General features: G+C 45.8%; 46 protein-coding genes (2 of these 46 only partly in view). 29 read left to right on the top strand and 17 right to left on the bottom strand.

What is annotated here, in order from left to right; genetic code table 11:
* Together GFS24_RS22250 and GFS24_RS22255 are read right to left on the bottom strand one after the other, a co-directional pair.
* A protein-coding gene (locus GFS24_RS22250) for a LytTR family DNA-binding domain-containing protein (RefSeq protein ID WP_153663405.1) crosses the window boundary here: on the bottom strand, positions 1–517 show its 5' portion. The gene continues 197 nt to the left of window position 1, outside the view; the window shows 517 of its 714 coding nt (coding positions 1–517); its start codon is at positions 515–517; its stop codon lies beyond the left edge, outside the window.
* Positions 495–1,529, bottom strand: coding sequence for a sensor histidine kinase (locus tag GFS24_RS22255; RefSeq protein WP_153663407.1), 1,035 nt, complete (start codon positions 1,527–1,529; stop codon positions 495–497). The genes GFS24_RS22250 and GFS24_RS22255 overlap by 23 nt, the downstream gene beginning before the upstream one ends.
* Positions 1,530–2,250: 721 nt before the next feature.
* On the opposite strand from GFS24_RS22255, the gene GFS24_RS22260 reads away from it, so the two are divergent.
* From GFS24_RS22260 to GFS24_RS22280, 5 genes are all read left to right on the top strand, one after another.
* Positions 2,251–2,817 (top strand): Crp/Fnr family transcriptional regulator, encoded by a 567-nt coding sequence (locus GFS24_RS22260; protein ID WP_153663409.1) that lies wholly within the window; start codon positions 2,251–2,253, stop codon positions 2,815–2,817.
* A 44-nt stretch (positions 2,818–2,861) separates the two neighbouring features.
* Complete coding sequence (locus tag GFS24_RS22265) at positions 2,862–3,311, top strand: DoxX family protein (RefSeq protein ID WP_153663411.1); 450 nt, start codon at positions 2,862–2,864, stop codon at positions 3,309–3,311.
* Between the two features lie 12 nt (positions 3,312–3,323).
* Positions 3,324–4,001 carry a response regulator transcription factor gene (locus tag GFS24_RS22270; protein ID WP_153663413.1) on the top strand — a complete coding sequence of 226 codons (678 nt, stop codon included), beginning with the start codon at positions 3,324–3,326 and terminating at the stop codon, positions 3,999–4,001.
* A complete protein-coding gene (locus GFS24_RS22275; protein WP_153663415.1) occupies positions 3,998–5,239 on the top strand; it encodes a HAMP domain-containing sensor histidine kinase in 1,242 nt (413 codons plus the stop codon). Before GFS24_RS22270 ends, GFS24_RS22275 begins: the two co-directional genes overlap by 4 nt.
* Positions 5,240–5,606: 367 nt before the next feature.
* Entirely contained in the window at positions 5,607–7,118 is a 1,512-nt protein-coding gene (locus tag GFS24_RS22280) for a trypsin-like peptidase domain-containing protein (RefSeq protein ID WP_153663417.1), read from the top strand.
* A gap of 56 nt (positions 7,119–7,174) precedes the next feature.
* On the opposite strand, the gene GFS24_RS22285 is transcribed toward GFS24_RS22280, so the two are convergent.
* Genes GFS24_RS22285 through GFS24_RS22305 form a run of 5 tightly spaced genes read right to left on the bottom strand, consistent with a single transcriptional unit; the run spans position 7,175 to position 12,732 of the window.
* The gene (locus GFS24_RS22285; RefSeq protein ID WP_074240852.1) at positions 7,175–7,591 is read right to left on the bottom strand and encodes a two-component system response regulator; all 417 of its coding nucleotides are present in this window, start codon (positions 7,589–7,591) and stop codon (positions 7,175–7,177) included.
* Positions 7,575–8,672, bottom strand: coding sequence for an ATP-binding protein (locus GFS24_RS22290; protein ID WP_153663418.1), 1,098 nt, complete (start codon positions 8,670–8,672; stop codon positions 7,575–7,577). The genes GFS24_RS22285 and GFS24_RS22290 overlap by 17 nt, the downstream gene beginning before the upstream one ends.
* 14 nt (positions 8,673–8,686) lie before the next feature.
* The gene (locus GFS24_RS29355; protein WP_153663420.1) at positions 8,687–10,849 is read right to left on the bottom strand and encodes a 7TM diverse intracellular signaling domain-containing protein; all 2,163 of its coding nucleotides are present in this window, start codon (positions 10,847–10,849) and stop codon (positions 8,687–8,689) included.
* A gap of 55 nt (positions 10,850–10,904) precedes the next feature.
* A complete protein-coding gene (locus GFS24_RS22300) occupies positions 10,905–11,600 on the bottom strand; it encodes a hypothetical protein (protein WP_153663422.1) in 696 nt (231 codons plus the stop codon).
* Between the two features lie 28 nt (positions 11,601–11,628).
* Positions 11,629–12,732 (bottom strand): ThiF family adenylyltransferase, encoded by a 1,104-nt coding sequence (locus tag GFS24_RS22305; RefSeq protein ID WP_153663424.1) that lies wholly within the window; start codon positions 12,730–12,732, stop codon positions 11,629–11,631.
* Positions 12,733–13,472: 740 nt separating this feature from the next.
* Here GFS24_RS22305 and GFS24_RS22310 point away from each other — a divergent pair.
* Positions 13,473–14,144 (top strand): superoxide dismutase, encoded by a 672-nt coding sequence (locus tag GFS24_RS22310; RefSeq protein WP_253906570.1) that lies wholly within the window; start codon positions 13,473–13,475, stop codon positions 14,142–14,144.
* Between the two features lie 431 nt (positions 14,145–14,575).
* On the opposite strand, the gene GFS24_RS22315 is transcribed toward GFS24_RS22310, so the two are convergent.
* The 3 genes from GFS24_RS22315 to GFS24_RS22325 form a co-directional block, all read right to left on the bottom strand.
* A complete protein-coding gene (locus GFS24_RS22315) occupies positions 14,576–16,213 on the bottom strand; it encodes a glycosyltransferase family 39 protein (RefSeq protein ID WP_153663428.1) in 1,638 nt (545 codons plus the stop codon).
* A 74-nt stretch (positions 16,214–16,287) separates the two neighbouring features.
* Positions 16,288–16,956, bottom strand: a complete 669-nt coding sequence (locus tag GFS24_RS22320) for a phosphatase PAP2 family protein (RefSeq protein ID WP_153663430.1) — start codon at positions 16,954–16,956, stop codon at positions 16,288–16,290.
* A gap of 53 nt (positions 16,957–17,009) precedes the next feature.
* Positions 17,010–18,455 (bottom strand): LptF/LptG family permease, encoded by a 1,446-nt coding sequence (locus GFS24_RS22325; protein ID WP_371731302.1) that lies wholly within the window; start codon positions 18,453–18,455, stop codon positions 17,010–17,012.
* A 140-nt stretch (positions 18,456–18,595) separates the two neighbouring features.
* On the opposite strand from GFS24_RS22325, the gene GFS24_RS22330 reads away from it, so the two are divergent.
* On the top strand, positions 18,596–19,198 hold the full coding sequence (locus tag GFS24_RS22330) for a hypothetical protein (RefSeq protein WP_153663432.1): 603 nt from the start codon (positions 18,596–18,598) through the stop codon (positions 19,196–19,198).
* Here the strand turns inward: GFS24_RS22330 and GFS24_RS22335 are convergent.
* Positions 19,195–19,578: an START-like domain-containing protein gene (locus tag GFS24_RS22335; RefSeq protein ID WP_153663434.1), complete on the bottom strand. Its 384-nt coding sequence runs from the start codon at positions 19,576–19,578 to the stop codon at positions 19,195–19,197. The two genes, GFS24_RS22330 and GFS24_RS22335, sit on opposite strands and share 4 nt — an antisense overlap.
* A gap of 388 nt (positions 19,579–19,966) precedes the next feature.
* Here GFS24_RS22335 and GFS24_RS22340 point away from each other — a divergent pair, with 388 nt between their 5' ends.
* The 9 genes from GFS24_RS22340 to GFS24_RS22380 all read left to right on the top strand — a co-directional run bounded on the left by GFS24_RS22340 (position 19,967) and on the right by GFS24_RS22380 (position 28,461).
* Positions 19,967–20,836, top strand: a complete 870-nt coding sequence (locus GFS24_RS22340; RefSeq protein WP_074240841.1) for an RNA polymerase sigma factor RpoD/SigA — start codon at positions 19,967–19,969, stop codon at positions 20,834–20,836.
* Positions 20,837–21,431: 595 nt separating this feature from the next.
* Positions 21,432–22,754, top strand: coding sequence for a signal recognition particle protein (gene ffh, locus GFS24_RS22345; protein WP_153663436.1), 1,323 nt, complete (start codon positions 21,432–21,434; stop codon positions 22,752–22,754).
* A 180-nt stretch (positions 22,755–22,934) separates the two neighbouring features.
* Positions 22,935–23,396: a 30S ribosomal protein S16 gene (gene rpsP, locus GFS24_RS29375; protein ID WP_153663438.1), complete on the top strand. Its 462-nt coding sequence runs from the start codon at positions 22,935–22,937 to the stop codon at positions 23,394–23,396.
* Positions 23,397–23,474: 78 nt separating this feature from the next.
* Positions 23,475–23,999 carry a ribosome maturation factor RimM gene (locus tag GFS24_RS22355; RefSeq protein ID WP_153663440.1) on the top strand — a complete coding sequence of 175 codons (525 nt, stop codon included), beginning with the start codon at positions 23,475–23,477 and terminating at the stop codon, positions 23,997–23,999.
* 10 nt (positions 24,000–24,009) lie between these two features.
* The gene (gene trmD / locus GFS24_RS22360) at positions 24,010–24,690 is read left to right on the top strand and encodes a tRNA (guanosine(37)-N1)-methyltransferase TrmD (RefSeq protein WP_153663442.1); all 681 of its coding nucleotides are present in this window, start codon (positions 24,010–24,012) and stop codon (positions 24,688–24,690) included.
* Positions 24,691–24,775: 85 nt separating this feature from the next.
* Positions 24,776–25,123, top strand: coding sequence for a 50S ribosomal protein L19 (gene rplS, locus GFS24_RS22365; protein WP_153663444.1), 348 nt, complete (start codon positions 24,776–24,778; stop codon positions 25,121–25,123).
* A 379-nt stretch (positions 25,124–25,502) separates the two neighbouring features.
* Entirely contained in the window at positions 25,503–25,679 is a 177-nt protein-coding gene (locus GFS24_RS22370; RefSeq protein WP_305764203.1) for a twin-arginine translocase TatA/TatE family subunit, read from the top strand.
* Between the two features lie 84 nt (positions 25,680–25,763).
* The gene (gatA, locus tag GFS24_RS22375; RefSeq protein ID WP_153663448.1) at positions 25,764–27,209 is read left to right on the top strand and encodes an Asp-tRNA(Asn)/Glu-tRNA(Gln) amidotransferase subunit GatA; all 1,446 of its coding nucleotides are present in this window, start codon (positions 25,764–25,766) and stop codon (positions 27,207–27,209) included.
* A gap of 13 nt (positions 27,210–27,222) precedes the next feature.
* A complete protein-coding gene (locus GFS24_RS22380) occupies positions 27,223–28,461 on the top strand; it encodes a lytic transglycosylase domain-containing protein (RefSeq protein WP_153663450.1) in 1,239 nt (412 codons plus the stop codon).
* 133 nt (positions 28,462–28,594) lie between these two features.
* Here the strand turns inward: GFS24_RS22380 and GFS24_RS22385 are convergent, their stop codons facing one another.
* Positions 28,595–29,359, bottom strand: a complete 765-nt coding sequence (locus GFS24_RS22385) for a DeoR/GlpR family DNA-binding transcription regulator (protein ID WP_153663452.1) — start codon at positions 29,357–29,359, stop codon at positions 28,595–28,597.
* A gap of 88 nt (positions 29,360–29,447) precedes the next feature.
* A complete protein-coding gene (locus GFS24_RS22390) occupies positions 29,448–30,866 on the bottom strand; it encodes a cation:proton antiporter (protein ID WP_153663454.1) in 1,419 nt (472 codons plus the stop codon).
* A 100-nt stretch (positions 30,867–30,966) separates the two neighbouring features.
* Here GFS24_RS22390 and GFS24_RS22395 point away from each other — a divergent pair, with 100 nt between their 5' ends.
* From GFS24_RS22395 to GFS24_RS22410, 4 genes are all read left to right on the top strand, one after another.
* Positions 30,967–31,353, top strand: a complete 387-nt coding sequence (locus tag GFS24_RS22395; RefSeq protein ID WP_153663456.1) for an RNA-binding S4 domain-containing protein — start codon at positions 30,967–30,969, stop codon at positions 31,351–31,353.
* A gap of 39 nt (positions 31,354–31,392) precedes the next feature.
* Positions 31,393–32,619 (top strand): diaminopimelate decarboxylase, encoded by a 1,227-nt coding sequence (gene lysA / locus GFS24_RS22400; RefSeq protein ID WP_153663458.1) that lies wholly within the window; start codon positions 31,393–31,395, stop codon positions 32,617–32,619.
* A gap of 3 nt (positions 32,620–32,622) precedes the next feature.
* Positions 32,623–33,297 (top strand): DUF3267 domain-containing protein, encoded by a 675-nt coding sequence (locus GFS24_RS22405; protein ID WP_153663460.1) that lies wholly within the window; start codon positions 32,623–32,625, stop codon positions 33,295–33,297.
* A 91-nt stretch (positions 33,298–33,388) separates the two neighbouring features.
* Positions 33,389–35,752, top strand: a complete 2,364-nt coding sequence (locus GFS24_RS22410; protein ID WP_153663462.1) for a hypothetical protein — start codon at positions 33,389–33,391, stop codon at positions 35,750–35,752.
* On the opposite strand, the gene GFS24_RS22415 is transcribed toward GFS24_RS22410, so the two are convergent.
* Together GFS24_RS22415 and GFS24_RS22420 are read right to left on the bottom strand one after the other, a co-directional pair.
* Complete coding sequence (locus GFS24_RS22415) at positions 35,749–39,387, bottom strand: BamA/TamA family outer membrane protein (protein ID WP_173003158.1); 3,639 nt, start codon at positions 39,385–39,387, stop codon at positions 35,749–35,751. The two genes, GFS24_RS22410 and GFS24_RS22415, sit on opposite strands and share 4 nt — an antisense overlap.
* A gap of 4 nt (positions 39,388–39,391) precedes the next feature.
* Positions 39,392–40,252: an SdiA-regulated domain-containing protein gene (locus GFS24_RS22420; protein WP_153663466.1), complete on the bottom strand. Its 861-nt coding sequence runs from the start codon at positions 40,250–40,252 to the stop codon at positions 39,392–39,394.
* Positions 40,253–40,335: 83 nt separating this feature from the next.
* Here GFS24_RS22420 and GFS24_RS22425 point away from each other — a divergent pair, with 83 nt between their 5' ends.
* Genes GFS24_RS22425 through GFS24_RS22440 form a run of 4 tightly spaced genes read left to right on the top strand, consistent with a single transcriptional unit; the run spans position 40,336 to position 45,517 of the window.
* Complete coding sequence (locus GFS24_RS22425) at positions 40,336–41,592, top strand: Pycsar system effector family protein (protein WP_153663468.1); 1,257 nt, start codon at positions 40,336–40,338, stop codon at positions 41,590–41,592.
* A 2-nt stretch (positions 41,593–41,594) separates the two neighbouring features.
* The gene (gene ppk1, locus GFS24_RS22430; RefSeq protein ID WP_153663470.1) at positions 41,595–43,592 is read left to right on the top strand and encodes a polyphosphate kinase 1; all 1,998 of its coding nucleotides are present in this window, start codon (positions 41,595–41,597) and stop codon (positions 43,590–43,592) included.
* An 11-nt stretch (positions 43,593–43,603) separates the two neighbouring features.
* A complete protein-coding gene (locus GFS24_RS22435) occupies positions 43,604–44,101 on the top strand; it encodes a DUF4442 domain-containing protein (protein ID WP_173003159.1) in 498 nt (165 codons plus the stop codon).
* 12 nt (positions 44,102–44,113) lie between these two features.
* A complete protein-coding gene (locus GFS24_RS22440) occupies positions 44,114–45,517 on the top strand; it encodes an MBL fold metallo-hydrolase RNA specificity domain-containing protein (RefSeq protein WP_153663474.1) in 1,404 nt (467 codons plus the stop codon).
* On the opposite strand, the gene GFS24_RS22445 is transcribed toward GFS24_RS22440, so the two are convergent.
* Together GFS24_RS22445 and GFS24_RS22450 are read right to left on the bottom strand one after the other, a co-directional pair.
* Entirely contained in the window at positions 45,514–48,651 is a 3,138-nt protein-coding gene (locus GFS24_RS22445) for a sensor histidine kinase (RefSeq protein WP_153663476.1), read from the bottom strand. The genes GFS24_RS22440 and GFS24_RS22445 overlap by 4 nt on opposite strands.
* A gap of 74 nt (positions 48,652–48,725) precedes the next feature.
* The gene (locus tag GFS24_RS22450) at positions 48,726–49,577 is read right to left on the bottom strand and encodes an ATP/GTP-binding protein (RefSeq protein WP_153663478.1); all 852 of its coding nucleotides are present in this window, start codon (positions 49,575–49,577) and stop codon (positions 48,726–48,728) included.
* Between the two features lie 182 nt (positions 49,578–49,759).
* Here GFS24_RS22450 and GFS24_RS22455 point away from each other — a divergent pair, with 182 nt between their 5' ends.
* The 5 genes from GFS24_RS22455 to GFS24_RS22475 all read left to right on the top strand — a co-directional run.
* Positions 49,760–50,350, top strand: coding sequence for an RNA polymerase sigma factor (locus GFS24_RS22455; protein ID WP_153663480.1), 591 nt, complete (start codon positions 49,760–49,762; stop codon positions 50,348–50,350).
* Positions 50,351–50,404: 54 nt separating this feature from the next.
* On the top strand, positions 50,405–51,472 hold the full coding sequence (locus GFS24_RS22460; protein WP_153663482.1) for a FecR family protein: 1,068 nt from the start codon (positions 50,405–50,407) through the stop codon (positions 51,470–51,472).
* 213 nt (positions 51,473–51,685) lie between these two features.
* The gene (locus tag GFS24_RS22465) at positions 51,686–55,150 is read left to right on the top strand and encodes a SusC/RagA family TonB-linked outer membrane protein (protein ID WP_173003160.1); all 3,465 of its coding nucleotides are present in this window, start codon (positions 51,686–51,688) and stop codon (positions 55,148–55,150) included.
* Positions 55,151–55,167: 17 nt separating this feature from the next.
* Positions 55,168–56,985 (top strand): RagB/SusD family nutrient uptake outer membrane protein, encoded by a 1,818-nt coding sequence (locus GFS24_RS22470; RefSeq protein WP_153663486.1) that lies wholly within the window; start codon positions 55,168–55,170, stop codon positions 56,983–56,985.
* A gap of 8 nt (positions 56,986–56,993) precedes the next feature.
* Positions 56,994–57,671 carry the 5' portion of a metallophosphoesterase gene (locus GFS24_RS22475; protein ID WP_153663488.1) on the top strand. The gene runs 213 nt beyond the window's last position, so 678 of the gene's 891 nt are visible here — the first part of the coding sequence; the start codon lies at positions 56,994–56,996; its stop codon lies beyond the right edge, outside the window.

The raw sequence follows: 57,671 nt of genomic DNA on the forward strand, positions 1-57,671 counted from the left end.
GCCGGGTAAGGATGGGTTTGGTGGTATTGTGCAGGTAGATCTTGATATAGTCTTTTAATCCTTCAATATAACTGATGTCATTGATGGCGATCTTCACTAAGTTGTATTCCACATTCACAAAGAAATAATCCGCCACGGGATTTACTACCGGCGCTTTTTTCAGTGAATGATACTCGGCTGCTTTGTTCACGGCTTTCAGGAAACGTTCAAAGGGTACGGGTTTTACGAGGTAATCCAGTACATCCAGTTCAAAACCATCCAGCGCGTATTTTTTATACGCGGTGATGAAGATCACCATGGGCCTGTTGGTCATGCCCTGCAGGAATTGCGTGCCGGTGAGACCCGCCATCTGGATGTCCAGGAAGATGAGGTCAATTGGTTCCCGCTGCATCACTTCCATGGCCTCATACGCATTGTTGCAACGCGCTATGAGTTGCAGGAACGGAATGCGCCGGATGTTATCCTCCAGCAGGTCCAGTGATAACAGCTCATCATCAACTGCCAGACACCTGATCATTTAAATAGATTTTAAGGGATGCGTTAAAGTAATTATCCTTCTTAACGGCACTGATGGTATGTTTATTGGGATAGAGCAATTTTAACCGCCGTTCCAGGTTGGTAAGCCCTATACCTGAAGTTTTATCTTTCGTTTCATGATGCTGATTGAACTTGTTAAGCACCGTGAGTGTAAGCTGGCCACTGTGCACTTCCAGGTTGATAGTGATCTCAGGATCTTCTATCAAACCAATACCATGTTTGAAAGCGTTCTCAATTAAAGGGATCAGTAACATCGGTTCAATGTACAAGTCTTCTGGCGGATTGTTGGTCCTGAAAGTGATACGTACCTGGTGGCCGAAACGTAAGGTTTGCAGATCTATGTAACTCTGAATGTAATCAATCTCTTTCCGCAGGCATACCTTCTCTTCGTCAGACTCATACAACATGTAATGCATGAGGTTGGAAAGTTCCAACAGTGCGGGTTCCAGCTTGTCGGACTTTTTACGGGCCAGGGATACGATACTGTTTAAAGTATTGAACATAAAATGCGGGCTCACCTGTGAACGCAGGAATACCAGTTCTGTTTTGAGGTTCTCCTGTTGCAGCCGCTGATCCCGGATAAAATGAATGATCAGCATATAAGAGGTACCGGTGGCCATCACGGCCATGCTGATCAGGAATTTAATCGTAATGCCTACCCAGAGGTTTGTATTATATCTCGTATCGAACTGTGCTACGGCCACCGCACTGATCACCGCTATCAAAATGCACAGGCTGGTTAAAGAGATGAGGTATTCTTTGATCTGTTTCTTCAGAAAGTATCTTGGATACAGGTAATACACCATGATATAGAATACGATGATCTGTGCCACCGTAAATACCATCTTGCTGATAGAAAAGAACTCCGGTTTACCTGTGCCATCCTTCAACGGCAATAGGAAAAGTGGAACGCCTATACTGGGCACCCACAGAAAGAAATGTAAGATCAGGTTGACCCTTTTATTCGACAACATCACAATAAAACTACTCAATTCTTCTCCATTTATCCCCTATGGAGATGAATTGACGGAGTGTGCCTTCCAGCGGGCCAAATGTGCAGACGAAAATATTTTCCCCTTTAAATTTGGATATTTAATTACATGCCGTATATTTGTCTACATAATTAGTAGACTAATAGGAATACATAATTTACCACCACAAAACAAGCAGGGGCCTATAATGCCTTCTGTACACTATTGAATTAAAAAATGCATTTGAAATGAAAAATCTCAAACTCATGCGTTTTGTGGTAACATCTCCCACAAATTTATGTTTTCCCGGTTGCAGCACAGCATGTTGTTACCGAATGTAATCTTCCGTTTTAAAAATATGGAACCAACTATATAAGCTTTTGTCGGGCAGCGGGAGAAGTGTGCGTCACCTATTACTTGGTGGTAAATTATCTGGCGCCGCAGAACCCGCTTTTGCCTGACACCAATGCACTGTAATCACCAACCATTATCAATCACTCAACTATTCATTCGTCCCCGGCGCCGCGTTTCGTGGTGCCGGGCAACGAGTGAGTTTCTTAACCTGCTTTTCCCCATGCTTACCGCTGTATTGATCATATATCTTTTTAAATCCCTTAAACGATTGCATGAAAAGAGGCTTAATGTTATTGAGCCTCGGAATTCGGATAATTAGTCTATATGATTGATCTGTGAACATGCCCGTGGAATACGCTTCCGTGGGCTATTTACTTATATTTGCCTTATGCACCCGCTTATCCTGGAAAACATATCCCGCTACGTGACGCTTGATCCGCAAGAGCAGTCGCACTTTTCTGCATCACTGCAACACCGGTCCTTACGCAGGAAAGAATTCCTCCTGCAGGAGGGAGAACTTTGCCGCTATGATCATTTTGTGATCAAAGGTAGTTTGCGCCAGTATGAAATTGATGACGAAGGAAGGGAGCACATCATGCAGTTTGCTTTTGAAGACTGGTGGATAGGCGACTGGTACAGCATGTTGACCGGTACACCTTCTGCTTACAATATTGATGCACTGGAAGATACGGAAGTACTGCTGATAGAAAAGAACCGGCTGGATCAGCTCTTTTTGGAGATCCCCAAACTGGAAAGATATTTCAGGATCATCATGCAGCATGCGTTTGTAGCGCAGCAAAGGAGGATCCTCTTCCTGCAGAAAACAGCAGAAGAACGATATGCGGATTTTTACAGCCGTTATGGTCATTTTGAACAACGGGTACCACAACAGCAGATTGCTTCCTACCTGGGCATTACCCGCGAAACACTGAACCGGGTTAAAAATAAACAGTGATATATATCACAGATTGGCGGGAAAGGTTACGCCAATTTTGCACCATGTTACATACCATCTTCTCAACAGACAACAGCTGGACGGGTCTCATCCTCCGGCTTACATTAGGAATTGTTCTTTTCCCGCATGGTGCACAAAAAATGTTCGGCTGGTTTGGCGGCCCCGGCTTTTCCGGAGAAATGCACCATCTTACACAACAGGCCGGGCTGCCGGGTTTCGTTGCCGTTTTAGTGATCTTAATAGAATTCTTTGCTGCCCTGATGCTCATAGCCGGAGCCGGGACCCGCATTGCCGCAGTAGCAGTGATCGGTTTGTTCATTGGCATCATCTGGCAGGTGCATGCCGGCATGGGCTTTTTCATGAACTGGTTTGGGACGATGCCGGCAGGGCATGAAGGATATGAGTACCACTTACTCATCATAGGGCTTGCCATTGCACTGCTATTCAGCGGTGGTGGCCGTTTTTCCACAGATAACTTATTTTCTGTAAATTGATGTACAGAAAATATGAAGATTCTAATCATTGAAGACGAACAGGCATTGAGTAAAAGCATTGCTACTTACCTCGCAGCGGAGAACTATACCTGCGAGGTAGCGGCAGATTGCAAAACTGCAATGGATAAAATAGAAACATTCGAGTACGACTGTATCCTGCTGGATATCTCTCTGCCGGACGGGAACGGCCTGCAGGTACTACAAGCCCTGAAGCAGGATCACAAAACGGAAGGTGTGATCATTATCTCTGCCCGTGATTCTATTGACGATCGGATCAATGGCCTTCAGTTGGGCGCAGACGATTATCTCACCAAACCATTTCATCTCTCTGAATTAAGTGCAAGGATTGCCGCCGTGATCCGCCGCCGCCGGTTTTCAGGAAGTAGTATCCTGGATGTGGGAGGCCTGGTGCTGGATACACAGGCACGCACGGTAAAGGTGAACAATCAAACAGTAGACCTCACCCGCAAAGAATACGATCTCTTATTATACCTCATCACCAACCGTAACCGCGTTATTTCGAAACATGCTATTGCGGAACATTTATCCGGAGATGGGGAGGGGCTGTTTGATAATTATGATTTCATCTATGCCCATATGAAGAACCTGAAGAAGAAACTGTTACAGGCCGGATGGGAGGATCAGATCAAAGCAGTTTATGGTATGGGTTATAAAATGGATGTGCCATGAAGCTGCTGAATAAAACGGTGCAATATTATTTCCTGCTTTCCGTAGTACTGCTGCTGGTAGCGGTACCTGTTTTTTATTTTGTGCTGAAACGCATTGTGATTGCCAATGTGGATGCGCGTTTGATTGAAACCAAAACCCAGCTCATACCACGTTTGCAGGTAATGGAAGTACAACCGGGTAATAAACCGCCGTTACTGGATAATGATATTACATTGGAGAAGTCCGGCAAGCCAGGTGCAAAGGATTCTCTCTATACATCAGATAAGGGTACTTACCGCCTGCTTACTTCTTACCTGGTGATCAATCAGAACACGTATCGTTTACAGATCAAATCTTCACTGGCTAATCACCAGGCGCTCATTACGAGTATTATTATTTTACAGGTACTATTGCTTTCCTTACTGCTGGCGGGTTTGCTGATGATCAACAGGAGCCTAGCACGACAGGTATGGAAGCCCTTTTATAATACGCTGCGCAAACTGCGCGCGTATAAAGTAGATCATGCAGAACCTTTGCAATTGCCGCATTCCGAGGTGAATGAATTTGAAGAATTGAATACAGCAGTAGAGCAACTCGCAGAACGCAGCAGGAAATCTTATGTAGCGCAAAAGGAGTTTGCAGAGAATGCTTCTCATGAAATGCGTACGCCACTGGCTATTTTCCAGGGGAAGCTGGAACTGCTTATGCAAACAATGCCACTTACAGAAGAACAGGCTACACTCATTACAGATATGGCTTCCGCCAGCCAGCGGATGGCAAGACTGAATAAAGGACTCATCCTGCTTACCCGCATTCAGAACGGGCAATTCCCTGAAACGGAAGATGTGTCTGTTAAAAAAATGACGCTTCACTTACTGGAGCAATACCAGCAGCAGATGGATCAAAAGGAACTTACGCTGGAACAGCATTGGGAGGAAGATCTGCATATTACAGCTAACCCTACATTGGTGGAAGTGCTGCTGAGTAATCTATTGGTGAATGCTATCCGGCACAATCTGAAAGGTGGCCAGATCATTGTAAAACTGGCTAATGGAACATTTACAGTACAGAATACCGGCCAGCTGTATGAGTTGAATACCAACCGCCTTTTCCAGCGGTTCTCTAAAAGCAGTGCTGATGCGGAAAGCATGGGGCTGGGGCTGGAGATTGTGAAAAAGGTGTGTGACCTGTATGAGTTTGAGATCAGCTATGCGTACGAGCATCCCCTACACAGTTTCAGGGTTCGAATGAAGCAATAAAGACAAGCGCCTCCGGCGGGGTTTTTTAATGAAAATCGCGCCGTGTTTTTATGAAACCATAAAAAACGCCCGGAGGGCGCTTTTTATATAATGATTGCGCCGTGTTATAACGAAACCAGAAAATAATAAAGTTTGTTTAAATGAAGCCCAAAAGCGCCCTCCGGGCGTTTTTTTAATAACAATTGTGCCGTGTTATAATGAAACCAGAAAACAATAAAGCCTGTTTAAATTAAATCATAAAGCGCCCGGAGGGCGTTTTATTTAAATATTCTAATGAAACGTTAAAACCCACCCACCTTCCCAATTATTCAGAATGTATTCAGAATGCCCCGTGAATTTTACAGTAATCAATTAAAAACTGGATACTATGAATAAAAAATTCACATTTGCCGGAATAGCATTAATTGCGGCAGGGGTTGCAGGAGGGTACGCTATCAGCGCTACTACCCATCAGCCTTACAACAGTATCTTACAGGATGATCCCAGGCCCCTTGTTCAAACTTCTTATACCGGTTCCGCTGTAGCAGCCCAACCGGTAGATTTTGAAAAAGCAGCAGGTACGGCAGTTCCTTCTGTGGTACATATCAGAACAGTCGTTAAGTTCAAACAGGCCAACGTGCAGCAACGTGGCCAGCGGGGAGACAATCCCTTCGGCATGGACGACGACATGTTCCAACGTTTCTTTGGTGGTGAAGACGGTCCCCGTCAATTCCGCCGCCCGGATCAGAAAGCTTCCGGTTCCGGCGTGATCATCAGTGAAGATGGATACATCGTTACCAATAATCACGTGGTGGATGGCGCAACGGAAGTAACCGTAACGCTGAACGACCGTAAGAATTACGCCGCAAAAGTAATTGGTACAGACCCAAATACAGACCTGGCATTGGTGAAGATCGATGCAAAAGGTTTGCCGGTAATGCCTTTGGGTAATTCAGACGAAACGAAACTGGGTCAATGGGTATTGGCCATTGGTTATCCGCTGAACCTGGATGTAACCGTTACACAAGGTATCATCAGTGCCAAATCCCGGAACATCGGCATCAACAGGCAAGGTTCTGCTCCCATTGAAGCGTTCCTGCAAACAGATGCTGCCGTAAACCCTGGTAGCAGTGGTGGGGCATTGGTGAACACCAATGGTGAACTGGTAGGTATCAACGCAGCGATTGCTTCCCCAACAGGTTCTTATGCAGGGTATGCTTATTCCATCCCTTCTAACCTGATGAAAAAAGTGATCGGTGATATCATGAAGTTTGGATCAGTACAACGTGGATACCTTGGTATCAGCATGGCGCCTGAAAACCTGGAAGATGCGCAAAGAAAAGAATTAGGTATCGGAGATAACGGGAATGGTGTATATGTAGCAGATACTGACCCAAGTGGTGCAGCAGCTGCAGCAGGTATTAAGAAAGGAGATGCGATCATAAAAGTGAATGATGTGGCGGTTACTTCCAGTGCACAACTGTCTGAACAGATAGCCCGTCAGAAACCAGGAGATAAAGTGAGCCTTACTTATGTAAGAGGTGGAAAGGAAAGTGTGGCGAATGTTATATTGAAAGGAAAGATGGGCGCTATGGCCAGCCAGATGGCTGCTGCGGTAGAAGCCCTCGGAGCAGAACTTAAACCACTCTCCCCCGAAGAAGCCAGGAAACTGGGTATCGCCGGCGGATTACAGGTAACGGATATAAATGATGGTGTGTTAGATGCACAAACGAATATGAAGACTGGATTTGTGATCACGAAGATTGGAGGGATTCCGGTGAAGAACCTGGATGAACTGAAAGCGGCGCTGCAAAAACAGAATGGGAATTTTCAGATCGAAGGTACTTACCCCGGTAGTGGAAATGTTTATTACTACGGGATCAATGATTTCAACAAATAAGGGTTTAAGGATTAAAACTGAAAAGGCTTCTTCATTTTTATGAGGGAGCCTTTTTTTTATTGTTCCTTAAAGATGTTCTCTATCACTTCTTTCAACTCCTTTGGCTGCAGGGGTTTCTTCAATAACCTTACCACCAGCGGATTAGCGTTGGTGCGGGAAATATCGCCAAAGTCCAGCGAAGAGGAAACCATGATGATGTACACCTGGTTCTTGATCTTCTGCGGATAAGAGTCAAAGGACCGCAGGAACTCAAACCCGTCCATTTCCGGCATCTGGATATCCAGGAGGATCACGGTAGGAGGGATGTGCGGCAACGTGATATTACTGGACAGGAATTCCAGCGCTTTGTTGGCATTACTGAAAGCGAGGATCGTTCTGCTGATCTGCTGAATGGATATCAGCCGTTCATGCAGTAGCAGATCGATGTCGTTATCATCTATTAATATGACGCGCAGATCAGGTATCGAATTCATTTCTGTTTGGGATAGAAATTTCAAATTGAGTGCCTTCTCCGTAACGGGAATCAACACCGATGGTTCCACCGATCTTGCTTAATGCCTCTTTTACAATGTATAGACCAATGCCGCTTCCGGGTTTGTTGTTATTCTTGGACCGGAAGAACATTTTAAAGATATTGCTCAGGTGCTCACTGAGGATACCGATCCCGTTATCTTCTATGCGGATGGTAGCCTTATGGGGTTCTACTATAACTATCAGGTTCACCTGGGGATAAGCCTCTTCCGGTTTCTGATACTTAACGGCATTTGAGATGAGATTGTTCAAAATGACACTTATTCTAAAGAAATCTCCCTTAAATGGTACATGCTGATCGATCTTCACCTTGAAGCTGATGGTGGTGTTCTGATGTTTGAAGGTATCTATGCAGTCATTGATGAGCGCTTCAAAGTCAATCTTCTCATATTCCAGGTCCAGCCGGGAATTGCGGTAGTATTCAATGATCTTTTGTATGAAGCTGTCCAGCCGGGTAATGCAGACCTCTATCATGTTCATGTAGCCCTGAGGGTCTGTGAGGCTTTGATCCAGCCGGCTGAGGTTGATGATGCCCTGTACGCTCATCAGCGGCGCCCTGAGATCATGGGAAGTGGAGTAGATGAAGCGGTTCAGCTCATCGTTGGTTTTTTCCAGTTCTGCCACTTTTTCTTTGAGCTGCTTCCTGGCGGAATAGATCTCGTAGGCATTATTGATGGTTTTGAACAGTTCATGTTCATCCCATGGTTTCTTGATGTAGGAGAAGATATGGCCTTTGTTAATGGCGTCTATGATGTCTTCCACATCCGTATAACCTGTAAGCAATATGCGGATAGGGTCAGGTAAAAGGTCCTTGATCTCATTGAAAAATTCTACTCCCGTGGTAGTAGGCATCTTCTGATCCGCTATGATGATATGTACTTCTATTCCTTTCAGTACCTGCATGCCTTCCGCAGCAGAATTGGCGGTATAGATTTCATAACTCCTTCTGAAGTTAGCGCGAAACGCATTTAGGTTATGTACCTCATCATCGATGTACAGTATCCTGATTCGGTTATTTTTCATTGAGGGTCTATTAGTTAGGACATATGACTCTGAATACTTGGCACATTCTGCGGTAAATATATAATAAATTCCGTTCCTATACCCGGAGTCGATTCTACCAGTATTTTACCGTGATGTTTCTCTATGATGCTGAACACGATGGACAGGCCCAATCCTGTTCCTTCACCTACATCTTTCGTTGTAAAGAAAGGTTCAAAGATCTTCTCTTTCACCTTATCCGTCATACCAATACCCGTATCCCTGATCCCGATGCTTACCTGTTTGTTTTCCATCAGGCGGGTGGTAATGGTGAGTTTTTCATCTCCCTGCACCGGCTTCATCTTAATAGCATTCAACGCGTTGTTGATGATATTGAGGAACACCTGGTTCAGTTTGCCGGCATAACATTCAATCTTGGGCAATTCCCCAAAGTCCTGCACGATGGTCACATTTTTAGGCATGGTATTACGCAGTAACACCAGCGTGGAATTGATCCCTTCGTGAATATCAACGAATTTCAGATCACTTTCATCCAGGCGGCTAAACGTTCTCAGCCCTTTTACGATCTCTGCCGTACGGTTGGCGCCATCTTCAATTCCTTTGATCAGGGAATCTATTTCTGTGTGTACGTATTCAATATCTATCTGTTGCTTGTATTGGTCAATTTCTTTCAGCTGCTCCGTTATATCTCCGTTGGGGGCTAAAGCTTCGTACCGTTTCAGCAGGCTTTTGAGGTCTTCAAAATCCAGCTTCAGGGGTTTGATATTGGAGGTAACGAAGTTAATGGGGTTGTTGATCTCATGTGCAATACCGGCTGTGAGCTGACCGAGTGAGGCCATCTTTTCAGATTCCACCAGTTGTGTTTGTGCCTCTTTCAGGTTGGTGAGCACTTTGTTTAGCTCTTTATTACTGGTTTGCAAAGCTTCTGTTCTTTCCTGCACTTTGGCTTCCAGTATAACGTTCTGCTCGCGCACGAGCTGTTCATTTTCCTGGGATACCAGCAGGGCCATGGCCTGCGATTCTTCTTTCTCTTTCCGGTAGATGTTGATCTTATTGGCCAGTGCAAAGGACAGCAGGGTTACTTCCGCTGCGGATCCTACTTGTAGCGCGTAATAAGTAAAGTCATTATAAGGCAGCACATTAAAGTTCCGCATCACGAACACCACTACACTGGTGAGGAAGATACCCCATGCTACCAGGAAGTACCGGGCAGGGATAAACCCTTTGATGCTTACTTTAATACCCACAAAGATGGCGAGTAAGGAAGCAAACATCGCAATCATCTGAGACATCATGTTGGCAATGAAGAACTGATCCATGAACATGGGGATCAGGCAAAGCAGGTAAGCTGCTACCACGCCATTGAGGATGTTATGCCCTGTTTTATATTTCTCACGTGTATGCAGGAACGACTGAATGAATATAGCTGCCGTGATGCCATTGAAAATGGGTATCAGTAAAGTATCGTGTGTGGCGAACCAGAGATTGTTGGGCCAGAGGAAACGGAAAGTATATCCTTGCTGCGATGCCTGTGTAAGTCCTACGCAGATGATGTACCCCACGTAATACAGGTAACTGGTATCCCTGATGGAAATATAGATAAAGAGATTGTACAGCGCCATCACGAGAATGATACCGATGTAGAGCCCAAAGATGAAGTTCCGTTCTGTGTTCTTGAAGTTCATGGTGGTTTCCACCCCCAGGTAAACCGGCAGCTGTGCCTGTTCTCCGGCCCTCACTTTAAAATAGAACACACGGCTTTCGCCTTGTGGTATTTCCAGCGGAAAGATATAGTTCTGATGATTGTAAGGACGTTCGTTAAAAGGTTTATACTGGCCAAGGGCTACTTCTTTATAACCACCGCCGGGTTGCATTTCATACAGTGTGATCTCATCAATGGTAGGATATTCCACTTCCAGCAGCAGCACGCGCACATCTGTTTCATTCGTGATGGAAAACCTTGCCCAGTGAGTGAAAGCAGAGATCTGAAGGTTGGGTACAGCCTGACCTGAAGGTTTGAAGGGCTGTTTGCCGATGTCGTTTATGGTAAGTTTGCTGGTACTGTCCTGGTATAGATCTAACGATGCTCCAATTTGCATGAGTTTGGAGCTATCCTTGAATACAACGGGGTCGCCTGCTTTGGAAAACTGGCACCAGAGCAGGCCAAAGAATACTAGAACGAAAAAGCGTATAGGCATTGGAATACGAAATTGAACATTAAGTTACTGCGCTTTGCGCAGCAAACATAATAGTTTATACCCATTGCGGGAGTCCGAGCTGATAATTTACTTCAAATGATCCTTTGGGGCCGGTCTCTACCCGTATCTGGTTAGGGTTTTTTCTCAGGTTATAAATAAGTTCTCTTTCGCTGGGATCCGCGCTGGATACCTCATGCACGTCTCTGATAATCATAGCGGTAGCCACAAGATCGTCCTTGGGGTAATAGAACACACCTTCATTTCCAAGGGAGGTATCGATCACTGCGCCAACTCGTTTGGCCCCCCGGGTAGTGATAGGAGCACAAAGTACGTGTACATTATCTACGGGCAACTGGGTCATGAGTGCCACGCATACTCTGCTGAGGATGAGACTTCCGATGCCCATGCCTGCTACTTCCTTGGAATTCCATAAGCCACAGATCTCGGCGCTGCCGATCTTTACATCTGAGTAGATCTTTGGATCATATTTACCGATAGCCAGTTCGATAGGCAGGGGTAATACGCCGTCTGCCATTTGTACCCGTGCACCGCCATAGGTTTTCGTGCCGGTATCATCCTCTACGATCACCACTACGGTGTTCTTGTGAGAGATCCAGTCCACGTTGCCGGACGTGATCTTATTGATGCCGAAGTAGATCTGTAATAGCTTGCTGTGGCCCTCATAGAACCGCATGCAAGCTTCCGGATCATCCGGCGCCATAAAAGCCCTAACATTTATCGATGCACTCATTGATTGCTCTTTTTATTTACCGGGGGCATTATTGAATGAGTTGATCAAAGTCCACGTAATACCTGCCTGATGATTGTAACTGACCTAACAGGATCCTTCTGCAGGTATCTGCTACAAGTGCGCCACCTAACATCACAGAAGATGCCAGTTGTGGCCAGGTGGTGATGGTTTTGCCGATCTCTCCAAGGGATTGTTTCATCCGGGGGCTCATATCTTTTATACCAGCCATAGGGCCCAGGATGGGTATCTTTTCCTCGTTGGTGAGGTTGCGTAATACACTCAGGTCTGCAATGTCCGGGATCAGACCATGCAACAGGGGGTAATCTTCTTCCAGGTCGTACCGTTCAATATCCAGCATCCCTCTGTCGTTGGTATCCATCACTACAGGGATCTTCAACGCTTTGGCCCTGATCCTGCTAAGGATCTTAACATCCACACCATCGCATTCTTCCACAAGAATATCCAGGTTACCACCTTCCGTAAAGAAACTGTGCAAATTTTCTTCGGTGGCACCATCCGTATAACACTTCACTTTAATGAAAGGATCCAGTTCCATGATCTCCCTGGCAGCTATGATCACTTTTGGAAGACCCAGGTTAAAAACACCGGTACGAAGCCGGTTAAGATTGGTAAGTTCAACGTCATCAAAATCTGCCAGCCTCAGCTCTCCACAGATCCGCTCCATGGTCAAAGTTAAGGCAATCGTTTGCCCTACGGACAATCCAATTACCCCAATTCTTTTGCGACCCAATATGTCGCGCTCTTCTATGGTTATTTTCTGCAGGTTGCGCGAGGTGCGCATCGCAATAAACTCTTCTTCATCCAGCAGGTGTACAACTTTGCCTGCCCATGGATAATATACCCATACACCATAATCTTCCGGGGTTATATTCCCCAAATGCTTTTCTACGGCGGCGGTTGACTCTTCTGCCGTTAACGGGCGTGACGGATGCCTGCTTTTGATCAGCTCTTTTAACTGACTCTCTAACTGATCATACACGCTGATCTGAGGATTATCCTGCAATAACTTCAGCAGGGCCTCCTTCTCCTCCGGTTTTGCCGGGCGGTAAAAAAATGGCAAATAGGTCAACGGCTCATGCCTTGTCTTCTGTACGCGATCCTGAATCATCATGCTGCTTCTGGACTTGATTTACTAGGTGAATAATTTTGCCTGTCTCGGTTCTCTTTTTCTTCTTGTCAGGTTAATTTTTACGGGCCAAAGTATAAGGAATCACCAAAACCATGTCCACAAAAGGAAGATGCGTTCTCCCTTTATCCTTTCAATATTTAGAAATAATAACGATTTACTAGTTGCCTACAATGCCAAAAACAACCGGATTAAATAGCTGGACCGGTTGAAATCAGGATGGCAGATTGTTATTTCAAGTTGTGCTAAAATCAAATTTTTCCTTCTCCTCTTCAGGCGAAGTGAGCAAAACAGTCGTTTGCCGGTAAGATTATTCCAACATTCAATTCTTGATGGGGATGGACGAGAGCCGGCGGGTGCCGGTAAGGAAAGTACAGGGCGGCATCCGGAGCCTTGCTGACCGGGGCAGGGCAGGGCCTTCTACCAGGGATATTTAGCTTCATTGTTAGAAAATGATTAAATACTACTACAACTACACATGAATAGAAAAGTAAAATAGCAATTAATTTCAAATTAAACTATAATCTTCTTCTTTATTTTCATCATATCGCAAAAGTAAGGATAATATGATATTATGATAATTATGCATGTTGCAACGCATGTTTTAAAGTTGGTGTAAAATTTGCGCTGAATTAGCTGCTATCTTTTAGATTTGTAGCATTAATAACAAACATATGCATAAAAGAGAATTCCTCAAAGTGGCTGGTCTGGCCGGTTTGGCTGCAATGGCCGATCCAAAAGGACTGTTTGCCGCAGAGAATAAGAAAGCCCTGCTGGCCGAAAAAGCGCCTTTTTCGCTGCCCGCACTTTCCTATGCAACAGATGCCCTGGAGCCTCATATCGACAAAATGACGATGGAGATCCACCACGACAAACATCATGCTGCGTATGTGAAAAACCTGAACGATGCGCTCAATGGTTCCCCATTGGCCAGCCAGGACCTGGAGCAGATCCTCGCAAAAGTCACAGCTAAAGAAGCCGCTATACGTAATAACGGTGGTGGACATTACAACCACAGTCTTTTCTGGACACTTTTGAGCCCGCAGAAAACCACACCTTCTGCAAAGATCTCAGCGGCTATCAACGAGGCCTTCGGTTCTTTCGAAGCGTTCCAGACAAAATTCAATGATGCGGCCAAAACGCAGTTTGGTTCCGGCTGGGCATGGCTGATCGTGAAGAAAGACGGCAAACTGGCGGTGATCAATACACCTAACCAGGATAATCCCCTGATGACGGAGTTAGTGAAGGAAACGGGTACACCCATCCTGGCACTGGACGTTTGGGAACATGCTTACTACCTGAAGTATCAGAATAAACGCCCTGATTATGTGGCTGCCTTCTGGAATGTGGTTAACTGGAACGAAGTAGAGAAAAGATATAATGCAGCTAAAAAGTAGCTGTTAGAATTAACTGTTAAAAAGGCCCCGATAGTGAATCGGGGCCTTTTTATTTGGATGATATAACTCCTTTATTTGGATGATAAAACCTCTTTGATTGGATGGTATAACTTCGTTATTTGGATGATAAAACCTCTTTAATTGGATGATACAACTCCTTTAATTAGATGAGATAACCTCTTAATTGGATGATACAACTCCTTTAATTAGATGATAAAACCTCTTTAATTGAATGGTAGAACTCCTTTAATTAAATGATAAAACCACCGCCGGAGGCGGTGGTCATGTTTGCAGGCTGCGCCAGTATTTTTTCAAACCTAACCCCGCCAACCCTCACCGAAGGTGAGGGTAGTTTACTTTCTTTTGAAGAAAGGGTAGTTTACTTTCTTTTGAAGAAAGGGTAGTTTACTTTCTTTTGAAGAAGGGGTAGTTTACTTTCTTTTGAAGAATACAAAACCATTCTTTTCCCCGATCACTTCCAGGTTAGGATGTACCCGCCATGGATCTGCATTCGTGATCCGGCAGATAAAGTAAGCTGGTTTATCTATAGCGCCTTCCAGCAGCCATTTGTTGTCTTTCTTATTGTCCTTATAATATTCAGGATTGGTACTTGGCTGTTTTCTGGTATAATACAGGTGCGCATAACTGTGATAGCTCAACGGCTGCACATATACATCCTTCCCCACAAACGATTGAAAATATTCAATAGCCGCTCCCTGTGAGAATTTCTCCACTTTGGGTACAAAGTGCAACACCGTTACTTCCAGCATCAGGATAGTGCTGATAAAAAGACAAATAATACCCTGTTTTACTTTTTTAGAAAACAGCAATACACAGCTCACGATCACGAGGATCATATACGCCAGCCCATAACCCATCTCTCCAAAACTGAATGGCACATCCGCTTCCAGGTTGGCACGCGCAAAACGATCTCCTATATGAGGGATCAGCTCCTGCTTGTAAATACCTACCAATGGCAGCAGTGCAATGGCCAGGCCCAGGAGAATACCGATCACCATAATAAAGCTGATGTTCCAGCCCTTCAGGGTGAACTTTCCTTCCAGTAACCGGTAAACCTGTACGGCTGCCAGGTAACTCAGCGGGAAGTAACAGAGAGAAGAGTAGTGAACGATCTTTGTTTTAACAATAGAGAACAGGATCAGTACTACCCAGAACAATACCCACATCCATAACCTGAAATCCTTATTCTCGCCGGATTGCTGCAGGTAAATAGATTTTGCGCGGGTGGTTTTGAAATAACTGAAGAGGAAGATGCTGGCAGGAAAACAACCGATCAGCAATACCACGAAATGATAAAAGAATGGTTGATCATGCCCTGCATCCGGTGTGCTGAACAAACGCCACTGGTAAACAACAAACTCATTCACAAACCACCATCCGTGTGAGATGATCTCATAACCAAACCACAAGGCCGTAGTAAGTAAAGAGAACGCTACGATCAGCAACAGGTGAACGATCTTTATCTGGATGCGGAATTTATTCACCACCCAGTACACGATCAGCGCCAGTACAGCAATAAGGAAAGCGGCAGGCCCTTTTGTCAATACTGCCAGTCCCAGGAAGATACCGCTGAAGATAGCCATGCGCGTAGGTTTCGGAGACCAGGTGATGCGCGAGGCAAAATATAGTGCAACGAAAATGAAGTAGTTGAAAGTAGGATCTATGATCCCGGATTTAAAATAGAAATGCGGCAACCAGGAGCCGGCATACACAATAGCCCACCAGAGACCAAACTTTTCATCCACCTGTTTTTTACCGATATGGAAAAAAGTGAGTAAGGTGGCAACACCCACCAGGGCATTAGGAAGGCGGGCAGCAAAATCATTGATGCCAAAGATGTTCATGCTCACTGCCTGCATCCAGATAAATAAAGGTGGCTTTTCCCAGAAAGGCATAAAGTCTATCTGCACCTGGGAATAGTTGCCGGTAACGATCATCTCTCTTGCAGCTTCTGCAAAATTGATCTCGTCCCAGTCAAACAAGTGCGTTGCACCCAGAAAGGGAATGAATAACAGGGCCGCAACGATTGCGATCAAAAGATACTTCATCAGGATGTACGATTTTTGCTTCTCTTCTATTGTTGAGTGCTAAGTTCGCAAAGAAACCTTAATTATTCCGTTATTTAATTAGCAGGCGTTATAATCGTACCATGAATACAAGTGGTGCCCGGCGTTTGACTCTTCTTGTATTCAAACAACCAGTAAATGATCGTACAGAAGAAAGTGCCGATGATACTGCCTGCATATACATCTGAAAAGAAATGCTGGGAAAGATACAAACGGGAATGTGCCGTGCTGAGTGCAAGCAGGAACAGTACCCAGCCCATTTTCTTGTTATCCCACATCAATCCAAGAAAGCAGTACATGGCAAATGCCGTAGAGGTATGCCCGGAAGGGAAACTCAGTCCGCTATGCACACTGATCCAGGGCAGGATATGAAGAACAGAAGGATCTGAAAAATACGAAATGGGTCTTGGTTCATTCACTGCACGTTTCATGAATTGCACGATCAGCGTTACCAGCAGTAAGGATGCGCCGCCCATGAAGAAATTACGCCATTGCCGTTTATAGAGGAAGAAAGCAAGGATGATCCCAAAGAGGGCGCCATTGCCAAGATACGTGCTGATAGTAACGAGTACGTCAGCAATAGGATTGTGTGCGCCATTCACGGTGAGGAATAGCTGGTCTTTCGTAAAAACAGTCAATAGGATTCCACCGATGATTAACCATAACAGGAATGGGATAAAGAAATAACGGTTCTTCGCCACTAGTGTTGCCAGTGTTTTCAGCATGCGTTGTAAGTTGTAGGTCCGTAATGTGTGTTATAAATATTTAGTAACTGTAGTTATGCGCTTATCTCGTGTTTCTTGCGTTTAGTCTGTATATAGTTTTTAAAGCGTTTGTAAGATCTGAAATAGAATTCCTGGTTAAACAGGTTAGAATCATTCATGGCTTTTACCACCAGGAATATAGCAATAGGTAACAGGACTATATTGGCCAGCCACATACCACTCCAACTTGCCATCACATCATTCCTTGACATTTTCTCACCCAACATAAAGAATATATTGAAGATCACAAAGAATATAACGGCAAAAACGAGCGGAGTACCTAAGCCACCTTTACGAATAATTGAACCAAGCGGCGCCCCGATGAGGAATAAAACGATGCAAGCCACTGCCAGAGAGAACTTTCGTTGCCATTCCACTTTGTGCAGCAATAATCTTTTATAGTTTTCAGTATAATCCTTTGCGGTAGTATTCAGGCTGCTTTCTGCGTCCCGGAGGCTTGATTCCACCCTTTCCAATACATAACGTTTGGATTTTTCAGGGATGATATCGTAGAAAGCACTGGTTTTTAAAGGAGGCGCTTTAGCCAGCCAACCCGTGTCTTTCCATTTATAGAAAGGATAACGGGTTGAAATATAGGCGCTTGTAGTACGGCCGTAGGTAGAATCTACCCGGTAAATGGAATCAATAGCTTTATCCAGCTGGCGGATATTCAGCATTTGCTGGTTGGAGGCAAACGCATTCATGTCCCAACGGCTGAAGGCAAACGAAGCCAGGTCAAAGGGCATTTTGTATTTCTTGAAACCTACCCTTATCAGCTCACTGTTTCCGGAGCCGCGGGCATCACCCTTATCCTCAAAACGCCAGCCGTTGAACAGCGTAAAGTTCAGGTAACGTTTATCCTGTGAAAGTTCCATGATCCCTTTTTCTGCCATGATCACTCTTTCATTGCGGGAGGTGGGTGTACGGTCATAGATCATCACCTGGTGAATGGTCTTATTGTCTGGCTCCTTGCGGCCTATTTTGATCACGTAATTGGGAATGTCCGTATAGAATACACCCTGTTTGATATTGAAGGCCGGTTTGGATTGTGTGATATCGAATAAGAGGGATTTTGAACGAAGGTTGGCGATGGGAATGATATAATTCGAAAACAGGAAGGCGAACAATGCAATGATGCAGGAGAGGATGAAGAGGGGCCTGATGAAACGCAGCAGGGAAATACCGGAAGATTTGATGGCCACCAGTTCAAAGCTTTCACCGAGGTTCCCGAAAGTCATAATGGAAGACAACAGTACGGCCAGTGGCATGGCCAGTGGAACCAGCCCTGCGCTGGTATAAGCCAGCAGTTCAATGATCACCGGTGTGTCCAGTCCTTTCCCAACCAGGTCATCAATGTACTTCCATACAAATTGCATGATCAGCACAAACAGCGTCACAAAAAATGTGGCGACAAATGGCCCGAAGAAGGTTTTTATGATGAGTTTATCGAGTTTCTTCACAGTGGGTGAATCAAAAATAAAAATGAAAAATGTAAAACTGCCTGATATTCAATATACTTTTGTATCCTGCAGCACAAAGTTAACACGATTCCGGTAAGCTCCACCCTCTGGACTTATCAAAAAAGCGTTAAATTATTCATATGAACCAATATCAGCTGGACAGCAAAGAACTGAGCATTGTAACGGATGCGGAATGGATACTGCATAAGAACCGGATCATTGAAAAGGTATTTCAGCTTTTCGGGGCTTTGCAGGTGGCCATGGCAGCTGATCCTGTTATCTCCACTTTCCCGGTGGAAGCAGCCCTTTCCCCGAAGATCTCCAAAGGGGAGAATTACCAGGGGCTGCCGTATGTGATCCTGGATTACCCGCGTCTTTTCAGCCGCGAGAATATCTTTGCCTGCCGCACCTTTTTCTGGTGGGGGAGGTTCTTCAGTACTACTGTACATCTTGGCGGAGAGTTCCTGGCTCCGCACAGGGCCACACTGCTGGCTTCGCAGGAGATCCTGGCAGCGGACCACTGGTATGTTTGCATACAGGACGATCCCTGGCAGCATCACTTTGAGGCAGATAACTTCCAGACCATTGCCTCCCTTAAGCCGGAGCAATGGGGAAGCCTGGTAGAAAAACCTTTTGTGAAACTGGCTAAAAGGTATGCGTTACAAGAATGGGAAAAAATAATTGATAAGGCCGTGGCTGCTTACGCGCCACTGCTGGAATTGCTGAACAGGGGGCCGGTTTAATTGCCGATACGGTGAAATAGGTCTTTTATCTGGTAATTCCACAACTGACTTTGATCTGCTACTTCTTTCTTCTCAGCAAAATCTTTTATTGTAAGTATAGTCATGTTCGTTACTTCGGATATCTGAATACTAAATTCAAAGTATTCTCCTTTGGGGGCGTGCAGCCAGCGTAAGCGGATGCGCTCATCTGCCTGCTGCTCCAATATCTCTGCTTCTTCTTCTGAGGAGCCATTCCATGAAAAAGAAAAAACATTATCCCTGAAATCTACTTTATCCGCAAACCATTCCTGAAGGCCGGCCGGGGTTGATAGAAATTCAAACAGGATACCTGGGGAGCATCTAACCGGATATTCTAACTCATATTGCACTTTCTTTGACATCGCACAGTATTATTATAAAAACTAAATCATCTGCATGCAATTATAGAAAATAATTTAGTCTAACAAAGGAAATTTTAATTTTTTTTTGATATATTAACTAATTCATTATCAAACGTGGGTTTATTTTGAAATATGATCTTTCTGCGTTATGTATATCCCGCTTTTTTATTTGGTTATTTCCCCAATCTCCTCAAATCATGTTAAAACAGTGTCAGTTCACGTTAAAATAATATCATATCCAGAATATTATCGCCCACAATCGATTTAGCTTAAAAAGGATTCAACAGGACTATATTTTTTTTGGCCAGCATCTAAAAAAAGTTATTTTTGTCTAGCATTCTTCTAAATTAACTTTTTTTTAACCTGTAACTGTTCCCGTGCTATGTCAATGCGCCAACTTAAAATCACGAAGTCGATCACCAATCGTGAGTCTCAGTCGTTAGAAAAGTACCTGCAGGAGATCGGCAAAGTGGATCTCATTACGCCGGAAGAAGAAGTGAACCTGGCCATCCGCATCAAGCAGGGTGACCAGCGTGCTTTAGAGAAGCTAACAAAAGCAAACCTGCGTTTCGTAGTGTCTGTTGCAAAACAATACCAGAACCAGGGCTTATCCTTAAGTGATCTGATCAATGAAGGCAATCTCGGCCTTATCAAAGCAGCACAGCGTTTTGATGAAACCCGTGGTTTTAAATTTATCTCCTATGCAGTTTGGTGGATCCGTCAGTCTATCCTCCAGGCGTTGGCAGAACAATCCCGTATCGTACGTTTACCGTTGAATAAAGTTGGTTTGTCCAACAAGATCAGCAAAGCATATTCCCAGTTAGAACAAGAATTTGAAAGAGAGCCGTCTCCGGATGAGCTGGCTACTATTTTGGAAATAAATACAGAAGAAGTGGAAGCCACCTTAGGTGTAGCTGCCCGTCACGTATCCATGGATGCGCCTTTCATTGACGGAGAAGATAATTCTCTGCTGGATGTACTGGAAAATCCAAATGCCGTTAGCGCAGATGAGGAACTGGATCATCATGATTCCCTCCGCCGCGAAATTGAACGTTCTCTCTCCACCCTTACAGACCGTCAGAAAGATGTGATCATGCTGTACTTCGGTATTGGCGTAGAACATCCGATGTCCCTGGAAGATATCGGCGAGAAATTTGGCCTGACCCGCGAACGCGTTCGTCAGATCAAGGACAAAGCGATCACTAAACTGCGTACCACCTCCCGCAGCAAGTTGCTCCGCAACTACCTGGGAGGCTGATAAACAGCGTTAAAATATTGTAAATGAGGGAGTCAGGTGCAAACCTGGCTCCTTTTTTTATTTAGAAAGGGCTTCTTTCTTAAAAAACACCTACCCCAAAAAAAGAAAAAGATCCGCCCTTTCCTGCGCGGCAAGTGCCCTGGTGGCAGAGAGGTTTTTTCCCTTTAAGAAAGAGATTCTTTCAAAAAGCCAATTACCCCAAAAAGAGAAAAAACACCGCCCTTTCCTGCGCGGCAAACTCTCCAGAGAACGTATTTTCTTGCCTAAGAAAACTCTCCTGCCAATAAAGAGGGCTATTATTTCATCAATAGAAGCTTCATCCCGGCTCTATCCTCCTATATCCCTATATCACTGAAAGCCCATTCCTATAACACTCCTATAGCATTCCTATATCGTTTGGATATACCTATGCTATAGGAACGATATAGGAATGCTATAGGAGCGATATACCTGAGTATGGAGATCAACGGTAGATAAAGCCACTATTTTCAGTGAAAACAGCCACCTTTCTGCTTTTTTTTAACTTTTGCTTTTGAGAAACCTTATTTTTGCACTCCCGGTGAATATTTCCGGGTTAACTTTTACTATTTAGTATATGTTTGAATCATTATCGGAGCGGTTAGAGTCAGCCTTCAAGCAGCTTAAGGGAGAAGGACGCATTTCTGAGATCAATGTGGCAACTACCGTGAAGGAGATCCGCCGGGCATTGGTAGATGCAGATGTGAACTATAAGATCGCCAAGGAATTTACCGACAGGGTAAAGGACAAAGCCCTCGGAGAAAAGGTGATCACCGCCATTTCCCCCAGCCAGCTGATGGTGAAGATCGTGAAGGACGAACTCGCAGATCTGATGGGCAACACGGAAGTGGAACTGGACATCAAAACCAACCCCACCGTGATCCTGATCGCCGGCCTGCAAGGTTCCGGTAAAACCACTTTCTCCGGTAAACTCGCCAATTTCCTCAAAACACAAAAGAACAAGAAACCCTTACTGGTAGCGGCGGATATTTACCGCCCTGCAGCGATCGACCAGTTGAAAGTACTCGGCGGCCAGGTAGGGGTAGAAGTATATAGCGAACCTGAGAACAAGAATGCCGTACAGATAGCAGAAAACGCTATCAAACACGCAAAAGCCCAGGGCAACAACATCGTGATCATCGATACCGCCGGTCGTTTGGCTGTAGATGAGGTGATGATGACCGAGGTGGCCGATATCAAAGCCGCCGTGAAACCACAGGAGATCCTTTTTGTGGTGGATGCTATGACCGGCCAGGATGCCGTAAATACAGCCAAAGCGTTCAACGACCGCCTGGACTTTACCGGCGTAGTATTAACGAAATTAGACGGTGATACCCGCGGTGGTGCGGCGTTAACCATCAAATATACCGTGCAGAAGCCCATCAAGTTCGTGAGCATGGGCGAAAAACTGGATACGCTGGATGTGTTCTATCCTGAACGGATGGCACAGCGGATCCTGGGGATGGGAGATATCACCACCCTCGTAGAAAGGGCACAAGCGCAATTCAACGAGGAGCAGGCTAAAAAGCTCGAAAAGAAGATCCGCCAGAACCAGTTCGATTTTGACGATTTCAAAGAGCAATTGCAGCAGATCAAGAAGATGGGTAGCATCAAGGACCTGCTGGGTATGATCCCAGGGGTGGGTAAAGCGGTAAAAGACCTCGATATCAGCGATGATTCCTTCAAAGGCATAGAAGCTATGATCAATTCCATGACCCCCGCAGAAAGGGGCAATCCGGACCTGATAGATGGCAGCCGCCGGAAACGTATTGCCAAAGGAGCCGGTAAGGACATCACAGATGTGAACCAGTTCATGAAGCAATTTGAGCAGATGAGACAGATGATGAAGATGATGAACAAAATGCCAGGTGGGGCTAAAGGCCTCAAAATGAGAGGTTAAACAGGTTGACAAATGATAAAACACCTTGATTTGTAAGGGGTTAATTTATCATTCACAACCCTTGAAAGATAATCAGCAAATGAAAAGTTTTTGAGAATTTGAATTTTAGGACTACATTTGCTGCCCGATTGAAACAATTTTTATTCACTAACAACTCGCACCAAATAACTCGACTTATTTATGCCAGTAAAGATCAGATTACAGAGACACGGCGCTAAAAAGAGACCTTTTTACTTTATCGTAGTGGCTGATGCCCGCGCGCCAAGGGATGGTAAATTCATCCAAAAGATCGGTACATACAATCCTTTGACTGTACCAGCTTCTATCAACATCGACACGCAAAAAGCATTACGCTGGTTGCAGAAAGGTGCACAACCTACCGATACTGTTAGACGCATCCTGTCATTCAAAGGTGTACTTTACCTGAAACACCTCCTGAGAGGGGTTAAACTCGGATTGTTCGATGAGCCAACTGCTTACACTAAGTTTGAGCAATGGCAGGCAGACCACGAAGAAAAAGTATCTGCTCGTCGTGAACACCAGAAGAGAGCTGCCCGCGCAGTAACTCCTATCGTGAGAAAAGTGGAAGATGCTCCTGCTGCCTCAGCTCCTGAAGCTGAAGAAGGCCCTGCAGAAGCTTAATTCTTCAAATACCATATTGCAAAAAGGGAAGATTTGTTCGCAAATATTCCCTTTTTGCTTTTTAAAAGGCATCCTTGAATGGCTAATTATTTCAATATCGGGAAACTCGCTGCCGCTTATGGTACAGACGGGGAATTCATTCTCCGGCACAGCCTGGGAAAGAAAACTGCCCTGAAAGACATCACAGCGGTGTTCGTCGAAGAACGCAAGGATAGTTTCATGCCTTACTTCATTCAGAAAGCCAAAGCCAAAGACACGGAAAATACCTATATCAAACTGGAAGGTATTGATACGCGGGAAGCTACGCGGATACTGCTGCAGAAAGGGATCTACCTGGAAGAAGCAGACTTTAAAGGCCTGGCTTCCGCCGATGCACCCTTATCCCTCTTAGGTTTTAAGGTAGAAGACAAGGAAGCCGGTTTGCTGGGTGAAATTGAGGAGATCATTGAAATGCCGCTGCAGATCCTGGCTAAGGTGATGTTTAAGGAAAAGGAGATGTTACTCCCGCTCAACGAACAGACCCTGCTGAAGGTAGACAAGAAACAACAGATCGTATACCTGGAACTGCCGGATGGCCTGCTGGACATCTATTTAGGGAAATAAACCATTGATCATGCGGATAGACATCATTACCGTATTACCGGAACTGCTGGAAAGCCCTTTTGCACATTCTATCATGAAACGTGCACAGAGCAAGGGTTTACTGGAAGTACACGTGCATCATTTGCGCCAGTATTCCACTTTTCGCCAGAACCAGGTGGACGATTACCAGTTTGGCGGCGGCGCCGGCATGGTGATGATGATAGAGCCACTGGTGAATGCCATAGAGGCATTGCAAAAGGAAGTGACCTACGATGAGATCATCTATCTCACACCGGATGGCAAACCTTTTAACCAGCGGATGGCCAACGGGCTTTCCCTGAAAGGGAACCTGCTGCTGATCTGCGGACATTACAAAGGCATAGATGAACGCGTACGGGAGCATTTTGTGACCCTTGAGGTATCCATCGGGGATTTTGTACTCTCCGGGGGAGAACTGGCCGCAGCGGTGATGGTTGATGCCATAGGGCGTCTTTTACCCGGTGTGCTGAATGATGAAACCTCCGCTTTGTTCGATTCCTTCCAGGATAACCTGCTGGCGCCTCCGGTGTATACCAGGCCGGAAGAGTTCCGGGGATGGAAAGTACCGGCCATTTTACTGAGCGGGGATCACCGGAAAGTAGACGAGTGGCGGCATGAAGAGGCCCTGAGGAGAACAAAAGAGCGCCGGCCGGACATCTTAAGCCATGATTAGCAACTAAAATTTTTTAAAAACAGCGAAAAGGTCTTGGTATTTGGATATAGTTCCTTACCTTTGCCGTCCTATAAATTAGAAAAAGATGAACGCAATTTCTTTTGTTCACGAACAGTTGACTGCTGCAAAGCAATTTCCTAAGTTCAAAGCCGGTGACAACGTTACCGTTAACTATAAGATCGTAGAAGGAAACAAGGAACGTATCCAGTCCTTCAAAGGTGATGTTGTAAAAACGCAGGGCACTGGATTTACAGCATCTTTCACTGTGCGCAAGATCTCTGACGGGGTTGGTGTGGAAAGGTTGTTCCCAATGCATTCACCAAATATCGACTCTATCGTACTGAATAAAGTAGGTAAGGTAAGAAGGGCGAAACTGTATTACCTGCGCGAGCGTCAAGGTAAAGCAGCACGTATCAAGGAAAAAAGGGTTTAGTACTAATACAGGAAAATTAATTCTTGACGGGAGTCCATTGGGCTTCCGTCTTTTTTATTTGGGGTAGAGAAAGAACGTTTGCAGAAACGGTAGGGTGTTTTCAGAAACAGGAAGGTATTCCGGCGCTAAAACATCTGTTTTCCCCTTATCTGCGTATATTTTAACAGATAATCACCGAAACAACTATGCAACAGTGAAAATCCTTCCAAACCCACATCCATCACGCCTTCGCATGCTTCCTTAAAACTTAATTAAAGTCCTGCGATTGCATTGAAAAACCCCGAATTAAAACCTATCTTTGTTAGCTGAACATTATAAAAACTGAGAAATGACTGCAATTTTCGTTAAATCACCGCTTTTACTTTTTCAAGAACTGGGCATGACTGAACTTATCCTTATCGCTTTGGTAGTATTGCTCCTGTTCGGAGGTAAGAAAATCCCTGAACTGATGCGTGGCCTGGGTAAAGGTATCCGTGAATTCAAAGATGCCAAAGACAACGTGCGTCGCGAAATGGAAGAAGGCATGAAAGAAGGCGAAGTTAAGAAGAACGTTTAGTAGCTTCTCTCCCGCAATAGAAAGAGTAGAGGATTTCCGCATTAGATAGAGATCTCCCATTGTAAGATTTAAACTGGTTTGGGTTTGACTGAATTCAGCAGTATATCGTCTTTTCATGAGGCGTTGTATGCCGGAAAAACGACCTGCGAGGCAATGGTGCGTTTGTATCAGGGCCGGATTGAGCAGGCCCGGCATTTGAACGCATACCTGGAAGTGTTTACCCAGGAAGCTTTGACGCAGGCAGCGGCACTGGATGCGCGTATCCAAAAAGGAGAGCGCCCCGGTAGTTTGGCCGGAGTAGTAATAGGCATCAAAGATGTCATCTGCTATAAAGGCCATCAGGTTACCGCTGCTTCAAAGATCCTGGAAGGATTTACTTCCCTTTATTCTGCAACAGCCGTAGAGCGGCTGATCACTGAAGGCGCCATTATCATCGGGCGCCTTAATTGTGATGAGTTTGCTATGGGCTCCACCAACGAGAACTCTGCCTATGGCAATGTGCTCAATGCCCTGGATAATACACGGGTACCCGGAGGAAGTTCCGGAGGGTCCGCTGTAGCTGTTCAGGCAGGTTTGTGCCAGGTAAGCCTGGGTAGCGATACCGGCGGTTCCGTACGCCAGCCGGCCGATTTTTGTGGTATTGTAGGGCTGAAACCCAGTTATGGAAGGATATCGCGGCATGGGCTTATCGCCTATGCTTCTTCATTTGACCAAATAGGCATTTTTGGCTCGAATATTGCAGATGTGGCCCTGGTTCTACAAGTCATCGCCGGGCCGGATTCTTTTGATAGTACAGCGTCTCAAAGCAAAGTACCTGATTATCAATCTAGTCTCCAGCACAATAAAAACCGGAGATTTGCGTATTTAAAAGACGCCCTGCATCACGAAGGCCTTGATCCTGAGATGCGTGGGGGATATGAGAGTTTCTTTGAAGATTTGAAAGCAGAAGGACACACCGTAGAAGGGGTGAACTTCGATTACCTGGATTATGTAGTGGCAGCCTATTATGTGCTCACCACCGCAGAAGCCTCCAGCAACCTCAGCCGGTTCGACGGGGTTAAGTACGGTTACCGTACCCCTGAAAATAACCTGGACCTCACCGATTTCTATAAAAGAAGCAGGTCTGAGGGATTTGGAAAAGAGGTAAAACGCCGCATCTTATTGGGCACATTTGTGTTGAGCGCCGGTTACTACGACGCTTATTTCACTAAAGCCCAGCAAGTTAGGAGGCTGGTAGTAGAAAGGATGCAAAACATCCTGGCCGAATATGACGCCATTCTGCTGCCCACCGTACCTACAACGGCCTTTAAGATTGGAGAAAAAATGGATGATCCCATAGCTATGTATCTGGCAGACATTTACACAGTTTTAGCCAATCTGACCGGGGTTCCGGCAATTTCCGTACCTTTGCAAAGGCATTCAAACGGGATGCCATATGGTATACAGATCATCACGAAGGAGTTTGACGAAGAGAACTTGTTACAAATAGCAAATAGTATGTTGCATGAGCAGCAAGTAAACATAGAATAAAACAACAACGCGTATGACGAAAGTCTTTTTATCACTCCTATTGCCGGCCTTGGGGATATTTACCAGTGAAGCTGCAGCCAGCAATATGAGCCCTAAGGAGATGGCTATCCCGGGAATTGAATTATCCGCTGATACCTCAGTCACTCTTAAGAAATCCGCACACCTGCCGAAAGACACCGTGCTGCCAGCCGCTTCTCCCGCTACCTTAGCGGTGAAACAAGCTGCACAGGCTATGCCAGTGGTCGTTCGCAATCCCAAGGTGTACGAACAAATGAATAATCACTACATTACCGGATATGTAAATGATTACGCCACCCGTTACAGCCAGCACCTCGCGGTGATGGTAGAAAGAGCGGCGCCGTACTTTACTATGATCGAAAAGGTTTTCACAGACCACGGGATCCCCGAGGAAATGAAATACCTGGCCGTGATCGAATCCGGAATGACCTACAATGCCCGCTCAAGGGTTGGCGCCGTAGGAATGTGGCAGTTCATGAGCAGCACAGCCAGGATCTTTGGGCTGAGCGTAGGAAAGAAAGTGGACGAACGTAAGGATTTCTACAAATCCACCGTGGCCGCCGCCAAATTCCTGAATGAACTGTACGAGCAGTTTGATGACTGGTTATTAGTAGTAGCAGCTTACAATTGTGGTGCAGGTGGTGTGCAAAGAGCACAAAAGATCAGTGGAAGAAGTGATTTCTGGGGTATCCAGTATTTCCTCCCCGCTGAGTCCCGCAACCATGTATACAAATTCATCGCCACCGGTTACATCCTGGATCGTTTCAATACCTTCTTTGGTGTGAGCGATAACTATGCAGCCCCTGCAGCAAGAATGACCCTGCCCGCAGAAATGAAGAAAACAGGGCCACTGTCTGACGAAGATCTGTACAACACCGTAGTTTTCAATATCTCCGGTAAATACAAACTCGAGGCGATTGCAAAGAAACTGTCCGTTGATGCAGCAGAAATGGAAAGATTAAATCCAAACTTTGCTTCTTCCCTGGCAGGCGAAACCAGCAGTTACGATCTGAGGATACCGAAAGAGAAAATGAAAACATTCCAGGCAGAGAAAGAAGAGATCCTGAAAGAATCCCTTCAATTGACACTGGATGATAAAGCGGCAACAGTAGATAAGTCACGTTTCCCCGCTCCGGTTAAAAGGCCTGAAGTGAATGCAAACACTGCTAAGAAAAAGGTAGTAACTGCAAAGAAAACGACGACTAAGAAAAAGAAAACAACGAGAAGAAGATAATTTATTGATACTGAAAGGAAAAGGCCCGCATGGATAACATGCGGGCCTTTTTATGTGTTTGCCGCGCAAGAAAGGGCGGTTTCTTTTCTTTTTCAGGTAGAGTCGCTTTTTTAAAAGAAGCTCTTTTCTTAGACTATACGATCGTTACTTCAATCCCTACATCTTCCAGCAACTTCTTCATATGATCAGAGACACCTTTATCCGTGATCACCTGATCAACATCCTCGAGCCGGCAGATCCTGCCAAAACCTCTCTTCCCGAATTTGGAAGAATCGCAGACCACAATTGTTTTCTGTGCTGCTGCCATCATCTGCTGGTTAAGGTGCGCCTCATTGATATTAGAAGTAGTGAGCCCAAATTCCACATCAATCCCATCCACACCCAGGAACAATTTGCTGCAGGAAAAATCCGCGAGGATCTTTTCTGCATAAGTGCCGGTAACCGAAGAAGAGTTATTCCGCAGTACACCTCCCAGTTGCAATACTTCAATATCATGAAAACGATTCAATTCCAGGGCTACATGCAGCGCAGAGGTAATGATCATCAACGGTCCGCGGGGCTGGATATGCTGGGCTACTGCCAGTACCGTTGTGCCGGAGCCAATGATAATAGCATCGCCTGGTACAATGAGAGCCGCCGCCGCCTTTCCGATATTGTTCTTTTCCTCCCGCCTGATCTTCTCTTTCTCATTGACGGGCTTGTCGTTCGTATAGGGATTCTGTGCAGTGGCACCTCCGTGTGAGCGATATAGTAAACCCTTATCTTCCAGTAGTTTTAAATCCTTTCGAATTGTTACTCCGGAAACATCCAGTTCCTTGCAAAGCTCTAGAACGTTAATGTAACCTTTCTCCTGCAACCGGCTCAGAATAAACTTATGCCTCTCTGCGATATTGATCATTGGAATATTGGGATAGCTTCCCGCCTAATTTACAGCAGATTTTTAGAAAAGATGCTAAAATGTTAGCAGCCAGGAACTGAGTTAATAATTAGTTCATATTGATCCCAACTTTATGCCGCCGTGCATAACAATAATTGATCAGATCCAGCAGTGGCCCTGTCATGAATGTAGTAGCCAGTGCCATCAATACTAACATCGCAAATACCTGTGGCGTTAAAATACCCAGTTCGTATCCAATATTCAATACCACCAGTTCCATTAAACCTCTTGTATTCATGAGCGCACCAATGGAAAGTGCTTCCTGCCATGGTTGCCCTACAATCCTTGCTGTTAGCGCCGAACCGGCAAATTTACCGGAAACGGCTACCAGCATGATCACACCAAATACAACCCAAAGATGTCCTTCATTGAGTAAGCCTATTTGTGTACGTAAGCCAGTCAGCACAAAAAAGATAGGCAGCAGGATGAGCACACTTACATCTTCCAGTTTATCCGTGAGTAAAGATTTAATATTCATTTCCTGCGGCATGATCACACCGGCAATAAAAGCACCGAAAAGTAAATGGATCCCGATCACTTCTGCCAGGTACCCGGAAATCAGCAACACAAAGAAAGCTAATGCCACTTTGGTTTTAGACCCCTGCACAGCAGTCATCCTTTTTTGCAGCCATGGCCGTACGAGGAAGAACATGGCAAATACAAATACCAACGCCAGTGAAATAGTGATCACAGCACTGAGGATGCCCGTGGATTTCACAATGGCTACGACTACAGCCAGGATCCCCCAGGCTGTGATGTCATCCGCAGCGGCACAGGTAATGGCCATCGTTCCCAATGGCGTACCCGTTAAACCTCTTTCCTGTACAATGCGGGCCAATACCGGGAAGGCAGTGATACTCATGGCAATGCCCATGAAAAGGGCAAAAGAAATGAAGTTCACATTAGCGGGTGCAAATTCCTGGTAAGTAAAGTAAGCGAGGGAAACACCCAGGAAAAAAGGAATGATAATGCTGGCATGGCTGATCATCACCGCATCATGCGCTTTCTGTCGAACCTTACTGATATCCAGTTCCATGCCCACAATGAACATAAAAAAGGCCAGGCCGATCTGGCTCAGGAACTGCAGATTAGTTAAAGAAGTTTTCGGGAAAATAGCGTTCATCGCTTCCGGCCATACCAATCCCAGCAGGGAAGGCCCAAGTACGATACCCGCAACAATCTCACCTACTACAGCAGGTTGTTTTATTTTTTGGGCGAGGTAACCGAATAACCGGGCCACGCAGAGGATGATAATGATCTGTAAGAGCAGCAGGCTTAGAGGATTTTGTGCATGGTGTAACAGTTCGCTGAATACACCGGAACCGGGGGCTGCTGGTGCAGCAGGCGTTATAGTGGTCAGCGGTGCATGCTCCCGCACTGGTAAACGTTCTCCCTGGGCAATGATAAACCAGATAAGTGCGGCAAAAATGCCGATGATCAAAGGATAAAGCAGGTGGCTCTTCTTCATGGAACAATCTGAATAATGGCCGAAATATAGGAAGAAATGATGAACGATGTATGTCATCCTGTTTTGCGGTAGATGCCCGCGAATTTGTAATTTTGCAGGCATGAGTGGAGAAAAACTTCGTTTGGACAAATATCTCTGGGCTATACGCCTCTTCAAAACCCGTACCCAGGCAGCTGCAGCTTGCGATAGCGGCAAGGTGAAACTCAATGGGGCTGCCGTAAAAGCAGCAAAAAGCGTTAACCTTGGAGACAAGTTTGATGTAAAAACAGAAGCCAGGCGCTGGAGGATAGAGGTGGTAGGCCTTTTACAGAACCGTGTGCAATACAGCGAAGCCATTAAATACTACGTGGATATTACACCTGAAGAGGACAAATTGCTCAACGCAAGGATCGCTGCCAGCTTTGATACCGGCAAGCGCCAGAGCAAAATTGGCCGTCCAACCAAGCGGGAACGCCGGGATCTGGACGATTTTATGCAGGAAGATTAATATTCTTACTAAATTCGCACATTCAATTTAATAGATACAATGGCTAAGCAAAGCGATGTTCTCAGCGCCGATTTCCTGGTAAAAGTGGCGGAAGAGTTTGGTACACCGGTTTATGTGTATCATGCCGAAAAGATCAAAACACAATACGAGAAGCTTCAGAAAGCCTTTGTGAAGGCCGATGCGCGCTTTTTTTATGCCTGTAAAGCATTGACGAATATCAACGTGCTCCGGTATATCAATTCTATCGGCTGCGGGCTGGATACCGTCTCTATCCAGGAAGTACAACTGGGCCTCAAGGCAGGTTTCGATCCTAAAAACATCATTTTTACCCCCAATTGTGTTGACCTGCAGGAGATCATTGCAGCAAAAGACCTGGGCGTAAACATCAATATTGACAATATTTCCATCCTGGAACAGTTCGGTAACCAGTTCGGCGGCAGCTATCCTATCTGCATCCGTCTGAACCCGCACATCATGGCAGGAGGGAACTTTAAAATATCTACCGGCCACGTGGACAGCAAGTTTGGTATCTCCATTCACCAGCTGCGCCATATTGAGCGGATCGTTAAATCCACCAAACTGAAAGTGACCGGGCTGCACATGCACACCGGTTCTGAGATCAAGGATGTGGATGTATTCATCCGCGGGGTGGAGATCATGTTTGAAATGACTTCTCATTTCGAAGACCTGGAATTCATTGACCTGGGCAGCGGATTCAAAGTAGCTTACCAGCAAGGTGATCCGGAAACGGATATTGATCTGCTGGGTAAAAAGCTCACCGATGCTTTCATTCATTTCTCGAAATCCTACAAACGCCCGCTGCAACTGTGGTTTGAACCAGGAAAGTTCCTGGTGAGCCAATGCGGATACTTTGTGGTGAAGGCTAACGTGATCAAACAAACTACGGCTACGGTTTTTGTGGGTGTGAACTCCGGTTTCAACCACCTGATCCGTCCTATGTTCTACGATTCTTTCCATCTCATTAAAAATATCACTAACCATAAGGGCACAGAGCGCATCTACACTGTAGTAGGTAATATCTGCGAAACAGATACTTTCGGCTGGGACCGTAAGATCAATGAAGTACGTGAAGGAGATTACCTGGTGTTCTACAATGCCGGTGCTTATGGTTTTGAAATGTCCAGCAACTTTAACTCCCGCCTGAAACCGGCAGAGGTAATGATAAAAGATGGCAAACCTTACCTGATCCGCAAGCGTGATACGATTGAAGATCTGCTGAGGAATCAAATAGAAATCCCCCTGTAAACAATGGAGGAACTGATCCGTTCCCTGGAGGCGAAAGGTTATTCGCAATTTGCGCGCTACGGCTTCAGGGAGCTGATCCTTCCTTTGCGGGAAGGTTTGCAGGCCCGGAATATTTACCAGCGCCTGCTTTTCCTTTTCTTTTTCCTGGGCTGTATAGCTGCAGTTGCAGGAGCCACTTACTGGATCGCAAAAGGCCAACTGACCGTTCCGGCCTTTTTTGGATGGCTGCTATTAGGCATTCCCACTACTTTTTTACTCGTTCCTTTACATGAAATGATCCATGGCTGGATGTTCCGCTGGTATGGAGCCAGGGATGTGCGCTATGGGGTGATCTGGCGATACCTGATGTTCTATGCCGTGGCCCATGCTTTTGTGATCAATTACCGGCAGTTCCGGTACATCGCCATGGCCCCTTTTGTAGTCATTTCCGGTTTGAGTGCGGTTGTTTTCTTTTTTGTACCGGTAGAGGGGAAAGCCCTGCTTTTAGGACTGTATACTTTTCACACCCTTTGTTGCGCCGGTGATTTTGGCTTATGCGGGTATTTTTATATATATCGGCACCAAAGCCCCGTCAGTTTTGACGATGCGAATACCGGCGTTTCTTATTTTTACGCAATCCAGGACACGAATTATCCCGTTTATCCGGTAAATAATACTTCGGATGTAGAAAACCCGTAACTTTGTGTAACCTTCCCCCGCAACAATTCTGTTATCCTGCACTGTCAATTGGTTTAGCGCTGTTATTAGCACTTTTTTGACGTTTATTTATATGGAAATATTAACTGCACACCCGCGTTTGTTTAAGGGAGATGAATTGATCGACAGTCACATTTCATTTGGGCCTTACATTCGCTACATGAAACAGAAAGCTACGCAGGCCAAAGGCGCCCGCGCTGGTTATTTCTCAGAGATCGTACGCCATTTTGAGAGCGATCCCGCATTACTGGAACCATTAGAGAAGGATACGGACATTTCCAAATACCAGGAATACCTGGACCTCATTACCGCCACCGTTTTTCCGGTAACCATAGATGATACCAAAGACATTTACGGTATAGGTGCTCCCTTCCGTTTTGCCATCTTCTATTATTCTGAAAGGTTCCGCCAGCTCTTTTCCGAAAACGGCCATGAACTGATGGCTATTCCCAAAGGTGTTTCTGAAGAGAAAGTGAAAAAGGATAAAATGGCCTGGATGTATAAACTCATCCTGGAACGCTGGTACAATCTCCCCATCAATTACGATAATGAGATCACCCACAGCATTGTACATCCGGACACGGGTATTCAACGGTATATTAAACTGGTGATAGACCCTCGTTTTGTAGATGTAAAACTGAAAGGGGAACTGCCCAAACTGGATTGCGGGCGGATCTGCGTAGGTGATTTCAAAATGCAGGATATCGGCGATCTGCAAAAACTAATACCGCTGGAGAATTTCTCCCTTGAGGGATTTGCCATCTGGACTATCAAGGACGTTACACAGGAACATGTGGTGAATGGCATGAAGAACCTGGTGCTGAACATCCGGAAGGACAATGAGCTGAAAACATACGTAAAGGCCCGCGAATATCTGAAAACGATGATCGGTCGTCCTGATGTAAGTCTGCACATGATCCCTTTCATCAAGGTGAATAATAAGTCCGTACTGGATAATGCCTACGTGGCACAAAGCATCATTTTCGCCAACGCGCGAAACGATGCAGAGCGTGCCGGACTCAACGACCAGTTGCTGGAATTCCTGGATACCAACCCCCAGCCGCTGGTGCTTTCAGAGATCAACCGACAAACAGTAGAGTTATATCCTTTCTTAAGATATCTGCCTTTGCAGGGCATTAAGAGTTTCATCCTTTGCCCTATCCGGCATGAAGATATACTGCTGGGTATGCTGGAAATAGCTGCTTCCACAGATGAAGCGCTGGACTGGGAAATGCTGAACCGCCTGCAACCAAGTTATGCCGTAGGCACCTTGCTGTTGCGCAGAAGTATGGAACTGGCCAATGAAAGGATCAACGATGTGATCAAAGAACAGTACACTGCCTTGCAGCCTGCCGTAGAATGGAAGTTCACGGAAGCAGCATGGGAATATCTGCATACACCCAAAGAACAGCAGAAAGATATCGGCAACATACTTTTTGAAGGTGTGTATCCTTTATATGGTGCGGTAGATATCCGCAACTCTTCTGTAGAAAGAGGCTCTGCGATACGGGACGATCTGCGCGAACAGTTACAACTCATTCAGCATACTTTCCGCCAGATCAACGGAGATTTAAATCTGCCTTTACTGGAAGAATTGCAGTATAAGAATAACCGCATGCTGAACAGTATGCAGGATTCTCTCTTCGCAGAAGATGAAGTGAAGATCAACGAATTCCTGGACCATGAGATCGCGCCTATCTTCCGTCATCTGTATGACAGTGAAAGTGAGTTCAAACCTTTGCTGCATCATTATTTTGAGAAGATAGACAAGAGCACGGGCCATGTGTACCATCACCGCCGTGAGTATGAAGAGAGTTTGCAGAAGATCAATTCTGCGGTGAATAAGTATTATGAGAAAGAGAAGGATGAATTGCAAAAATCTTATCCCTGCTATTTTGAGAAATACAGAACGGACGGCGTGGAATATAATATCTACATTGGCCAGTCTATTGCACCGGACAGGAAGTTTGATAACCTGTACCTGCGCAACCTTCGCCTGTGGCAACTTTCCTCTATGGCTACCATTGCACGCATCACGCATGAACTGGAACCTAAACTGAAAGTGCCTTTACAAACCACCCAGTTGATCCTGGCGCATAATAATCCTATCGATATCAGTTTCCGTAAAGATGAACGGCGCTTTGATGTGGAAGGGGCTTACAATATCCGCTATGAGATCATGAAGAAACGGATCGATAAAGTGAGGGTGCAGTCAACTAAGGAAAGGCTTACACAGCCGGGTAAGATAGCCATCGTATATTCTTATGGCCGGGAGGCAGAAGAATACCGCAAATACATTGAGTTCTTACAGAACAAGAACGTCCTCTTACCTGAAGTGGAAATGCTGGATCTGGAAGAACTGCAAGGTATCAGCGGTTTAAAAGCCATTCGTTTGAGTGTGAACTTTCAAGGTATCGTTCCAACAAATAAAAATTAGAACTTAAATCCAAACGTTACGTAGGGTAGGGTTTCCTCTTTGGAACGCCCTACCACTGCGGTAATGATCAGCATATTAACAGGAGAGAAGTAAAGCCCCCCGCCATAACCATCATGCCATTCGTGTGATTTCTCTCCATCTTTCCAAACTCTTCCCACATCATTGAAAGCGATCAGCCCAACAGATCCGGGCAGGATATAAGAAGTGAAATCAAACAGTTTTACGCGCAGCTCCATGTTGTTATACACCATGGCCCTTCCGGCAAAACGGTTGTTCCTGTAACCACGAAGATTAGCCGTACCGCCTAATGTCATAGACTGGAAGAATTCCGGCTGGCCCCAGGTAACACCTCCGCCAAAACGGGATACTAATACAACGCTGGCTGGTAATCCCAGGGACGCGTAAATGCTCATGTCCGTACGAAGTGTGGAGTAACTGTTGCTGAATTTATTCAGCCCGGTATTGGCCTGGTAAGTAGTAGACCACAATAATCCACGGGTGGGATTCAGATCATTATCACGCGTATCTATATTGAAACCTGCACTGATCCCTGCGTAGTATTTGTTTTTGAACAAAGTAGCAGAGTCCAGCATATTGGCTTTGTAGTTAGTGAGGAAGCGGTTTTCATTATCTTCTGCTTCCAGGGTAACGGCAGAAACCGTGGGACCTGCAAAGAACGTAACGTTCTGTGTAAGATTGGTGCGTAAGGCTGCTGATACGGAATAGATATTAAAGCGGCTGCGGTAATACCGGATCTTTGGGTCGGTAGTGTCCTTGTATTCCGTTTCATTACCAAATCCAAAGAAGTTCACCGTATTGTGAGGTGCTTTAGCAATACCCGTTAAGAGCAGGTCGGTTTTTCCGATCACATCATTGAACTGACCCTGGTAACGGAACTGGTAAGCCTGTGTTGCTACAGCATGCGTACCTGTGAAGGTATGTTTTACGGCAAAGGAATCTTTGCGGAAGCCATGGCCAATGTATTGAATGCCTAAACCTAAAGATACTCCGTCGTCCAGGTTGTAACCTGCCGCCAGTAAAGGCATCACCTTGTTATATACAAACGCTCTTCTGTCATATTTGATCACGTCCGGTTTGGAAGACAGGCGTAATTTTTCTCTTCCGGTTACGGCAAAGCTATCTTTCCGGTGTGCCAGATCATAAATGAAAATGCGTTTACCGCCACCGCCATCGGCGCTGTCTATGTAAGTATCTTTCTCTTTTCCGCCAATGATGCGGATGCGGATAGGTGATCTGCCTTCTCCTTTAATAACGAATTTATCTTCCCCGCCTAATCCGTAGAGTGCGATCTCTTTGGTATGTGCAGGATTAAATGTTCTGCTGTACAGCGTTTGTTCCAGGTCTCCGCTTTTACTGATCTTTTGTGATTGTACCTGTACTTTCCCTTCCGGTAAACGGGTAACGGTGAACTGTTCATCTTTGAACGTACCGGTTATATCCACGCCTTTTGCCAGGAAGCGATAGTATTTCATGGCCTGTACAGGCAGCTTATCCCTTCTTACTTTCAGGGTGCTGCGCATCATTTCGCTCACCTGTTTATTGATGGTATCAGGGAACTGAGTGGCCGCTTCGTCTATCAGGTTATCCGTCATCAATGCAGCAAAAGCAGTGCTTTGTTTTTGCCAGGCATCTTCATCCAGTTCACTCAGGAAATTACGGTCCAGGAAACGGGCGCTGAAATTGAAACCATTGATGTAAGGGAATTTCTTTCTGAAACCCTGGATAGCGGGCAATAGCCATGGGCGGCTTACCAGCCGGGGAATTAAACCTTCGTTCACAAAGAAAGCCTGGTCCCTGTCCCGCGGGATAGGGTAGAAGGTTTTTTTCTTTTTATCTTTTTCTGCATACCAGCGCCATTGATCTTCATGCCTGTCCCAGTCTGCTATGAACATATCCAGCAAACGGGCCTGTAAATAAGAAGGCTGGTGCAGGTTGTTGTCATTATCCTCCAGCAGGTTCTCCATCAACTTTTCAGAGTTGTAGGTCTTATTGGTGCTCACCGGTTCTCTTTCTTCCAGCAGGTACACACCATCTGCAAAATCTTTTCTGTAAATGCCCAGTGCCGTATCATCCGGCAGGTATACAAATTCAGGGTTGGTATAAGGTACGCCTGCAGCTCTGGCAAATGGCCTTACAGCCAGCGGGGCATAAGGGTTGGCAGCAGAGATCTGATCCTGTACTACTTCCTTTGCAAAAGTTTCCCGTAATGCTTCCGGCATAGCGGAAGTGGGCCATTTACGCAAAGAGCGCAATACCCATTCATTGCCGGATTTATCTTCCAGCCGGAGGGAACGGGTTTGTTTACCACCGCCTCTTTTCAGGATCTTCAGACCACCTTTAACAGTGTCCAGGTTGATCACAGGGAAGGTAAGCGGGGTAGCCCATACTTTGCGGTAATTATCGCCCAGCAGGAAACGGTGAAAGCTGCCGGCTTTATCATATTGCGGATCAGGAGGCAACGTTACAGTAGCTGGCGCATCCTTACGGCTGGGATAATTTTCTTCTCTGCCACGGTAAGTACTGAGGTTATAAAGGTTCTGGCTAAAGATGGGTGCTGCATCTTTATCATTATAGAAGTTCGCCTTTACGTTGCCATTGGTCATTACTTCTATTACCGTAAAGCCATTTACACGGCTGGCAAATTCAGAGAGGTTGCCTTTTTTTACACGGTTATTTTTTACGCCGGAGCCGCTTACGATATAACTTCTGCCCTGATCTTTGATCAGCTGCAGCGTATGATCATGGCCGGAAACAAATACTACCTGTGCATCTTTCGGCAGCGCTTCTTCAATGCCTTTCACCATTCTCTTGTATAAAGGATGGGGCAGATCTTCTGTTGTGCCAAATACGCCTCTTACCAGCGGATAGATGGAACCGATCACCGGCAGCGGAATATAAAGACCCGGCTTTGCATCCGTTAAGGGGAAAATATGTTGTTTGATGGTATAATAACCACCATGGATACCGTAACTGCGTAAAGGGTGATGGGTAGCAAATACCATCAGCTTGCCGGGATTGAGGGCGGCAATATCATTAATGGCAGAGAGTACTTCATCCTGTGTTTTACAATCGCAGCCAGATTCAATACCGGGTTTTTTACCGGGGTACAACCACCATTCACTATCCATCACGATCAGCACTACATCTTTTCCTAAAGGTACTGCAATGGGGCCGGGGCATCCATCTTTGGGAAGGAATTGCAGATTAGGCCATCCCAGCGAATCTATATAGCGTTGCTGGTTGCGGATGGTTTGCCATCCATCTGGTTTGTGGCGGCTCCAGTCGTGATTACCCGGAATGAAGATCCCTTCTGCTTTGGTATCTTTTAACAGGCCTGCCTGGTAATCCAGGATAGCTTGTGCTTCTTTATAGCCTGGAGCATTTACATTAGGTAACCCCAGCGGATATACGTTGTCTCCCAAAAAGAGCACTGTGTTCTTACCTTTATTCAGGTCTATCAGCTTGCGCACTGCATCTATCGTGGGATTGGTGCCATGATGGATCTCTCCGGCATCTCCTATAAGGATGATCCGCTGCACGATACTGTCTGATTGCGCATAACAAAAAGACGAGATGAATAAGGTGGCAACAAGTAAGTAGAGTTTGGAACGCATATAATTATGGCTGAGGATGATATTTGTATTTAAGGATGTCTGCCGTGTGCTCTTCATCTCCTTCATTAGAGATATACATATCTCCATTAGGTGCAAAGGTAATGCCTTCCGGCTGATTGAAGTCCCGGGAAGACAGTTTGTGTGTTTCCAGCACTTTGCCTGAAAGGTCGGTTATTACCAGCAGCCTGTTGATAGAAGCCACGATATATACCTTATTTTCGATAGGATGTACAGCAGCGGCAGAGGGCCTGAAATGTTTGGACGGTGATTTTGCCAGTTTGGAAATATCTGCATATGGATAGCTGAACACCGGCTCCGGTGAGAATTGCAGGGAGTCCATGGAAAAGGCATAGGCGCTGGTGGCTTTCTTCTCTTTATCGTCCGCACAGTTCTTACAGATAACGATGGTGCTGTTACGGGTTGGATCAAAGTAGGCTGCTTCAAATTCTTTTGATCCTGCATCTCCTTTGGGGAAATGATATACGGTGGAAGAAGTGGTATCTGTGAACAGGCCATTTACGATATGCAGGCTTCCGTTGCTTTTCAGTACGATCCATTCCTTGCCGGTGTTAAGGATCTCTTCATAATCCCCGCTTTTGCCGAATTTCCAGAAAGGGTAGGGGGACTTGGTGCGCAGGCCTACCTGGAACACCTTTCCCTGTTCATCATTAATGGACATGAAATGTTCTTCGTCCTTATAATATACGATACCGGATATCTCTTGTAATGACTCTCTCACTTTGAACCGCTCCGGGCTTTCCATCTTGTATCCTTTAGGGGAACTGATGTCTTTTTGCGGGTTCTGGTTCAGTCCCTGGCAGGATATGATGGCTATCAGCAGGCAGTAGAGCATGATCATCTTCATAAGCCTTAACTTTAGGAAGTAAAATTAACGCAAAAAATGCCGTAATTTGGAATTGAATTCTTTCTCTGTAAATACAAGTTCCGATGGAAATTAGTTCAGTGATCGCTGCGGCGAAGGTTTATGTTACCCAGCAATTTGAGCAACGGCCGGACCCTGTGTTGGTGTATCACAACATGGCACATACGCAGCAGGTAGTACAGGCGGCAGAACAGATCGCCGCTTATTACCGCTTAACAGATGCGGACCACCTGGTAGTATTACTGGCAGCCTGGTTCCATGATGTAGGGTATATACTGGGCGCCCGGGCAGAACATGAACAGGCCGGCGCTAATGCAGCACGTGAATTCATTGCGTTGCAGCAATTGCCAGAGAGTGTGGCACTGGCTGTGGAAGGTTGCATCCTGGCTACCCGGATACCACAGGCACCTAATAACCTGCTGGAACAGATCGTTTGTGATGCGGACCTCTTTCACCTGGGTTCCAAAGAGTTCAGCAAGCGGAATAAACTGCTCAGGGCGGAAGCGGAACTGGCAGGCAAACAGGAGATCTCCGGTTTGGAATGGACCATTTCCACCATCAATTTCCTGGAAGCACACAAGTACCATACGGCTTATAGTCAGACACTCTTAAAGCAGCAGAAAGAAGAGAACCTGGAGCGCCTGAAAGCCAAACTGGAAAAGAAACAGGGAGAAGCTATACAAGAGGCGGTGGCTGAACAAAAGAAACTGGATAAAAAAGCAGCTAAACAGGAAAAGAAAAAAGAAGAAAGCAAACCGGAGCGGCCGGAAGTGGAAAAGCAGGAGAAACTGGGCAGAGGGGTGGAAACCATGTTCCGTACCACCAGCACCAACCATATACGGTTAAGCTCCATGGCAGATTCCAAGGCCAACATCATGATCTCTGTGAACGCCATTATCATTTCTGTACTGCTCAGTGTATTGTTACGCAAACTGGAAGACTATCCCAATTTCATTCTTCCATCCATCATTTTTTTAACGACGAGTGTTACCACCATCGTATTTTCTATCCTGGCCACCCGCCCGAATGTTACATCCGGCCGGTTCACGCTGCAGGATATACAACATAAAAAATCCAACCTCCTGTTCTTCGGCAACTTTCACCAGATGAGCTATCAGGAGTATGAAGATGGTATGGAAACCATTATGAAGAAGAACGATTACCTCTACAGCAATATGATCCATGATATCTACAACCTGGGTGTTGTACTGGGTCGTAAATACCGCATGCTGCGGATCGCTTATAATATTTTTATGTTCGGGATCATTGCCTCAGTATTGGCATTTACGATCGCAGCATTGTTTTTCCCGGTAAAAGGATAGTCTTGCGCACAGAAACTGATATTACATTATACGATCGTGACCTTAGCTGGCTGTCCTTTAATAACCAGGTGTTATTAATGGCCGCTAGTGAGCAGGTGCCGATCTTTGAGCGGGTGCGATTCTTATCCATCTTTTCCTCTAACCTGGATGAATTTTTCCGGGTACGTATGCCAGCCATTCTTGCCCTGCAGCAATTACAGGTTACACAGGAAGGTTTGCTGCCTGCCGTTCAGCAGGTGATAGGCCGCCAGTTGCAGGAATTTGGCAGAATACTTACCACTGAAGTATTGCCAGGGCTGCATCGTTCCGGGATCCATCTTTATTATGGAGATGTGATACAGCCGGCACATCAACAGGCCATAAAAGATTACTTCTTTAATACGGTACTGGGCTTCCTGCAACCACAGCGGATAAACATGGAACATCCCGTAGAAGTGTTCCTGGAAAATAATGCATTGTACCTCGTGGTTTGCTTTGAGCAGGGCGGGCATGCATTGGTGAACATTCCTTCTAATAACCTGCCCCGTTTCCTGAGTTTACCAGACCAGCATATTATTTTCCTGGACGATGTGATCAGGGAACATTTGTCTTTCCTTTTCCCGGGATCACAGATAACAGGCTGTTACAGTATCAAGCTAACGCGTGATGCAGAAATAGATGTGGATGAATTCAGCGGGCACTTATTGCAAAAGGTGGAAAGCATGCTCGTGAAAAGAGCGCTGGGTTTGCCCACGCGTTTCCTTTACGACAGCAAAATGCCGGAAGACCTGAAGCTGAACATGGCTGCTTATTTTCGTATAGCCCCGCAGGAAATGGCCGGTGGCGGAAGGTATCATCATCTCCGCGATCTGGCAGACCTGCCGGTAAAAGATCCGGCGTTGAATTATCCGCGTTTGCCGGCAGCGCGCGTAAAAACACTGGAAGGAGAAGAGAACCTGCTGAACACCATCCTGCAAAAGGATGTGTTATTACATGTGCCTTATCAGAACTACGATTATATCCTCCGCTTTTTCAATGAAGCAGCTACAGACCCTGATGTGCAGGAGATCTATGTAACCCTTTACAGGGTGGCCTCCGGCTCGCAGATCGTGAATGCATTGATCAGCGCAGCACGGAATGGCAAACAGGTAACGGTGATGGTGGAACTGAAAGCGAGGTTTGACGAAGCGAATAATGTACGCTGGGCCAAACGGATGAAAGAAGCCGGTATAAAGATCCTGTACAGCATCCCTAACCTGAAAGTGCATGCGAAAGTAGCACTGGTAAAACGCAAACGCGGATTCAGATGGGATCATATCGGGTTATATGCTACCGGTAATTTCAATGAAAGCACCGCACGGTTCTATACGGACCATGTATTGCTGACGGCACATACCGGCATGACGCAGGAACTGGAACTCTTATTCGTATACATGCAAACAGGTATCGCACCTGCTAAATATAATTTCCTGCAGTTTGATCATTTACTGGTGGCCCAGTTTAACCTGGTGAACCGTTTTACGGAAATGATCCGCCGGGAAGCAGAGAATGCGCGTGCAGGGTTGCCGGCGCGTATTGTTATCAAACTTAATAACCTGCAGGAGAAACAAATGATCGCTGAACTGTATGCCGCTGCAGAAGCAGGTGTAGAAGTGAAGCTGATCGTACGGAGTATCTGCTGTATTGTACCAAGGAAAGGGATCAGCATTCACCGGATCGTGGACCGTTACCTGGAACATGCCCGCGTGTTTGTTTTTCATAACAATGGCGCGGAAGAAGTGTACCTGGGTTCTGCAGACTGGATGAACCGTAACCTGCACCGCCGGATAGAAGTATGTTTTCCCATTTATGATCCAATGTACGCACAGCAGATCAAAGATATTCTTGCTTTGCAACTGGCAGATAACACAAATGCCGTAATATTGGATGATGAAATGAAGCCATCACCGGTGCCCAGGGTACCCGGCGATCCGGAAGTAAATGCGCAGAAAGGCATTTATGACTATGTGCATCACCTGTAATGCTTTATAGTATGGTCAAAGCTACATCAACTGATCACTTTGTAAAACTGGTGAACAACCGTTTTAAGTTTTCTTTATTCCTCTTATTCAAGTTACCCAGCGCCTGGTTATCCGGTGTGCGGATGCATAAAATGGATGTGCATAGTGCCACCACGGTGGTACCTTACCGCTGGTTATCACAAAACCCTTTCGGCTCCACTTACTTTGCCTGCCTGGCCATGGCGGCGGAAATGAGTACGGGCGTATTGGCCATGGCACATGTAACGGATGCGCCTGCACGTGTATCCATGCTGGTGACCGGGCTGGAGGGCATCTTCCTGAAGAAGGCCAAAACCCGCACTTATTTTACCTGTGAGCAGGGAGATGATATCCGCAACGCTATCATGCAGGCTGTGGAATCCGGTAATTCATCTGCTATCACCATCAGCATTACCGGCAGATCAGATGACGGTACGGAGATAGCGAGGTTCAAGATCACATGGAGTTTTAAAAGCACACCGAAGACATAAAAAGAGAGTATTATGAAGATTGCATTTCATGGGGCAGCAAGGACCGTTACCGGTTCCAAACACCTGATCACGCTAAAGAACGGAAAGAAGATCCTGTTGGATTGCGGTATGTTCCAGGGTATGGGGAGAGAAACGGTGCCCCTGAATCACGATTTCGGATTTGATCCGCGGGAAGTGAATGTGATGATCCTTTCGCATGCGCACATCGATCACTCAGGGCTGATTCCCCGTTTAAACAAACTGGGTTATACCGGTACGATCTATTGTACCCGCGCATCCAAAGACCTCACGGAGATATTGCTGCTGGACTCTGCAGAGATCCAGGAAGATGATATCAAATACGTGAATAAAAAGAATAAGAAGGAAGGCAAACCAGCCATTGAACCACTGTACACACTGGATGATGCCAAACGTGCAGTAAAACAATTCCACGGGGTGAATTACAATGACTGGTTCCGCATCGATGAAGATGTGGAAGTGCTCTTTACAGATGCAGGACATATCATTGGCAGTGCGTGTGTGCATCTCCGTATCAAAGAAGACGGTCATACACAACAGATCACTTTCAGCGGAGACATTGGCAGGTATGGCGATCCCATCCTCAAATCGCCGGAAGTGTTCCCGCAGGCGGATTACATCATCATGGAATCTACTTACGGCAGTACGCTGCATGAAGATATTGCACCGGGAGATGAAGCTTTGCTGCGGCATATCCAGGAAACCTGTATCGGCAAAGGCGGGAAGCTGATCATACCTGCATTCAGCGTAGGGCGTACTCAGGAGATCCTGTATGCATTGAACCGCGCACAACTCGCAGGTAAATTACCGCGCGTGGAATTGTTTGTGGACAGTCCGCTTTCGCTGGAAGCTACGCAGGTAACGAAATCACATCCGGAGTGTTTTAATAAAACGGTGCAGAAGATGCTGGAGATCGATGATGATCCGTTTGATTTCCCGGGCCTGCATTATATCAAAACAGTAGATGAATCCAAGGCGCTTAACTTCCGTAAAGAACCTTGCGTGATCATCTCTGCATCCGGTATGGCGGAAGCGGGGCGTGTGAAACATCACATCGCCAATAATATTGATGATCCTAAGAACACCATCCTCATTGTAGGATATTGTGAGCCGCAATCCCTTGGTGGCAGACTGATGCGGGGCGCTAAAGAAGTACATATCTATGGCGATAAACATGAAGTGCGTGCCGGTGTAGGCGTGATCCGTTCTATGAGTGCGCATGGTGACTATGAAGATATGAGCCAGTGGTTAGCCTGCCAGATGCCGAAAGGTGTGAAGAAATTATTCCTGGTACACGGGGAGTATGAAGTGCAAACGGTGTTCAGGGAATGGTTGCTGAAGAAAGGATTTTTAGATATTGAAATTCCGGAGCGGCATACGGAGGTTGGGCTGGGTTAATCTTCCAGCAAGGGGAACCAAAGATTTATCCTGGTGCCCGTTGCCTTACCTGTTGCATCTTTCAGGTCCTCTATATCAAAGAACGCATCCATATTGTACCGGCTGTTGTAGATCTGCAGCCGGTCTTTTGTTATCTGCACACCCCGTGAGATGTGGGTGGGATGACTCTGCTGTTTTAATACCGTCGCGGCTTCCCGGCCTACGCCATTATCTTCAATGATGCAATGTATCTTGTTCTCTTTGCGTATGAAGGTGATCGTCAGTAATCCCTTTTCTTTTTTATGCAGCAGGCCATGCCAGATCGCATTTTCTGCAAAGGGTTGTATCACCATGGCGGGTATTTCCAAAAAGTCCTTATCCAGTAAAGGATCTATCACTATCTTATAATCAAACTGATCGTTGAGCCTTAATCTTTCCAGCTCCAGGTAATTTTCCAGCATTTCTGTTTCCCTTACAATAGAGATATTATTCAGCTGAGAGTGATCCAGTACGTTGCGGATGAGGCGGGCAAAACGGCTGAGGTAAGAAAGTGCCTGTTCCGTTTCATTCTTCATCATAAAGGTCTGAATAGAATTCAGTGAATTAAAGATGAAGTGCGGATTCATTTGTGCACGCAGCGCTTTCATTTCCATCTGTGCTAATTCTTCTCTGAAAGCCGCTCTGTTCCTGGCATCTTTCTTCACCGTGTATAACCTGAAACGGAAATATCCATAGATCAGGGCCAGTACAGCCAGCACACATAAACCCCTGAACCACCATGTTTGCCAGAATGCAGGTAATACATTGATGCGCAGGGAAGTGGTGTTGCGGGAAAATACACCGGCCATGTTCATGCTTTTCACATGAAAGATATAATCGCCGGGCGGGAGTTTGGTGTAGCGGGCCACCAGTAGATTTTCCGCAGGCACCCAATCTGCATCCACACCTTCCAGCTGGTAATAGTAGCGTGTTTTCTCCGTGTGATATTGCAGGGATTTAAATTCTATGCTGATAAAATTCTGATCGTGTGTAAGGGTTACCGGAAATTGTGTGCCTACCAGGGAATCCACGATGATGGCACTATCCGTTACGAGGAAGTCCACGATGGTTACATCCGGCGGCGGTGGTTTCACCTGGAGGTGATTAATAGAAAAGGAAACGAAGTGATCAGATGCGCCTACCAGCAGGCGATCGTTCTGCAACTTTGTAATGCTCCTGCGTACACGCCGGTGATTATCTATGATATCATCATTTTGCACAAATGCAGAAAGCGTGCGGGTGGCGCCATTGAGCCGGTAAAAACCATAAGGTGTGGTGAACCATACATCTTCTCCTCCGGCTGGCTGCATGTTGAGTATCCATTCATCAAAATGAATACCATTGATGGTTTGCGCCGTCCAGGTATCACGGATGTGATTATAAAAGTAAAGGCCATGATCTGTGCCGGCGAGTAAGATACTGTCGTTATACCGCAGCAGGGAAGCAATATTGCGTACGGTATCTTCATTATGCCAGAACCTTCTTTGTTTTTCCACCAGCCCCGTTCGTTTATTAAAACGCAGGATGCCGCCATAGGTACTGGCCAGCCACAGGATATCTTTTCCCTCTGGAACAATGGCCATCACAGCGGCATAGCGGCGTATCAGCTGCACTTGTTGCGGATACCTGGTTACGGTATTGTGCAGTGGATCCCAGCGTGCAAGGCCATGCAGGTACAGCCCTACCCAAACAGTTGAATCATTTTCCGGCAGCATGGTTAATACGGTTTCATCTTCAAAGGCTGCTGGCCGGTGGTGTTTGAATTTTTTATTGACGGGATCAAACTCCGTCACATGGCCATTTTCCTGGCCAATGAGGATATGTTTGTTGGGCATTTCTGCAAAACTCCATACCAGGCCATGATCATCCTGAATACCGTTCCCTTTTGGATCATAAGTATAATGTGCTTTTAAATGCAGATGAGGATCCAGCCAGGCGAATCCCTTTCCCCAGTAACCCACGTAAACATCTCCGTTGGAAGCGCTGAAAGTACCTGTCACTTCTGAGTAAGGTAATTTCAGGTCACTGTGCGCAAAACGCGTGCGGTGATCGTAACGGGAAAAGGTTTCGTTATGCAGGCTCATGATATTGATCCCACGGTCTGTACCCACCCATAAATGCCCGTCCCGGTCATTGAGCAGGCAGTTGGTTTCATAATCGTAATGCAAACCCAGTTCATCTTGTTTGTTACCCGGTATGTGCAGGTTAAAACTGTCCAGCTGTTCGTTGTAACGATACAGTCCTTCATGTTCTGCAGCTATCCAGATATTACCCAGGATATCAGAAGCCATATCATACACCTGGTCAAAAGGATCTTCCGGTACTTTTTCAGTGAGCGTGAACTGGTATTGTTTTAAAGAGTTGGAATCCGGGTTGTAGGCGTATAGATGATTGTAACCGCGGGAGGCGATCCACATGCGTTTTTTACTGTCCTCATATAATCTTTTGGAACTGGCGCCAATATCCAGTGCGGTTATCTTCAGGGGATTATGATGATGGCTGTATACTTCTTTGCGGTTGTTGCTGAGGATGTACAATCCATATTTTCCGCTGATCCACAAACGGCCGAAAGAATCTTCCAGTAAAGCGCTTTTCATCTGTTGGCGGATGCTGTCCGGTATGCCGGGCGCGAGTTTGAACCGGTTGGTTTGTTCATCCAGTTGTAACAGACCCAATGCAGAAGTAGCCCAGATAACACCGTGGTGGTCCTGTGTAATATCGTGGCAGCTAAGGTTACCGGGAACAGCAAGCCCTTCCGCCAGTTGTATCACCCTTACTTTGGCCGTTAAGGGATCATACACGCGGATGTTATCCGGCGTACCCATCCATATGCGGCTGGCGCGGTCTTCATACAAAGTAATATTCTCGTAATAGATAGAACCGGGGAGGCGGTCGAAATTGGAAATGGTAATGAGATGTTTTCCGTCGTACCGTTGTAATGCAGTGCTGGCAATCCAGATAAAACCTTTCCTGTCCTGCAGGATAGCGGAAACGTGATTGCCGGCGAGGCCGTCTTCGATACAGAGATGCTGGAATGTATAGGCATTGTGCTGCCCCTGCGCAAATGCAGGCAGGTGTAATAAGATCGCTGCAGCAAAAATTAAAATCTTATACAATCTGATTTCCCGATGTATGAACCTGGCGGGGTGCGAAACGGGTTACGCTTCGCACCTTAGCCGGTATCATTTTATTATTTTACGTTCAACTGGTATGCGGAAACTTTATTTCCAAAAAAGGTAGGGATATATACAATTCTCTTTTTGGCATCATATCCAATGTCTGCAGTTTGCAGTTTTTCAGCTTGTGTATCCAGCATTTTTGTAGCAGTACCCGATTTAGCATCTACATAAAATACTTGTCCTCCCCAGCACGAAACTACGAATTCCTCGCCTTTTACATGTTCAATTCCATCTGTACCGCCGGCAATTTTGGCCAGCAGGGTGAGTTTGTTGTCTTTCGTGGCACGGTAAAGTGCGCCATTATCCAATACCAGCAAGCCATCCGGCATATAGAGCAGTCCATTTGGACCTCTCAGGCCGCTATTGGCGCTATCCAGCAGGAGGGTAGCTTTTCCGTTCTCAAAAGTGTGTACCGTTTTCTTTTTAGAATCAGATACATACACTACACCTTTGGGGGAAGCGGTAACATCATTGAGGTTCGCAGCACCTTCAATAGGCTGACGTTTGATGATGGTGCCTTTGGCGATGTCTATGATCACGAGGGCATCCATATCTGCCACAAAGAGCTGATTGCCAACAACCGCCATGCCTTTGGGGGCATTGAGGCCTTCCACCCAGTTGAGGGTAGTGATCTTTCCATCCGGGCTAAGTTTGGAAAGAGAGCCCTTCCCGTCCGCACCCCAGGGAGCGCCATCAATATTAGTGACGTAGAGGGTGTTCCTTTTTGCATCAAAATAAACGGATTCAGGGACCTTCAGGGTAGTATCTGAAGTCCATTTCTTCTCTAAACTGGCTTGTGCGGATGCATGCACGAAGGGTACTGCTGCGCAGAGCAGGCAAAGGATAGTCGCTTTTAGTTTCATAACAGGTAATGATTAGGTACTAAATTTAATAAATCTTGGCTGGATGAAGAATTTTTGTACTTTGCTTTTGTAACAGGAACTTAGTTTGTATGTAAGGCCACGTCAACCGTCAACCGGGATCAATTATTCAGGATATAACATTGAGTTAATAATCGCGCAACAACAATTATATATTTTTGGGCATGACTAATGATGATCTGATCAGACGCAACTTCCGAAGCGTGTGTGAAGCAGGGGATATGCAAGCCTACGATGAGTTGTATAAAACACTCTGCAGCAGGCTCATCCACTTCTCTGCTGCAGTTGTTGGCTCATTTCATTTAGCGGAGGAGATCGTTTCAGATGTGTTCATTATGGTCTGGCAAAAGCGCTCACAGCTCATCTCCATTGAAAATCCCGTTGTTTATCTTTATATCTGCACCCGTAACCTTTCTTATAATACCCTTCAGCAACAACGCAAACACCAGCACACCAGCCTTGACAACCTGGATACAGATGCTATTGCCATCAGTCCGGATCAGGAGCATAATATGATCTCTGCGGAAGTAGCCCAGAAAATAGAAGCGGCCATACGCAGCCTGCCCGCCCGCTGCCAGTTGATCTTTCGCCTCGTAAAACAGGATGGATTGAAATATAAAGAGGTGGGTGAATTACTGGAGATCTCCCCCAAAACCGTTGATGCCCAGCTGGCTATTGCTGTTAAAAAAGTAGCAGAGGCTATCCGCCTGGATATGTCTGCAGAGCTGGCCCAGTCTTACTTTCTTCGCCAATAAAATTATTTTCTCTTTTCTTTAGGGAACTTTTAACCCGTAAACTGTCCTATACGTATGATGGATGATCAAATCTGGAACCTGCTTGCCAAAAAGGTGGCAAACGAGCTGCTCCCCGAAGAGGAAAAGGAGCTGGCGCGTTTATTACAGCAGCACCCGGATGCTTCTTACACGAAAGAAATATTAACGCAGGGCTGGAAGGATAAGCAAAAGCCCTTCAGCCCGGAAGAGGAATCAATAGCCCTGGAGAAGCACAAACGCAGATTGGAATCGGCCATGGCAGTGGAGGAGGTTTCAACACCTTCCCGCCGTGGAAATATCCGCCGGATGACGATACGTATTGCCGGTGTGGCGGCGGCTTTAACGATGGCCTTTTTTATGGGCCGCAAATGGTGGAGCCAGCCTAAAATGGATGAAAATCTTCAACAGCTGGTAACACATAAAGGTTCCCGCTCCCAGGTAAAACTGCCGGATGGAACAACGGTGTGGTTGAATGCAGGCAGTAAACTGGATTATCCCAAACAATTCACCGGCAACCAAAGAGAGGTAACGCTGGAAGGGGAAGCATTCTTCACCGTGGCAAAAGATGCCAGGCGGCCTTTTACAGTGAGAACGAGGACTTTCAGCATCCGGGTATTGGGTACAGAGTTTAACGTAAGGGCTTATCCGCAGGAAGACAGCGCGGTTACTTCCCTGTTAACAGGCCTGGTGGAAGTTGTGCTGGATGAAAAGAGGAACACAGTAATAAGATTGAAGCCGAATGAAAAACTATCCGTTCCTACTGCGCAGTTACTGGAAGAGGATACTGTTGAAGTAGATCATACCATACCGGTGGTGATCAAACTGATCAAATCTCCGCTCACGGTAATGAAGGATAGTGTGATCACAGAAACGGCCTGGGTAGAGAATAAATTAGCCTTTAAACGTTTGCCGCTGGAAAAGGTGGCCGTTATGCTGGAACAGTGGTTTGGCGTGGATATCCGCTTTAAGAACGAAACGAAAAAACAGGAATATTTGACAGGAGTATTTCAGAACGAAAGCCTGGAAGAAGTATTAAAAGCCCTTGAACTAACGGGGTCATTTCATTTTAAAACAGACAGTGACGGAATTATCTGGATCGAGTAAATAACCAGAAGACAATTATATTTTTTAGGCAGTGATACCGGAAAAGAAAACGGGAAATGTTCGCACCATTTCCCGCTGTAAAATCGGTTAGTGACATTGCTATGCGTAAACATGTAACCAATTATCAATTAACCAACACTCAAAGGTATGAAAAAAAGTACAGTGGTGAGTTGGCTTCCACCTGGGCGAAGCCTCAAAAAACTGTTAATTTTTATGAAGCTCTCCGCAATTTTAATGTTCGTTGTATGTATGCAGGTGAGCGCAGAAGTGCGTTCACAGTCGAACGTTTCCGTAAAATTGTCCCGTACCAATCTTGAAAAGGCATTTTCACTCATTGAGTTGCAGTCAAATTACCGGTTTGTTTACAACAATGATAAGCTGCCCGTATGGCACAAAGTGAGTATAGATGCAAAGGATTGGACCATTAAACAAGTACTGGGGCAAATGCTGGCCAATACGAACCTTACCTACCGCATGTTGTCCAATAACCTGATCGTTATTGCGCCCGCAGCTACGGTAACCAAAGACCTTGTTGTAAAAGGAAAGATCGTAAGCCCTTCGGGAGAAGCCTTGCAGATGGTGAGTGTAAGGTTAAAGAACACCACTATAGGTGTATTCACTAATGAGAAAGGGGAATTTGAGTTAAAGGTGCCTGAAGAAGGTATGCTGGTGTTCTCCTATGTGGGATATGTAACACAGGAATTACCAGTGAACCCGAACGCTACCATGAATATTGTACTGGAACCATCTGCCAATTCCATGGAGGAAGTGGTAGTAGTGGGATATGGTGTACAGCGGAAACTGAATACCACAGGTGCGGTTGACCAGGTAGCGGGGAAACAGCTGGCAGAGCGCCCCATCGCTAATATCTTCCAGGGATTGCAGGGAGCAAGCCCCGGCTTGAATATCAATTACAGAGGTGGTGCGCCGGGTTCAACACCCAGTATCAATATCCGTGGTATCGGTTCTATCGTAAGCGGTTCCAATACCACACCACTGATCATTATTGATGGTATCACGTCTGCAACAGAAGATTTTCAGCGTTTGAACCCCAATGATATCGCCAGCGTTACTATTCTGAGAGATGCTGCTTCTGCTGCTATTTATGGTGCGCGTGCTTCATTTGGCGTTGTACTGATCACTACCAAGCAAGGTACCAACGGCAGGCAAAAGATCAGCTATAATAACTATTTCGCTTCTTCAAGGCCCACCGTACTGCCTGACCAGGTTACAGACCCTTACATTTTTTCCAGGGTACTGGAAACCGCTACGGACAATACGCCCTGGGATTATGTGAACTATGATGACTATTATTACCAATGGGCAAAAGAGCGTTCTGATAATCCGGCCATAGAAGATGTGCGTACAGATCCTAATGATCCTACCAAATGGATCTATATGGGCAACAATAACTGGAATGATTACTTCTTCAATAAATCCAGCAGTTCCTCTACCCACAGCGTTACATTAAGCGGAAGCGCAGAAACAGGTAAAGGCCAGCCAATTGGTTATTATTTATCCGGTGATTATACGAAAGAGAATGGTTTGAACAGCCTGGCCAAAGATGACTGGAGCCGTTATGGATTAAGGGCTCGTATGAACTTCATGCCTTTGAAGTGGTTGAAAGTGGACAATAACCTGAATATTTACCAGATCGCAGCAGATGCTCCCAGTAAGCCCATTACAGACCTCTATTACCTCATGCCTACGCAGGTTGCCAAGAACCCTGATGGTACCTGGGCAAACAACGCTGCAGGAAGGCTGGCTGCTCAATTACAGGATGGCGGCCGCAATGTGCAAACACGATTTGGTTTCCAGGATGTGGTGAGAGGTGTAGCTACTCTCCTGGATGGAGATCTGCTGCTTACCGCCAATGCCAGTTTTAAAAGGGAAATGTGGAAATACAATACGGATTACAGGAAATACCGCATAGGGTATGGCCCGAATGATGTGAGGGAAGAAGGTGGGGTTGGTTCTGTATCTGTACGGAATGGTATTGTAAAGCAGGATGTGTATGATCTCTACGCTAACTATAACAAAAAGATAGGGGTTAATCATCAGCTTGGCGTACTGGTTGGCTTTAACCAGGAAGAAAATACCTGGTCTGCTGAGCAGGCTAACAAGGATGGATTGATCACTTCGTCCCTGCCTTATCTGGGGCTGGCTACCGGTACACAAACTGTAGGTGCTGAATATACCTCATATGCAATACGCGGATATTTCGGGCGCTTGAATTATTCTTATAAAAGCCGCTATATCCTGGAGCTGAATGGCCGTTATGATGGTTCCTCCCGGTTCCTGCCTTCTAACCGCTGGGGATTCTTCCCTTCTGTTTCCGGCGCCTGGATCGCAACGGAAGAACCTTTCATGCAAGCTTTGAGTAAATCACTTTCCACCCTTAAATTCAGAGTTTCCTATGGCGCGCTGGGTAACCAGTGGACTTCGGATTTCCGCCGTGTATCCACTATCCCGATCGGCGTATCCGATTACCTGATCAATAATACTTTCCCGTCTGTTGCAGCCGGGGCTGCAATGCTGCCGGTAGATCCGCAATCTTATACCTGGGAAAAAGTGAACACCATTAACGTAGGTACAGACATCGGTTTTTTCAACGACAGGATACTGATCGGGTTTGATGCCTACTCCCGTAAAACATTAGGGATGCTAACTGCAGATGCAACTGTGCCTGCTGTAATGGGTGTACTGCCACCCCCTACCAACTCAGCTGACCTGAACACTACCGGTTGGGAACTGTCTGCCGGTTACCGTAATGAATTCATAGTGGCTAAAAAGACATTTACATTCAGTACGAGATTCATCCTTTCTGATTCCCGCACCAGGATCACCAAATACAACCAGAATAAATTAGGATCGTTGAATAATTACATTGCCAGCCGTTATACAGGTGAAATCTGGGGGCTTGAGAGCAACGGTTACTTTAAGAACGCGGATGAGATCAAAGCACTGGATCAATCTGCCATTGTACCCTGGGGAGCTTTGGAAGTAGTGCCGGGCTGGCCTAAGTATGTGGACCAGAACAAAGACGGTAAGATCAACAAGGGAAATGGTACTATCAATGATCCGGGTGATTATAAAGTAATAGGCAATAATAGTACCCGTTACCGTTTTGGCTTTACCGTAGATATGCAATGGAATGGTATTGATCTGAATGTATTCTTACAAGGCGTAGGCAAAAGAGATTTCTACCCACGTCACTATCTCTTCTGGGGTCCTTACCAGCAGCCTTATGCAGGTGTTTATCCCTGGAACCTTGATTTTTACAGAGGTGAATCAGAAACCGGTGCTGACAGGGACAGGCATTCTGCTTCTTACATCGCAGCGGGGCTTGCAGATAAGAATACCGATTCTTATTTCCCTGTATTGCAATCATGGATGGCAGATGCCAACTATGGTGGCGGACTGGATATTCCTCAATCCAAATACCTGTTGAATGGCGCTTACCTGCGGATTAAGAATGTAACCCTTGGTTACACTTTACCTGCAACGCTTACAAAAAAGTATAAAGTGAGCCGCTTAAGGATCTTTGCTACGGGAGAAAACCTCTTTGAGTTCTCTTCTATTAAGAAATACTTCGATCCTGAGTCCATTGAAGATGGTTATGGCTGGGCTTATCCTTTCCAGCGTAAATATGCTATGGGTATTAATCTTGATTTTTAAGATAAAAACTATTACAGTTGAAAAAGTTATTACATCTCCCGATATTCCTGGTTGCTGCTATTGCTTTGATGGGTACATCATGCAAAAAAGACTTCCTGGAGCGTTATCCGCAAACAGCCATTCCACCTGAGCTGTTCTTTAAATCAGAAGAAGACCTTAACCTGTATATCACTGGTCTGTTAACAATGAATAGCCGTGGTAGTTATATCAGTGATCAGGATACGGATGATAAAGCAACCACCGGTGCTATGGAAATAAAGACCATGATGAATGGCAGCCCTACCTCTCAGAATGTTACTGCCGGCTGGGGCTGGGGCCGTTTGCGCAACATCAATTACTTCATGGATAATTATGCGAGAGCCAATGTAAACCAGGAAGCGAAAGATCATTATGCAGGCCTGGCAAGGTATTACAGGGCTATGTTCTACATGGATAAGGTGAAGCGTTTCTCCGATGTGCCGTGGTATTCAACAGCCCTCAATCCCAGTGACAGCGTAAATTTATACAAACCCCGCGATCCCCGTACATTGGTTATGGACAGTGTGATGGCGGACCTGGCATTTGCAGGCGCACATGTAAGAGAAGCCGTACCTGTTGGAACACCCGGTAAATGGGTGGTGAAACTGATGCAGGCACGCGTGGCCTTGTATGAAGGTACTTACCGCTTGTATCATCCGGAGTTAAATCTGAAAGGCACAGCTACTGCATTCCTGGATACAGCCATAAAAGTCTCTGAGGAGATCAGGCTTTCAAAAAAATATGAGATCTATACCAGTAATCCTGCAACGGCATATGGTGAGCTGTTCAACAGTGCCAGCCTTACCGCTAACAAAGAAGTGATGCTGGTGAATATATATGATCAGGATCTGAAGAAGAGCGGTAACAATAACGGCAACATCATCAATTACGAGCAATCCCCTTCCCGCGACCTGGTGCAAACTTACCTGATGGCAGATGGTACGCGTTTTACAGATAAACCTAATTACCAGACACAGCAGTTTGTGCAGGAATTCACCGGAAGGGATCCGAGATTATCTCAAACTATGTTCTACCCAGGCTTAAAGCTGGCAGTGAATGCACCAAACGTAGCTGTTCCGCATGTTGTACGGTTGAATAAGAACTTTTCCGGATACCATCAGCTGAAAGGTTATATCAACAGCACTGATTCCAAAATACTGGATGGGGCGGATTTTCCGGCATACCGTTATGCAGAGGTATTGTTGATCCTCGCAGAGGCAAAAGCTGAACGGGGTTCACTTACGCAGGAAGACCTGAATAACTCCATAAACCTGATACGGAACAGAGTGAACATGCCTGCTTTAGTAATGGCTACTGCGAATGCAAATACCGATCCGGTACTGGCAGCCAAATATCCTGATGTAAGCGGCGCTAACAAAGGTGTAATCCTGGAGATCCGCAGGGAAAGAAGGGTAGAACTTGCCATGGAAGGATTCCGTTTTGATGATGTCAACCGCTGGCATGCCGGTAAAGAGTTGGAAAAAATACCCGAAGGCATGTACTTCCCCGGCCTTGGTAAATATGATCTTACCGGTGATGGTATTGAAGACATCATCCTGGTAGACAAAGGTACTGCCATACCTCCTTCTGGTTCTCAGGAAACCAATTCACTGGGTGTTAAGTTGGTGTACTACAAAGCAGGCCTTATTGGTGAAGATGTAACGGTTTATCTTAAGAACGGTAATAGCGGTGGCCCGATCGTTACGGAAACCAGGCTGCGTAATTTCAAAGAACCGCAGTATTATTACCGCCCGGTGCCATTCAATGAATTGTTAGTTAATCCTAAACTGGCTCCGCAATTATTCAGCTGGCAATAGATAAAAAAATGAATAGAAGAGATCTTATAAAGAAGAGCAGCCTGCTGTTAGCCGCTTCCGCATTAGGTGGTAACGCAGTGGCTGCTCTTCAGCCTGCAAAAGCATTCCTGACAGTAGCGCATATCACAGATGTACATTTACCTGCAGATGCTGCTATTGCTGCACGGTTTAAAAAATGCCTCGATGCCGTAAAAGCACACAAAGTGGATTTCTTTCTGAACGGAGGAGATTCCATTATGGATGCTTCTTACAATGATGTGGTACGGGATAAAGTGACCGGCCAATGGGCTGCCTGGGATGATTGCATGAGCACCCTGAAAGATTATGAAGTACACAGCTGCATCGGTAATCATGATAACTGGTGGGCCGCTCCCACCAAAGAGGATGAGATGTATGGTAAAGATTATGTGGTAAAGCGACTAAAGATCCCTCACCGGTATTATAGTTTTACAAAAAAGGGCTGGCACTTTATTATCCTGGATGGTAATAACGATAAGATCTCCCTGGATGAAACACAGTATAACTGGCTGGCAGAAGACCTGGAAAAATTAGCACCCAATACACCCGTGCTGCTCATGAGCCACTTCCCGGTATTTGGCGCAACACCGGTACTGGAAGGTGGAAACCATTCAGACAATAAGAAATTGAAGAACCTCTTTTACAAACACAAGGATAAAGTGAGGATC

The organism is Chitinophaga sp. SYP-B3965 (genome assembly GCF_009647655.1).
Lineage (GTDB): Bacteria > Bacteroidota > Bacteroidia > Chitinophagales > Chitinophagaceae > Chitinophaga.

Coding starts and splice junctions, on each gene's coding strand:
- GFS24_RS22465 (WP_173003160.1), top strand. CDS start 51,686: ATGAAGCTCTCCGCAATTTTAATGTTCGTTGTATGTATGCAGGTGAGC.
- GFS24_RS29355 (WP_153663420.1), bottom strand. CDS start 10,849: ATGCCTATACGCTTTTTCGTTCTAGTATTCTTTGGCCTGCTCTGGTGC.
- GFS24_RS22305 (WP_153663424.1), bottom strand. CDS start 12,732: ATGATGATTCAGGATCGCGTACAGAAGACAAGGCATGAGCCGTTGACC.
- GFS24_RS22270 (WP_153663413.1), top strand. CDS start 3,324: ATGAAGATTCTAATCATTGAAGACGAACAGGCATTGAGTAAAAGCATT.
- GFS24_RS22265 (WP_153663411.1), top strand. CDS start 2,862: ATGTTACATACCATCTTCTCAACAGACAACAGCTGGACGGGTCTCATC.
- ffh (WP_153663436.1), top strand. CDS start 21,432: ATGTTTGAATCATTATCGGAGCGGTTAGAGTCAGCCTTCAAGCAGCTT.
- GFS24_RS22455 (WP_153663480.1), top strand. CDS start 49,760: ATGACTAATGATGATCTGATCAGACGCAACTTCCGAAGCGTGTGTGAA.
- GFS24_RS22320 (WP_153663430.1), bottom strand. CDS start 16,956: ATGCTGAAAACACTGGCAACACTAGTGGCGAAGAACCGTTATTTCTTT.
- GFS24_RS22335 (WP_153663434.1), bottom strand. CDS start 19,578: ATGTCAAAGAAAGTGCAATATGAGTTAGAATATCCGGTTAGATGCTCC.
- GFS24_RS22315 (WP_153663428.1), bottom strand. CDS start 16,213: ATGAAGTATCTTTTGATCGCAATCGTTGCGGCCCTGTTATTCATTCCC.
- GFS24_RS22410 (WP_153663462.1), top strand. CDS start 33,389: ATGGAAATATTAACTGCACACCCGCGTTTGTTTAAGGGAGATGAATTG.
- GFS24_RS22285 (WP_074240852.1), bottom strand. CDS start 7,591: ATGAATTCGATACCTGATCTGCGCGTCATATTAATAGATGATAACGAC.
- GFS24_RS22385 (WP_153663452.1), bottom strand. CDS start 29,359: ATGATCAATATCGCAGAGAGGCATAAGTTTATTCTGAGCCGGTTGCAG.
- lysA (WP_153663458.1), top strand. CDS start 31,393: ATGGCTAAGCAAAGCGATGTTCTCAGCGCCGATTTCCTGGTAAAAGTG.
- GFS24_RS22310 (WP_253906570.1), top strand. CDS start 13,473: ATGGCCGATCCAAAAGGACTGTTTGCCGCAGAGAATAAGAAAGCCCTG.
- GFS24_RS22440 (WP_153663474.1), top strand. CDS start 44,114: ATGAAGATTGCATTTCATGGGGCAGCAAGGACCGTTACCGGTTCCAAA.
- GFS24_RS22390 (WP_153663454.1), bottom strand. CDS start 30,866: ATGAAGAAGAGCCACCTGCTTTATCCTTTGATCATCGGCATTTTTGCC.
- GFS24_RS22450 (WP_153663478.1), bottom strand. CDS start 49,577: ATGAAACTAAAAGCGACTATCCTTTGCCTGCTCTGCGCAGCAGTACCC.
- GFS24_RS22275 (WP_153663415.1), top strand. CDS start 3,998: ATGAAGCTGCTGAATAAAACGGTGCAATATTATTTCCTGCTTTCCGTA.
- GFS24_RS22425 (WP_153663468.1), top strand. CDS start 40,336: ATGGAAATTAGTTCAGTGATCGCTGCGGCGAAGGTTTATGTTACCCAG.
- GFS24_RS22380 (WP_153663450.1), top strand. CDS start 27,223: ATGACGAAAGTCTTTTTATCACTCCTATTGCCGGCCTTGGGGATATTT.
- GFS24_RS22330 (WP_153663432.1), top strand. CDS start 18,596: ATGAACCAATATCAGCTGGACAGCAAAGAACTGAGCATTGTAACGGAT.
- GFS24_RS22355 (WP_153663440.1), top strand. CDS start 23,475: ATGGCTAATTATTTCAATATCGGGAAACTCGCTGCCGCTTATGGTACA.
- GFS24_RS22395 (WP_153663456.1), top strand. CDS start 30,967: ATGAGTGGAGAAAAACTTCGTTTGGACAAATATCTCTGGGCTATACGC.
- trmD (WP_153663442.1), top strand. CDS start 24,010: ATGCGGATAGACATCATTACCGTATTACCGGAACTGCTGGAAAGCCCT.
- GFS24_RS22280 (WP_153663417.1), top strand. CDS start 5,607: ATGAATAAAAAATTCACATTTGCCGGAATAGCATTAATTGCGGCAGGG.
- GFS24_RS22415 (WP_173003158.1), bottom strand. CDS start 39,387: ATGCGTTCCAAACTCTACTTACTTGTTGCCACCTTATTCATCTCGTCT.
- GFS24_RS22420 (WP_153663466.1), bottom strand. CDS start 40,252: ATGAAGATGATCATGCTCTACTGCCTGCTGATAGCCATCATATCCTGC.
- GFS24_RS22435 (WP_173003159.1), top strand. CDS start 43,604: ATGGTCAAAGCTACATCAACTGATCACTTTGTAAAACTGGTGAACAAC.
- rpsP (WP_153663438.1), top strand. CDS start 22,935: ATGCCAGTAAAGATCAGATTACAGAGACACGGCGCTAAAAAGAGACCT.
- GFS24_RS22300 (WP_153663422.1), bottom strand. CDS start 11,600: ATGAGTGCATCGATAAATGTTAGGGCTTTTATGGCGCCGGATGATCCG.
- GFS24_RS22405 (WP_153663460.1), top strand. CDS start 32,623: ATGGAGGAACTGATCCGTTCCCTGGAGGCGAAAGGTTATTCGCAATTT.
- GFS24_RS22460 (WP_153663482.1), top strand. CDS start 50,405: ATGATGGATGATCAAATCTGGAACCTGCTTGCCAAAAAGGTGGCAAAC.
- GFS24_RS22260 (WP_153663409.1), top strand. CDS start 2,251: ATGCACCCGCTTATCCTGGAAAACATATCCCGCTACGTGACGCTTGAT.
- GFS24_RS22370 (WP_305764203.1), top strand. CDS start 25,503: ATGACTGAACTTATCCTTATCGCTTTGGTAGTATTGCTCCTGTTCGGA.
- GFS24_RS22290 (WP_153663418.1), bottom strand. CDS start 8,672: ATGAAAAATAACCGAATCAGGATACTGTACATCGATGATGAGGTACAT.
- GFS24_RS22340 (WP_074240841.1), top strand. CDS start 19,967: ATGCGCCAACTTAAAATCACGAAGTCGATCACCAATCGTGAGTCTCAG.
- rplS (WP_153663444.1), top strand. CDS start 24,776: ATGAACGCAATTTCTTTTGTTCACGAACAGTTGACTGCTGCAAAGCAA.